The sequence below is a fragment of the Marivita sp. genome (assembly GCF_965656765.1).
Classification (GTDB): domain Bacteria; phylum Pseudomonadota; class Alphaproteobacteria; order Rhodobacterales; family Rhodobacteraceae; genus Marivita.
Genome location: NZ_CBFHLV010000014.1, coordinates 1 through 57,052, shown reverse-complemented (window position 1 = coordinate 57,052; position 57,052 = coordinate 1). Strand labels below are relative to the sequence as shown.

At 58.1% G+C, this 57,052-nt stretch carries 53 protein-coding genes (1 of these 53 cut by a window edge); 22 read left to right on the top strand and 31 right to left on the bottom strand.

Annotated features, from left to right (window positions below; genetic code table 11):
* The 3 genes from nagA to ACTG4M_RS06355 all read right to left on the bottom strand — a co-directional run.
* Positions 1-27: the start of an N-acetylglucosamine-6-phosphate deacetylase gene (nagA, locus tag ACTG4M_RS06365; RefSeq protein ID WP_439122807.1), read on the bottom strand. Its footprint begins 1,119 nt before the window's first position; 27 of the gene's 1,146 nt are visible here — the first part of the coding sequence; it begins with the start codon at positions 25-27; its stop codon lies off the left edge, out of view.
* 8 nt (positions 28-35) lie between these two features.
* On the bottom strand, positions 36-1,067 hold the full coding sequence (locus ACTG4M_RS06360; protein WP_439122806.1) for an SIS domain-containing protein: 1,032 nt from the start codon (positions 1,065-1,067) through the stop codon (positions 36-38).
* A gap of 140 nt (positions 1,068-1,207) precedes the next feature.
* A complete protein-coding gene (locus ACTG4M_RS06355; protein ID WP_439122805.1) occupies positions 1,208-3,073 on the bottom strand; it encodes a sigma 54-interacting transcriptional regulator in 1,866 nt (621 codons plus the stop codon).
* Between the two features lie 216 nt (positions 3,074-3,289).
* On the opposite strand from ACTG4M_RS06355, the gene ACTG4M_RS06350 reads away from it, so the two are divergent.
* The 5 genes from ACTG4M_RS06350 to cynS are packed head-to-tail and all read left to right on the top strand — an operon-like array spanning position 3,290 to position 7,442.
* A complete protein-coding gene (locus ACTG4M_RS06350; protein ID WP_439122804.1) occupies positions 3,290-4,684 on the top strand; it encodes a CmpA/NrtA family ABC transporter substrate-binding protein in 1,395 nt (464 codons plus the stop codon).
* 3 nt (positions 4,685-4,687) lie between these two features.
* A complete protein-coding gene (ntrB, locus tag ACTG4M_RS06345) occupies positions 4,688-5,524 on the top strand; it encodes a nitrate ABC transporter permease (protein ID WP_439122803.1) in 837 nt (278 codons plus the stop codon).
* A 10-nt stretch (positions 5,525-5,534) separates the two neighbouring features.
* Entirely contained in the window at positions 5,535-6,443 is a 909-nt protein-coding gene (locus ACTG4M_RS06340) for an ABC transporter ATP-binding protein (RefSeq protein WP_439122802.1), read from the top strand.
* Positions 6,444-6,454: 11 nt separating this feature from the next.
* Positions 6,455-6,934: a DUF1348 family protein gene (locus ACTG4M_RS06335; protein ID WP_439122801.1), complete on the top strand. Its 480-nt coding sequence runs from the start codon at positions 6,455-6,457 to the stop codon at positions 6,932-6,934.
* 37 nt (positions 6,935-6,971) lie between these two features.
* On the top strand, positions 6,972-7,442 hold the full coding sequence (cynS, locus tag ACTG4M_RS06330; RefSeq protein ID WP_439122800.1) for a cyanase: 471 nt from the start codon (positions 6,972-6,974) through the stop codon (positions 7,440-7,442).
* 49 nt (positions 7,443-7,491) lie between these two features.
* On the opposite strand, the gene ACTG4M_RS06325 is transcribed toward cynS, so the two are convergent.
* The 7 genes from ACTG4M_RS06325 to ACTG4M_RS06295 all read right to left on the bottom strand — a co-directional run bounded on the left by ACTG4M_RS06325 (position 7,492) and on the right by ACTG4M_RS06295 (position 14,431).
* Positions 7,492-8,205 (bottom strand): ThuA domain-containing protein, encoded by a 714-nt coding sequence (locus tag ACTG4M_RS06325; protein ID WP_439122799.1) that lies wholly within the window; start codon positions 8,203-8,205, stop codon positions 7,492-7,494.
* On the bottom strand, positions 8,202-9,071 hold the full coding sequence (locus ACTG4M_RS06320; RefSeq protein WP_439122798.1) for an NAD(P)-dependent oxidoreductase: 870 nt from the start codon (positions 9,069-9,071) through the stop codon (positions 8,202-8,204). The genes ACTG4M_RS06325 and ACTG4M_RS06320 overlap by 4 nt, the downstream gene beginning before the upstream one ends.
* Before the next feature lies 1 nt (position 9,072).
* Complete coding sequence (locus tag ACTG4M_RS06315) at positions 9,073-10,584, bottom strand: sugar ABC transporter ATP-binding protein (protein ID WP_439122797.1); 1,512 nt, start codon at positions 10,582-10,584, stop codon at positions 9,073-9,075.
* A complete protein-coding gene (locus tag ACTG4M_RS06310) occupies positions 10,581-11,573 on the bottom strand; it encodes an ABC transporter permease (protein ID WP_439122796.1) in 993 nt (330 codons plus the stop codon). The genes ACTG4M_RS06315 and ACTG4M_RS06310 overlap by 4 nt, the downstream gene beginning before the upstream one ends.
* A gap of 11 nt (positions 11,574-11,584) precedes the next feature.
* Complete coding sequence (locus ACTG4M_RS06305) at positions 11,585-12,559, bottom strand: ABC transporter permease (RefSeq protein ID WP_439122795.1); 975 nt, start codon at positions 12,557-12,559, stop codon at positions 11,585-11,587.
* A 34-nt stretch (positions 12,560-12,593) separates the two neighbouring features.
* Positions 12,594-13,391 carry an SDR family NAD(P)-dependent oxidoreductase gene (locus tag ACTG4M_RS06300; protein WP_439122794.1) on the bottom strand — a complete coding sequence of 266 codons (798 nt, stop codon included), beginning with the start codon at positions 13,389-13,391 and terminating at the stop codon, positions 12,594-12,596.
* 80 nt (positions 13,392-13,471) lie between these two features.
* Positions 13,472-14,431: a sugar ABC transporter substrate-binding protein gene (locus ACTG4M_RS06295; protein ID WP_439122793.1), complete on the bottom strand. Its 960-nt coding sequence runs from the start codon at positions 14,429-14,431 to the stop codon at positions 13,472-13,474.
* Between the two features lie 315 nt (positions 14,432-14,746).
* Here ACTG4M_RS06295 and ACTG4M_RS06290 point away from each other — a divergent pair, with 315 nt between their 5' ends.
* From ACTG4M_RS06290 to ACTG4M_RS06255, 8 genes are all read left to right on the top strand, one after another.
* On the top strand, positions 14,747-16,465 hold the full coding sequence (locus tag ACTG4M_RS06290; protein WP_439122792.1) for an extracellular solute-binding protein: 1,719 nt from the start codon (positions 14,747-14,749) through the stop codon (positions 16,463-16,465).
* Positions 16,466-16,475: 10 nt separating this feature from the next.
* Entirely contained in the window at positions 16,476-17,285 is an 810-nt protein-coding gene (locus ACTG4M_RS06285) for an SDR family NAD(P)-dependent oxidoreductase (protein WP_439122791.1), read from the top strand.
* 64 nt (positions 17,286-17,349) lie between these two features.
* On the top strand, positions 17,350-18,648 hold the full coding sequence (locus ACTG4M_RS06280) for a M24 family metallopeptidase (RefSeq protein ID WP_439122790.1): 1,299 nt from the start codon (positions 17,350-17,352) through the stop codon (positions 18,646-18,648).
* 90 nt (positions 18,649-18,738) lie between these two features.
* Positions 18,739-19,716: a thiamine pyrophosphate-dependent dehydrogenase E1 component subunit alpha gene (locus tag ACTG4M_RS06275; RefSeq protein WP_439122789.1), complete on the top strand. Its 978-nt coding sequence runs from the start codon at positions 18,739-18,741 to the stop codon at positions 19,714-19,716.
* Positions 19,717-19,728: 12 nt separating this feature from the next.
* Entirely contained in the window at positions 19,729-20,724 is a 996-nt protein-coding gene (locus tag ACTG4M_RS06270; RefSeq protein ID WP_439122788.1) for an alpha-ketoacid dehydrogenase subunit beta, read from the top strand.
* Positions 20,714-22,006 (top strand): biotin/lipoyl-containing protein, encoded by a 1,293-nt coding sequence (locus tag ACTG4M_RS06265; protein ID WP_439122787.1) that lies wholly within the window; start codon positions 20,714-20,716, stop codon positions 22,004-22,006. Before ACTG4M_RS06270 ends, ACTG4M_RS06265 begins: the two co-directional genes overlap by 11 nt.
* Positions 22,007-22,023: 17 nt before the next feature.
* Entirely contained in the window at positions 22,024-23,448 is a 1,425-nt protein-coding gene (locus tag ACTG4M_RS06260) for an NAD-dependent succinate-semialdehyde dehydrogenase (RefSeq protein WP_439122786.1), read from the top strand.
* 10 nt (positions 23,449-23,458) lie between these two features.
* On the top strand, positions 23,459-24,340 hold the full coding sequence (locus tag ACTG4M_RS06255; protein ID WP_439122785.1) for a 2-oxo acid dehydrogenase subunit E2: 882 nt from the start codon (positions 23,459-23,461) through the stop codon (positions 24,338-24,340).
* Positions 24,341-24,360: 20 nt separating this feature from the next.
* Here the strand turns inward: ACTG4M_RS06255 and pcaF are convergent, their stop codons facing one another.
* From pcaF to pcaD, 7 genes are all read right to left on the bottom strand, one after another.
* Entirely contained in the window at positions 24,361-25,563 is a 1,203-nt protein-coding gene (gene pcaF / locus ACTG4M_RS06250; RefSeq protein WP_439122784.1) for a 3-oxoadipyl-CoA thiolase, read from the bottom strand.
* A gap of 67 nt (positions 25,564-25,630) precedes the next feature.
* Positions 25,631-26,908 (bottom strand): flavin-dependent oxidoreductase, encoded by a 1,278-nt coding sequence (locus tag ACTG4M_RS06245; protein ID WP_439122783.1) that lies wholly within the window; start codon positions 26,906-26,908, stop codon positions 25,631-25,633.
* Positions 26,909-26,952: 44 nt separating this feature from the next.
* Positions 26,953-28,014 (bottom strand): 3-carboxy-cis,cis-muconate cycloisomerase, encoded by a 1,062-nt coding sequence (locus tag ACTG4M_RS06240; RefSeq protein ID WP_439122782.1) that lies wholly within the window; start codon positions 28,012-28,014, stop codon positions 26,953-26,955.
* The gene (gene pcaG / locus ACTG4M_RS06235; protein ID WP_439122781.1) at positions 28,014-28,613 is read right to left on the bottom strand and encodes a protocatechuate 3,4-dioxygenase subunit alpha; all 600 of its coding nucleotides are present in this window, start codon (positions 28,611-28,613) and stop codon (positions 28,014-28,016) included. The genes ACTG4M_RS06240 and pcaG overlap by 1 nt, the downstream gene beginning before the upstream one ends.
* A 3-nt stretch (positions 28,614-28,616) precedes the next feature.
* Positions 28,617-29,345, bottom strand: coding sequence for a protocatechuate 3,4-dioxygenase subunit beta (gene pcaH, locus ACTG4M_RS06230; RefSeq protein ID WP_439122780.1), 729 nt, complete (start codon positions 29,343-29,345; stop codon positions 28,617-28,619).
* Entirely contained in the window at positions 29,338-29,721 is a 384-nt protein-coding gene (gene pcaC, locus ACTG4M_RS06225; RefSeq protein WP_439122779.1) for a 4-carboxymuconolactone decarboxylase, read from the bottom strand. The genes pcaH and pcaC overlap by 8 nt, the downstream gene beginning before the upstream one ends.
* On the bottom strand, positions 29,714-30,502 hold the full coding sequence (pcaD, locus tag ACTG4M_RS06220; protein ID WP_439122778.1) for a 3-oxoadipate enol-lactonase: 789 nt from the start codon (positions 30,500-30,502) through the stop codon (positions 29,714-29,716). The genes pcaC and pcaD overlap by 8 nt, the downstream gene beginning before the upstream one ends.
* Positions 30,503-30,593: 91 nt before the next feature.
* Between pcaD and pcaQ the strand changes: the two genes are divergently transcribed.
* On the top strand, positions 30,594-31,526 hold the full coding sequence (gene pcaQ / locus ACTG4M_RS06215) for a pca operon transcription factor PcaQ (protein WP_439122777.1): 933 nt from the start codon (positions 30,594-30,596) through the stop codon (positions 31,524-31,526).
* On the opposite strand, the gene pobA is transcribed toward pcaQ, so the two are convergent.
* The gene (gene pobA, locus ACTG4M_RS06210) at positions 31,523-32,692 is read right to left on the bottom strand and encodes a 4-hydroxybenzoate 3-monooxygenase (protein ID WP_439122776.1); all 1,170 of its coding nucleotides are present in this window, start codon (positions 32,690-32,692) and stop codon (positions 31,523-31,525) included. The two genes, pcaQ and pobA, sit on opposite strands and share 4 nt — an antisense overlap.
* Before the next feature lie 91 nt (positions 32,693-32,783).
* Here pobA and ACTG4M_RS06205 point away from each other — a divergent pair, with 91 nt between their 5' ends.
* Entirely contained in the window at positions 32,784-33,635 is an 852-nt protein-coding gene (locus ACTG4M_RS06205; RefSeq protein ID WP_439122775.1) for a helix-turn-helix domain-containing protein, read from the top strand.
* Here the strand turns inward: ACTG4M_RS06205 and ACTG4M_RS06200 are convergent.
* Both ACTG4M_RS06200 and ACTG4M_RS06195 read right to left on the bottom strand, forming a co-directional pair.
* Positions 33,625-35,154 (bottom strand): acyl-CoA dehydrogenase family protein, encoded by a 1,530-nt coding sequence (locus ACTG4M_RS06200; RefSeq protein ID WP_439122774.1) that lies wholly within the window; start codon positions 35,152-35,154, stop codon positions 33,625-33,627. The genes ACTG4M_RS06205 and ACTG4M_RS06200 overlap by 11 nt on opposite strands.
* 3 nt (positions 35,155-35,157) lie before the next feature.
* A complete protein-coding gene (locus tag ACTG4M_RS06195; protein ID WP_439122773.1) occupies positions 35,158-36,054 on the bottom strand; it encodes an amidohydrolase family protein in 897 nt (298 codons plus the stop codon).
* Between the two features lie 101 nt (positions 36,055-36,155).
* Between ACTG4M_RS06195 and ACTG4M_RS06190 the strand changes: the two genes are divergently transcribed.
* The 4 genes from ACTG4M_RS06190 to ACTG4M_RS06175 all read left to right on the top strand — a co-directional run bounded on the left by ACTG4M_RS06190 (position 36,156) and on the right by ACTG4M_RS06175 (position 40,079).
* A complete protein-coding gene (locus ACTG4M_RS06190; protein ID WP_439122772.1) occupies positions 36,156-36,944 on the top strand; it encodes a crotonase/enoyl-CoA hydratase family protein in 789 nt (262 codons plus the stop codon).
* A 182-nt stretch (positions 36,945-37,126) separates the two neighbouring features.
* Positions 37,127-38,164, top strand: coding sequence for a TRAP transporter substrate-binding protein (locus tag ACTG4M_RS06185; RefSeq protein WP_439122771.1), 1,038 nt, complete (start codon positions 37,127-37,129; stop codon positions 38,162-38,164).
* A gap of 61 nt (positions 38,165-38,225) precedes the next feature.
* Entirely contained in the window at positions 38,226-38,738 is a 513-nt protein-coding gene (locus ACTG4M_RS06180) for a TRAP transporter small permease (RefSeq protein ID WP_439122770.1), read from the top strand.
* 12 nt (positions 38,739-38,750) lie between these two features.
* Positions 38,751-40,079 carry a TRAP transporter large permease gene (locus ACTG4M_RS06175; protein WP_439122769.1) on the top strand — a complete coding sequence of 443 codons (1,329 nt, stop codon included), beginning with the start codon at positions 38,751-38,753 and terminating at the stop codon, positions 40,077-40,079.
* A 24-nt stretch (positions 40,080-40,103) separates the two neighbouring features.
* Here ACTG4M_RS06175 and ACTG4M_RS06170 read toward each other — a convergent pair whose 3' ends face one another.
* The 3 genes from ACTG4M_RS06170 to ACTG4M_RS06160 are packed head-to-tail and all read right to left on the bottom strand — an operon-like array spanning position 40,104 to position 43,160.
* A complete protein-coding gene (locus ACTG4M_RS06170; RefSeq protein ID WP_439122768.1) occupies positions 40,104-41,891 on the bottom strand; it encodes a feruloyl-CoA synthase in 1,788 nt (595 codons plus the stop codon).
* Between the two features lie 23 nt (positions 41,892-41,914).
* Complete coding sequence (locus tag ACTG4M_RS06165) at positions 41,915-42,694, bottom strand: SDR family NAD(P)-dependent oxidoreductase (protein ID WP_439122767.1); 780 nt, start codon at positions 42,692-42,694, stop codon at positions 41,915-41,917.
* The gene (locus ACTG4M_RS06160) at positions 42,684-43,160 is read right to left on the bottom strand and encodes a MarR family winged helix-turn-helix transcriptional regulator (RefSeq protein WP_439122766.1); all 477 of its coding nucleotides are present in this window, start codon (positions 43,158-43,160) and stop codon (positions 42,684-42,686) included. The genes ACTG4M_RS06165 and ACTG4M_RS06160 overlap by 11 nt, the downstream gene beginning before the upstream one ends.
* A 78-nt stretch (positions 43,161-43,238) precedes the next feature.
* Here ACTG4M_RS06160 and ACTG4M_RS06155 point away from each other — a divergent pair, with 78 nt between their 5' ends.
* Positions 43,239-43,703 (top strand): DUF3237 domain-containing protein, encoded by a 465-nt coding sequence (locus ACTG4M_RS06155; protein WP_439122765.1) that lies wholly within the window; start codon positions 43,239-43,241, stop codon positions 43,701-43,703.
* On the opposite strand, the gene ACTG4M_RS06150 is transcribed toward ACTG4M_RS06155, so the two are convergent.
* The 5 genes from ACTG4M_RS06150 to ACTG4M_RS06130 all read right to left on the bottom strand — a co-directional run bounded on the left by ACTG4M_RS06150 (position 43,700) and on the right by ACTG4M_RS06130 (position 48,937).
* Complete coding sequence (locus ACTG4M_RS06150) at positions 43,700-44,629, bottom strand: aminotransferase class IV (RefSeq protein ID WP_439122764.1); 930 nt, start codon at positions 44,627-44,629, stop codon at positions 43,700-43,702. The two genes, ACTG4M_RS06155 and ACTG4M_RS06150, sit on opposite strands and share 4 nt — an antisense overlap.
* A complete protein-coding gene (locus ACTG4M_RS06145) occupies positions 44,626-45,768 on the bottom strand; it encodes an iron-containing alcohol dehydrogenase (RefSeq protein ID WP_439122763.1) in 1,143 nt (380 codons plus the stop codon). The genes ACTG4M_RS06150 and ACTG4M_RS06145 overlap by 4 nt, the downstream gene beginning before the upstream one ends.
* Before the next feature lie 63 nt (positions 45,769-45,831).
* Positions 45,832-47,097, bottom strand: coding sequence for an organoarsenical effux MFS transporter ArsJ (arsJ, locus tag ACTG4M_RS06140; protein WP_439122762.1), 1,266 nt, complete (start codon positions 47,095-47,097; stop codon positions 45,832-45,834).
* On the bottom strand, positions 47,094-48,092 hold the full coding sequence (locus ACTG4M_RS06135; protein ID WP_439122761.1) for an ArsJ-associated glyceraldehyde-3-phosphate dehydrogenase: 999 nt from the start codon (positions 48,090-48,092) through the stop codon (positions 47,094-47,096). The genes arsJ and ACTG4M_RS06135 overlap by 4 nt, the downstream gene beginning before the upstream one ends.
* A complete protein-coding gene (locus tag ACTG4M_RS06130) occupies positions 48,089-48,937 on the bottom strand; it encodes a helix-turn-helix domain-containing protein (RefSeq protein ID WP_439122760.1) in 849 nt (282 codons plus the stop codon). Before ACTG4M_RS06130 ends, ACTG4M_RS06135 begins: the two co-directional genes overlap by 4 nt.
* Positions 48,938-49,075: 138 nt before the next feature.
* Between ACTG4M_RS06130 and aroA the strand changes: the two genes are divergently transcribed.
* Entirely contained in the window at positions 49,076-50,338 is a 1,263-nt protein-coding gene (gene aroA, locus ACTG4M_RS06125) for a 3-phosphoshikimate 1-carboxyvinyltransferase (protein WP_439122759.1), read from the top strand.
* A gap of 6 nt (positions 50,339-50,344) precedes the next feature.
* Here aroA and ACTG4M_RS06120 read toward each other — a convergent pair whose 3' ends face one another.
* Both ACTG4M_RS06120 and ACTG4M_RS06115 read right to left on the bottom strand, forming a co-directional pair.
* Positions 50,345-52,744, bottom strand: a complete 2,400-nt coding sequence (locus ACTG4M_RS06120) for a YbcC family protein (protein ID WP_439122758.1) — start codon at positions 52,742-52,744, stop codon at positions 50,345-50,347.
* A gap of 23 nt (positions 52,745-52,767) precedes the next feature.
* Complete coding sequence (locus ACTG4M_RS06115; protein WP_439122757.1) at positions 52,768-54,321, bottom strand: proton-conducting transporter transmembrane domain-containing protein; 1,554 nt, start codon at positions 54,319-54,321, stop codon at positions 52,768-52,770.
* A 105-nt stretch (positions 54,322-54,426) separates the two neighbouring features.
* Between ACTG4M_RS06115 and ACTG4M_RS06110 the strand changes: the two genes are divergently transcribed.
* Positions 54,427-55,302 carry a LysR family transcriptional regulator gene (locus ACTG4M_RS06110; RefSeq protein ID WP_439122756.1) on the top strand — a complete coding sequence of 292 codons (876 nt, stop codon included), beginning with the start codon at positions 54,427-54,429 and terminating at the stop codon, positions 55,300-55,302.
* On the opposite strand, the gene ade is transcribed toward ACTG4M_RS06110, so the two are convergent.
* Positions 55,299-57,002 (bottom strand): adenine deaminase, encoded by a 1,704-nt coding sequence (ade, locus tag ACTG4M_RS06105; RefSeq protein WP_439122809.1) that lies wholly within the window; start codon positions 57,000-57,002, stop codon positions 55,299-55,301. The two genes, ACTG4M_RS06110 and ade, sit on opposite strands and share 4 nt — an antisense overlap.
* Between the last annotated feature and the right edge of the window lie 50 nt (positions 57,003-57,052).

Sequence of the window (57,052 nt, the reverse complement as noted above, 5' to 3'; positions counted from 1 at the left end):
GATCCGCGCGCCGATATAAGCAGTCACCCGACCCGTCATCTCGTTTCTGTTACTTTCTTGAGATGGCGCGGGGCGTCGGGGTTTATCCCGCGTGATCCCGCAACCTGTTCGACCATCGCGTAAAAGCTTGTGACCAGGGCAATCGGATCGGTCAATGCATGGCCTGTGCGCGCGAATGGCAAGGCGATGGCACGCTCCACCTGGTCGGTTGTCGCGAAAACCGTCGCTCCCTTAATCGAGATCTCGTCTGCAACCGTCCCTAAAGCGACTTCGGCTTCGTCTGCACTGGCAAAAGCAATCACCGGAAACCCGTAATCTACGATGGAAACCGGACCGTGCAATACTTCGGCTGAGGAATAGGATTCCGCGTGAATTTGGCAGGTTTCCTTGAATTTGAGCGCAGCTTCGTTCGAGATGGCATAGGCGGGCCCACGTCCAAGACAAAAAACCGAATTGCGGTCTCCCAAAGCCTCGCGCGCTGCAGACCAATCGACGTGAACAGCCTCTTCAAGCGCATCTGGCAAAGACCGGATCGCAGCGCAAAGCGCCGCATCCTCAGCCCATTCCGCGAACAACCACACGCCGGCAACTGCTGAATTCACAAAGGTTTTGGTCGCTGCCACGCTTAGCTCAGGGCCGGCATGGAGGTTCAATGTATGGTCCGCAACATGTGCCAGAGGGCTACCGGGGTCGTTGGTCAGTGCGACGGTCACAGCGCCCCCCTCGCGCGACATGCGGGCCATGTCGACGATGTCAGGGCTTTTTCCGGACTGCGACACAGACAGGCACACACTGTTGTTCAGTCGCATTTGCCGTCGGTAGATCGACGCAATAGACGGCCCGACTGACGCGATTGGTGTGCCGGTCAAAAGCTCGGACACATACTTCAAATATGTTGCAACATGATCCGACGATCCGCGGGCGACACTGATCATGAAATCTGGATCGCGGGCGCGGATCGCGTCTGCCGCCTGCCTTATGTCATCGCGGCCGTTCTGCAACAGCCGCGCAACCGCTGCTGGGATTTCCAGCACCTCGCGTCGCATTTGTGTTTCTACCGGTGACATATCAAGCGCCTTTTCATTCGCCGGGGCTGTGACGAAAGATCAATTTAGAAAACAGCCGCCTTGGGCTCAGTTAGGCAGTACCGTGCCATGATCTGCAACCCGGAGTTTCCCACTTTGTTCTGACAAATCGCAATACACAGTCAGGACTTGATCGCATCCTTGTCGATCTTGAGCGTCTTGATCCGCGAATACAGCGTGGTCGGCTGAATATCCAAAAGCGCGGCAGCCCCGGATGCGCCGGACACCCGCCCGCCAGTTTCATGCAAGGCGGCAATAATGTTGCGGCGCATAGCTTCTTGCATTTCTGCTTCGGTTTTGACCGACGCATTGGCCGGTGAGGCAACCCGCCCTCCTCCGCCCAGTTCCAGAACCAGCTTACGATCACGCGACACGATGGCAGCGCGTTCGATGACGTTGTGCAATTCGCGCACGTTGCCGGGCCAGTGATACGCTTGCATCTGCTGAACCACACGTTCGGTCAGAACCGGAACCGGGCGGCTATGGCGGCGACAGGCCAGTTTTAGCAAATGCGCGGCGAGCAGTGGAATGTCTTCAAGCCGGTCCCTCAGCGGCAGACAAGTGATCGGGAACACGTTGAGAAACAAATCCAGGTCTTCGCGGATCCGATTTCCCGAGCGGCTGTCGGTCGGCGCTTGTGTCGTTGCGGCGATCACACGAATGTCCAACGGCTTTTCGCGCGTGTCCCCAACCCGGGTGACCGCGCTTTTTTGCAAGGCGTGCAACAATTTGCCCTGAATTTCAAAGGGCAGCTCTTCGACATCATCCAGAAACAGCGATCCGCCATGTGCCAGTTCAAGCTTGCCCGGCTTGTCACGTGTTGCATTTGGCCCGGCGCCACGGACATGCCCAAACAACTCTGCCTCTACGTCTTCTGGGGCAACGGACCCGCATTTGAAGTGGATCAACGGACGCCGTGACCTTGGGCTGGCCTTGTGGATCTCGGTCGCGACAAGCGCCTTACCTGTACCTGCTTCTCCCGTGATCAGCACAGTTGCATCTGTGCTTGCCACCAGGTCGATGCGGGTCACGATCTGGCGCACAGCGGGGGAGCTCCCGATGATATCGTGATGCGCCCGCTCTGAACTGATCGCCTCTTGCAGGTACTCGTTTTCCTCCTCCAGCCGGTCTCGTAATGCCGCGACCTCATCCAGCGCCTCGCGAAGCTTGCGTTCGCTTTCCTTTCGTTCGGTGATGTCGCGGAAGATCACAACAGCCCCCGCGAGCACCTTTTGATCATAGATCGGTGTGGACACGTATTCGACGCGAATGGGCTTGCCATCTTTGCGCCAGAACACCTCGTCCTCAATGCGGTGAACCTGTTCAAATCGAAACGACCGATAGATCGGGCATTCCTGTGATGGGTAAACGTCACCGTTCAGGTGATGATGATGGATCATGGAATGAATGTCTTTGCCCAGCAAATCCTGTGTGGTCCATCCCAGCATTTCCTGTGCAGCGCGGTTCACAAAGGTGGTCTTGCCATCTGCGTTGACGCCATAGATGCCTTCGCCCGCTGCGTTCAGGATTAGCTGGTTCTGCCGTTCCAGTTCGGCAAAAAAGGTCTCTGCGCGTTTCCATTCCAACAAGCCGGCGCGATGCAATTCGGCAGTTTCCGCTATCTGCGTGCGTTTGTCGAAAGCATCCAAATCCGTAAAGGTGAGCAAGAGGCACCCAGGTTGGTCCGGTACACCACGTGCACGAATTTCACACCGCAATGGGTCACCACCTGCGGTGATCAATGGCACCTCGCGCGTCCAGCATTCACCACGGTGATCAACCTCGCCCACAAACACAACGAACTTTGCCAGTGCCGCGCCAAGGAAAGTCGAGAACCGCAAAATCGTGTCGTCCGAGGGGGCAAGCTCGAACAAATCAGCCGCCGGAGCATTTAGCGCAAGGATCCGGTCTTGGGTCGTGTCCAAGAGCAAGGCCGCATCGGGAAAGGCCGCAAGAAGGGAATCAGATTTGGGTCGATCAATGAGCATGGCCCCATGCTGCTGCTGCATCGCAGAATAGTCTAACGAAATTTCGTAAATTATGAAATTTCGTAAATACCACTACTCATGCGACGCCCACACCTCACTGAAAACAATGTATTTTTTCAATTCGACCAAATGTTAGGCGGTCACTTCTTTAGGCCCATACCTGCTGCCAAACTGAGCGCAACTACCAAAAACAATCCACCACACAGGGGAATGCAGATGACAATCAAAAGCCTTGGAAACCCGTTTTCCGGAGATACAGACCTGCGTCACGGTGCCGATTGCGGCTGCGACAGCTGTGCCTCCGGCCACGCTCATACACACAGCGCCAAAGAGGTCGATCCGACCCAAATGTCCTCAGAACAGATGATGGAACGCGCGGTCGAAAGCGCAATTGTCCGGTCGGTCTTTGGCCAAAGCGATATTGGCCGTCGGTCATTTATGGGCATGCTCGGCGGAAGCACCGTTGCGGCCGCGCTGGCGTCGGTCTTTCCGATCAACGAAGCCAAAGCCGCGATCCTCGACAATCTCGGACCACCCGAAAAAACAGACCTTAACATCGGGTTCGTTCCGATCACGTGTGCGACGCCTATCATCATGGCGCAGCCGCTGGGCTTTTACGAACGGTACGGTCTGAATGCGCAGGTCATCAAAACAGCTGGCTGGGCCGTGGCGCGCGACAAGTCACTGTCGGGTGAATACGACGCATCGCACATGCTGACACCAATGCCGTTGGCAATGACCCTGGGCGCTGGTTCTGTGGCCGAGCCGTACATCATGCCAGCCGTCGAAAACATTAATGGTCAGGCAATCGTGCTATCGAACGAACACCTCGACAAGCGCGATCCGAAGCAGTGGAAAGGCTTCACCTTTGGTGTGCCGTTTGAATATTCGATGCACAACTTCCTGCTGCGCTATTACGTGGCTGAGTTCGGTCTGGACCCGGATGTGGACATCCAGATCCGTGTGGTTCCGCCGCCTGAGATGGTCGCGAACCTGCGCGCGGGTAACCTTGACGGCTATCTGAGCCCCGACCCGTTCAACCAGCGTGCGGTTTGGGAAGGCATCGGCTTTATCCACATGTTGACTAAGGACATCTGGGAAGGTCACCCGTGCTGTGCCTTTGCCGCACCGCTCTCCTTTGCAACAGAGCTGCCAAACACTTACGGCGCTTTGCTCAAGTCGATCATCGACGCGACGCAATATGCGTCAAACCCGGACAACCGCAAAGAAATTTCCGCTGCGATTGCGCCGACCAATTACCTGAACCAGCCAGTGCCAGTGATCGAGCAGGTTCTGACTGGAACCTTTGCCGACGGTTTGGGTGAGGTGCAGCAAGTGCCCGACAGGATCGATTTTGACCCGTTCCCATGGCACTCGATGGGGGTCTGGATCCTGACCCAGATGAAGCGTTGGGGCTATATCGAAGGTGATGTCGATTACCGTGGCGTGGCCGAGCAGGTCTATTTGGCCGCAGATGCCAAGAAGGTGATGAACGATCTGGGCTACGATGCGCCAGATATCACTTACAAATCCCATACGATCATGGGCAAGACATTCGATCCGGCAGAGCCCGAAGCGTATGTCTCAAGCTTCCCGATCGGAAAGGGTTGATCCATGTTGGACAACCTTTCGGTCAACAAGCGCGCCGCGATCTTGTCGATTGTAATGCTGGTGGTCGGCCTCCTGATTTGGGAGGCCGCCATTCCGGCGCAAAAAGCAGTTGGCGAGCTGACAGAGTATGAACGCCTCACTGGTGGTGGCGCACAAAAAGCAGGTGTACCGCCGCCCAGCCAGGTTATCGCCAAAGCGTGGGAGGAATTGTCGAACCCGTTCTATGATGCAGGTCCGAATGACAAGGGCATCGGCATACAGATCGGTTATTCGATCTATCGCGTTCTCGCCGGTTATTTTCTGGCAGCACTGGTCGCCATTCCACTTGGGTTCCTGATCGGAATGAGCCAGATCTCCTACAAAGCGTTCAACCCTTTCATTCAGGTGCTGCGCCCTATCTCGCCACTGGCATGGATGCCGCTTGCGCTGTTCATCATTCAAGATTCTGAGGCTTCGGCGATTTTCGTGATCTTCGTCTGTTCGATCTGGCCCATGCTGCTGAACACGGCATTTGGCGTGGCTGGCGTGCGCGAAGATTGGGTCAACGTTGCCCGCACGCATGAACTGGGGCCGCTCAAAACCGCCTTTACGGTGATCCTTCCCGCCGCTGCACCCACCATTGTGACCGGCATGCGGATTTCGATCGGCATCGCTTGGCTCGTCATCGTTGCGGCAGAGATGCTCGTTGGGGGTACCGGGATCGGCTATTACGTCTGGAACGAGTGGAACAACCTCGACCTGACTTCGGTCATCTTTTCAATCCTCATGATCGGCGTTGTTGGCATGTTGCTGGATTCCGCCTTTGGCGTCCTGCAGCGCGCAGTCGCCTACGCAGAATAAGGAGGCTTTCATGTCCAAACCATTTCTCAGCATCGAGCGCCTGACGCAGCAATACCCGGATGGTCAGGGAGGCACCCTGACCGTCTTTGAAAACGCCAGTTTCGGCATCGAAAAGGGAGAGTTTGTTTGTATTCTTGGCCATTCCGGCTGTGGCAAATCCACGATCATGAACATCCTTGCCGGTCTCTCCGATCCGAGATCGGGTGTGGTCAAGATGGACGGGTTCGAGGTGTCAGGCCCGTCGCTGGATCGCGGTGTCGTGTTCCAGAACTATTCCCTGCTGCCGTGGCTGTCGGCGCTCAAGAACGTCACGTTTGGCGTCAAGGCGCGGTATCCCGACTGGTCCGCCGACAAAGTCGAGGCGCATGCCCGCGATTTTCTTGCCAAGGTTGGCCTTGAAGGCGATGTGGTGCATCGCAAGCCCAGCCAGTTGTCCGGCGGGATGCGGCAGCGTGTGTCGATTGCGCGCGCCTTTGCGAACCAGCCCAAGCTGTTGTTACTTGATGAACCCTTTGGCGCTCTGGATGCGCTAACGCGCGGTACAATCCAAGAAGAGCTCCTCAAAGTCTGGAGTGGCACTGAACAAACCGTATTCATGATCACCCACGACATTGACGAAGCGATCCTACTTGCCGACCGCATTTTGCTGATGACCAACGGTCCTTATGCGCGGGTAGCCGAGTCGGTCGAAATCACCATTCCCCGTCCGCGCAGCCGGACCGAGATTGTCGAGCATCCGAACTACTACGCAATCCGCAACCATCTGGTGCACTTTCTTGGACAGCGGTCGAAAGAACTGGCTGGTCAACAGGGCGGCGGTGCAGACCAATCGCCCGAGACTGTGCGGATCGACCTGACACCTCAAGACGCCGCCGAAGAAGACAGCGCCCCTCCGCCCTTGCGGGCGGTAAATGACTGATCGGGATTGGCATGACCCTGCAAACTGCTCCACGTGCGCCCCTGCCCCCGTTTTCGTTCGAAGACGCGGTGCAAAAGGTGCGGATGGCCGAAGATGCCTGGAACAGCCGTGATCCGGCCAAGGTGGCTATGGCTTATACTCCGGATACACGTTGGCGAAACCGCGACACGTTCTTGAATGGCCGCACCGAGGTGCAGGCGTTCCTGACCGACAAATGGGCCAAGGAAAACGGCTATCGCCTGATCAAGGAAATCTGGGCACATGCGGGCAACCGGATCGCTGTGCGTTTTTGTTACGAGTGGCACGACGAAGACGGCCAGTGGTTCCGCGCCCATGGCAACGAAAACTGGGCGTTTGATGCAAACGGCTACATGGCCGTGCGTCATGCTTCAATCAATGACGTGCCGATTGCCGACGCCGAACGCCTGTTTCACTGGCCGCAGGGCCGACGCCCCGATGACCACCCCGGCCTGACCAAGCTTCGGCTTTGACACGCAATTTTCACTATTCGACCCAGGAGGAAACCCAATGAAAGACAATTACGAGGTGCCAGTCATGATGACCAAAGAAGACGTGACGATGATGATCCTGTCCGCCAAAAAGCAGGCAGGCATGACATGGGAGGGCATCGCCGAGAAGATCGACATGTCTCCGGTCTGGACGCATTCCGCCTGCATGGGCATGAACGCCTTCCCAAAGGAAAAAGCTGAAGCGCTGGTGTCGGTTATGGGCTTGCCGCAAGAAGCCGCTGGTGTGTTGGAAGAACCGCCCACCAAGGTCTGGGAGCAGTCGGTTCCGACCGATCCCTGCATCTATCGTTTATATGAAATCGTCGGTGTCTATGGCCCAACCATAAAGGCGCTGATCGAAGAAAAATTTGGCACTGGTATCATGTCGGCCATCGACTTTGACATGCAAGTCATCCGCGTCCCGCACGAAAAAGGTGACCGGGTTAAGCTTGAGATGTCCGGTAAATACCTGGCTTATAATTCCTGGTAAGTCAGGTTGCGCTGCCCGACTGGTTGCGGTCGGGCGGCACCTTATCAGATTATGCGACCGCTTTGCCTTCGGCGGCCCAGATCGCACCACGCCGGATCATTTCGGTGACTTGCGGCACTTTCAGATCGTCCAGTTCATGGCCGATTGAACAATAGAACACCCGCCCTTTATCCCAGCGCCTTGTCCAAGTGACCGGAATCACCGTGCCTTCGATCCACCAAAGATGATCGCCCGAGAATGTCGTTGTCGCCAGTACGTTGTTAGACGGGTCGGTTAGCATGTAATACTGCTCTGACGTGATCCGGAAACTGCGGATGCCTTTGACCAAGGGGTGATCCGGCTGGCAGATAGTCACATCGTAATCAATGTAATCTTCTTTGGGTTGAAGGTTGTCGGGCCAGCCGGGTGGATGCGCCACGAACTGCCCCCCAATCAAAAAGTGATAGGTTGGCCGGTCGCGGAACGCGTCGCCCATATGCCCGTGCCACCCTGCCAGACCGCAGCCATTTCCGATCAGCGTTAGCAGGCCGTCTTCCTGCGACTTAGTCATGTTGCCGAACTCTACTTGGTGGCCTGACCGAGCCGACGACCAGATCGGCGTGATCAGGTCGAGATCAGACAAATCGTCGGGGCGTTCCAGAGGTTCAAGTGTGTCGTAAACATCGACCTCGAACCCGCTGCTTTGCAACAGGTCTTTGTACCAATCGGCAAAATGCGTAGGTGTGTGGCCTTCCCAACCACCAACAAATAATGCCGCTTTCATTCGTTTTCCTTTCGCATGAAATTCACCATCGCCGCCATGTCGCGCGCGCCGAAACCGGCATCTTCTGCGCGAAGGAGAGTGTCGAGCGTGACCGCCCCTTGCGGCATCGCGGTGCCAAGCGCATCGGCCAGTGCCGACGTGACCTCCATGTCCTTGCGAGCCAATGCGACCGTGAAAGTCACGTCATGGCCGGCTTCGTTCAGATAAAGCGGCTTGCGGTACGACAGCATCGGCGCTGCGGCGGCACTGTTTTCAATCACCTCGAATGCCGCCTCGGGAGCGATGCCCGCCGCCTCTGATAGGGTCAGAGCCTCGGCAAGCGTTTGGTTCAGCCCGTGGATCAGGGAATTGACCGCCAGCTTCATCACCGCCCCCGCGCCTGTTTGACCAAGGCAGATCGTCTTTCGGCCCAATGCCTCAAAGACGGGCTTTAGCCAAGCAGCGGTACCTTGAGAGCACCCTGCCATGATCAGCAGTTGCGCATCGGCCGCTGCTTGGGTTGCGCCGGAAACCGGCGCATCGATTACGGTGCAGCCCTTTGGGCAAGCCTTGGCCAGAGCATGGATATGGTCGGGCGACATCGTGCCCATTTCCACAAAGACATGCGCGCCCTGTCCGGCGAATAACCCGTCAGCACCCAGATGAACCGTCTCTGACGACCGGTCATCAGCCAGCATGGTCAAAACAATTTCGGACACATTGGCCAGCTCGGCCGGGGTCTGCGCGATTGCGCACCCTTTTCGATCGGCCAAGGCCTGCGCTTTTCCCAAGGTGCGGTTCCAGACAGTGACCTCGTGACCCGCAGCCACAAGGTTTGCTGCCATATGCGTGCCCATACGTCCAAGCCCGGCAAATCCGACGCGCATATCAGGCGACTTTGTCGCTGGTGATCCCCGAAATGGCTTGGATCAGGCTGTCTTCGGTCACTTCTTCCGATGTGAATTCGCGCATCACCTTGCCGGAATACATCGCCACGATCCTGTCAGAGACATGCAGCACTTCGGGCATTTCCGAACTGATGACGATCACCGCAAAGCCCTGCGCAGCCAAATCACGGATCAAGTTGTGGATCTCGGATTTCGATCCAACGTCGATGCCGCGCGTGGGTTCATCCACGATCAACACCTCGGGACGCATCGATAGCCATTTGCCGATAACGATCTTCTGTTGGTTTCCGCCCGACAGGTTGCCAACCGTCTGACGCCAACCCGGCGTGCGAATGTCAAGCTTGTCTCGGTATTGGTCGAAGATGGCAATTTCTGCGCCATCGCTGACAAACGGCCCGGCAGTGAGATCATCGACCTGCGGCAAGGTCATGTTGTCCCGGCAGTTCATGCCCAAAACAAGCCCCTGGCCTTTGCGGTCTTCGGGGACCAGAGAAATACCTTTGGCGATGGCATCAATCGGCGATTTGATATGCACCTCATCCCCGTTGAGCAGAATTTGGCCGGACGACGGGTCGCGCAAACCAAAGATGGTCTCGGCAATCTCTGTCCGACCTGCGCCGACCAATCCATAAAAGCCCAGGACTTCGCCCTTGCGGACCGAGAAACTGACGTCCTGATAGAGCTTGCCGCAGCTCAGCCCACGCACCTCAAGCGCGACATCGCCCATGTCGTGGTGCGATGCATTGCGCGACAGATCAAGGCTGCGCCCGATCATCAGTTGGGTGACCTCGTCTTCGTTGGTTTCGCGGGTGTTTAAGGTTCCGCGATACTGACCATCCCGCAAAACGCTGATCCGATCGGTGATCTTGAAGATCTCTTCCATGCGGTGCGAAATATAGATGATCCCGACGCCCTTGGCCTGCAGGTCCGAGATTACGTCAAAGAGCACCACTTTTTCCGCATCCGTAAGAGACGCTGTCGGCTCGTCAAAGATCACCGCCTTGGGATCAACCGTCAACGCGCGGGCAATCTCGACCATTTGCTGGTTGGCAATAGAAAGATCGCCGACCCGGGTTTTCGCGTCGAACCCGACATTCAGCTGCTTCAGGATCTCATTCGTGTCGTCGTAAAGCTTGGACCAATTGACCCGACCAAACGATTTGAGAGGAAGTTCCCCAAGCCAGATGTTTTCCGCGACAGTCAATTCATCGGCAAGGCTAAGTTCTTGGTGGATGAACACCACTCCCTTGGCCTTGGCCTGAACCGGCGTGGTCATCACCGTGGGTTCTTCTTCGATAAAGATGCGGCCTTCGTTCGGCTGCAGGATGCCACCCAGAACTTTCATCAGGGTCGATTTGCCTGCGCCGTTTTCGCCCATCAGCGCATGCACCTCACCGGGCAGGACGCTGAAGGACACACCATCCAAAGCCCGGACTCCGGGAAAAGTCTTGACGATATCTTCAAGCCGCAGAACCGGGGTTTGATCGGTCATGTCTTCAACTCCTCTTTGCCCTTGCGGTTCAGCTGGCGGTCCAGAAACAGAACGGCGATCAGAATGAGACCGATGACAAGGTTCACGGTTTCCGTGTCGGCCCCGATATGGCCTAGCCCTTTGCGCAAAAGCTGGATCGCGATGACGCCGCCGAGGGTGGAAATGATCGAGCCGTAGCCGCCGGTGAGCTTGGTTCCACCCAGCACAACCGCCGTGATCGCCCAGAGTTCATAGAGCATACCGTCATTCGGGTTCACCGAGCCGGATTCCGAGTAGAACACCACCGCAGACAAGGACGCGAGAAAGCCGATCAGCATGAAATTCCACAGGAAATGCGGGCCGACGCGGATACCAGCGTTCACGGCTGCTTCGCGGTTGTTACCAATGGCATAAGCGTTACGGCCGTGTACTGTCTTGGTCATCACAAGCCACAGGATCAGCGCTGCCCCCAGCAGGAACCACGTCGCAGTGTGCAGACCAAGAAACTGCGCTTCGGCGAAATCTACTAGAGTCCAGTTCAAGTGACTGGTGGGTTGCTCACCGTTATACATAAACACCAGACCGCGATAGCCGAGCATTGATCCCAGCGTGACGATGAAAGCGTCGACACCGGTTTTCCAGACAATTAGGCCGTTGATCGCCCCCAAAATCGTGCCCGTGAGCAATGCAAAGACCCATGCCAAAGGAATGGCCCAATCGCCTAGCCCCTGCATGAATGGCCATGTCATGCTATCGAGCAGGATAATTGCCGAGAGCGCATAGGTCGCCCCGACGGACAGGTCGATATTGCCGTTGATCATGATGATCGTCATTCCAAGCGCGATGATCCCGATCGGTGCTGATTGTTTTAGCAAAAGCAACATATTGTCAAAATCCATGAACGCGCTGTCAGAGACCGAAAGGTACGATCCGGCAACCGAAAAGAAGATCAATTCGACCACGATAAAGGCCCAGATTGCGCCTTGCTTGAGAAGGGTTTCCTTGTTCATCACTTTTCTCCTCAAGCGACCTGAGACCAGAGCCGGCCTCGTTTGGCCGCGATATCCAGCCAGACGGCCAGAATGATGATCACCCACGTGACGACATACTGAACGTAGAATTCCAAGCCGACCAAAAGCAGTCCATTTTGGATAAAGCCAAGGATCAATACGCCAATCACTGTTTTAAAGATCGTGCCAGAGCCACCGAGAAGGGATGCACCACCAAGAATGACCGCGGCCAAGACCTCAAGCTCTAGCCCTTGGCCGACCGTATTCTGGCTGCCCAAGCTGCGGCTGGCCTGCAAAAGACCAGCACATGCAACACAGAATGCCGAAATCAGGTAGGTCAAAAAAACGATCCTCGCGCGCGGGATACCTGAAAATGTCGCCGCTTTACCGTTGCCGCCGACCGCATACACCTTTCGACCGAATGGCGTTTTCGCTAATATGAGACTGAGAACGATGGCCAAAGCCGCAAAGATCAGGATCGGCACAGGCACACCAGCGACACTGCCTTGACCGAAGACGGCAAACCAAGTGCCTTCTTTGTCGGCGATATCCATGTTCTTACCGCCCGACCATGTGAGGGTCAGACCATGTATCGCAGACAACATACCCAGCGTGACGATCAATGAATTCAGTTTGAGATACCCCACCAAAAAGCCAATGAACGCTCCAAGCGCGAGGGTCAGGCCGAACATCGCTGGAATGGCAAGGGCCGGACCGATTTTGTCATGAAGGTCGAGCACCACAATTGTTGAGAATGACATCATCGACCCGACCGACAGATCAAGATTGCCACCAATCACAACGAAGGTAACACCAAGGGCCATCACGCCCAGAATGGCAGATGACCGAATGACACCAGAGATGTTATCAAGTGCGATAAAGCGCTGATTTGCCAGCGCAAAACCGATCATAAACACTGCAAACGCAATCAGGATGCCTTGTTTGGCAAGGAATCTCCCGATGCCCTGTTTCGTCAGTTCTGCCATGTTTTCCTCCCAAAGGTGCTGGCTTTCGCTGCCGTCACACCAAAGTCATTCCCCCGTCGATCATCACAATCTGCCCGGTCATGTAATCACTGGCCTTTGAGGCCAGAAACGTCGTGGTTCCGGTGATGTCTTCGGGGCGGGCAACACGCCCTTTCAGTATTTCTGACGAGAACTCTTCCATGGCCTGCCCCGGACGCTCTGCAGCACCAATAGCCATAAGGTCTTGATCGACCTGTTCCCACATTTCCGTCGCCACCACACCGGGTGCGAACCCCGTGACGGTAATATTATGCTTCGCTAAGTCACGCGCACCTGACTGCGTTAGCGATACGACAGCCCATTTGCTCGCACAATACGGTGCTACATTATCAAAGCCCTGACGGCTGGCGATACTGGCGGTGTTGATGATCTTGCCGCCACCACCTTGTGCGATCATTTGATGGGCGGCCTCTTGCATACCGATCATGCAGCCAAGACCGTTGATACCCATGATGAAATTCCAGTTATCCTCGGTCACGTCGAGGAAGTTCATCGGCTTGTTGACGCCCGCATTGTTGAATTTGACGTCTAACCGACCAAAGGCTTCCACGGCACGGGCAATCATTGCTTTGACCTGTTCGCGGTCCGTTACATCGACCGCTGCGTGAGAGACTTTACATCCGACATTAGCTGCCCGGCTTGCGTTTGCGTCTGCAACTTCTGCGACTTTGTCAGCATTTATGTCGGCAAAACAAACGTTTGCGCCGTCAGCCAGAAGCGCCTCACCGATTGCACGGCCTATCCCCTGCGCAGCGCCAGTCACAATACATGACCGCCCCGAGACTCCTGTCATCCCGTCCATCCGTTTCTTATTGTTGGTGAAATTCCAAACACGCGAGGCGGGCGTGCCGCCCCGCGCATTCAGGGAGGAGATCAGAAGACGGGTTTTGTATAATCGCCCATGTTGTCTTGTGTGATCTTCGGCGTGTCGAAGTAGTTAAGGAACGGGACTTCTTCGCCATTAAGAACGTCAATCGCAGTCTTCAAAGCCGCTTCGGCGTCATCGACTGGGGACTGATAGATCGAGCCCCAGTATTCGCCAGCCGCCATCGCTTCGTAGCCAACAGCAAAGTTAGTCGCACCAACAAAGATGATGCCTTCGCGGCCAGCAGCCTTGGCCGCGTTCAGTGCGCCAACGCCCATGTTGTCGTCGCCGGAATAAACGCCGTCGATGTCGTCATACTTGACAAGGAACGCCTCCATGACCTGCTGCGACTTTTCACGGTTCCAATCACCGGGCTGCGTTTCGACCAGTGTCACGTTCGGGCATACTTCGGGCAGACGATCGTCAAAACCCTTCTGACGCTCAATCGCGGTGGTGTAGCCTGGCTGACCCGAGATTTGCACGACGCGCGCTTCGTCTTCGATGCCCATGTCCTTGAACTTGTCACACATGATCTCGGCAGAGCGCGAACCTTGAGTGATGTTGTCCGGGCCCGAGAAGCTGGCGACGAAGTCAAAGCCTTGCTCGGCGATGTTGGAGTTTGTCACGATGACAGGGATGCCTGCGCTGTGCGCCTTGCGCACTGCTGGGATCACCGCTTCGCCGTTTGTCGGCCAGATGATGATCGCGTCAACCTCTTGCTGAATCAAGTCCTCGACCTGCGCAATCTGGCGCGCCACATCACCGCCCGCATCGAGTACAACCGCTTCGACCATATCGTTGGCGTCAGTCGCTTCGATGAACGCCTTTTCGTATGTTGTCTGGTAGCTATCGACGCCGACGTTGTTCTGCGTGATGCCAATAGTCATCTTGCCGCCATGCGATTCAGCCAAGGCCGCGCCCGTTATTGCGGTGGAAGCAACCAATGCTGCCGTAAGTGTCTTTTTCATTTTACGTCCTCCCTAAGGGTGTTGTTCTCACGATTGCAGCTGTCCTCCCAGCCCGGCATCGTCCCGGTGCAATCTGTTCTTATCCAGCGATATTTCCCTGCGCGACAAACGCACTGTTTTGTTCAATTTGGATATTTTTTTATCCATTATGGATTTTTATCAGATATCCGAAACTCGTCAGTTTGAACATTTTCAGGGGGTGACGTCATGAACGACTCGCGCAACCGCTCCACAGCTTCACCTAACAAAGAGACAATGAACGAAACCCTTTCCAATAACATCCAATTTGGACAAGTGCCGTTAACGCGGCCAGCCATGTCGTCCGCTCCGGTGACTGGTCCAGAATTGGAACGGGTGGTCACGTTTCTGAAATCACTTTGCGTTGAGCTGGACACGTCGATTGAGCCCAATACACCCAATCCACATCTGAACATGATCTTGCATGTGCTCCAAAGCCATTCTGAAGGGCGGCTTGTTTCACCGTCGTCCATCGTGGCGGCAGCCGGAGTGCCCTATGCGACAGCCACACGCAAGCTGACCGAACTAAAAGACACCGGACTTCTTGAACAACGGCCTCGCACAAAAAGTGGCAAAAGCTTTTCGCTGCATCCAAGCGCGGCATTGCTCGATCAGTTCAGCCAATTGGCAGACCGTATCGACCGTCTGGCCCGGACGTCTTTTGGCGGCCAACCCGACAAGGACGAAGACGAGAATTACTATTACGGTGGATCGTATCAATCGACCCGCGCGACCATTGTACCACCCAGCGCCCTTCCCCAGCCGCTCAAACTGTCGGGTGGTCTACGTATTCTGGTGCACGGCGACCCAACATTCATGGTGATGGACAACCTCAAGCGGCAGTTCGAACAGCTTGTCGGCACAAACATCCATCAACGCGCCTTTTCGATTGATCGTTTGCGCGAAGAAGCATTGCGCAACAGCGAGCGCAGCAAAAGTCGGTATGACCTGATCGCGGTTGATCTGCCATGGCTGGGAGAGTTCGTTGAAAAAGGTGTGATCCGGCCTTTGTCGGATGTTATGGATATCTCGCGGCTTGATCCCGCAGACTTCCACACAGCAGGCTGGCGTGCAGCACATTGGGACGAACGCCCCTATGGCGTTCCCAGCCAGACCACCCCAGAGCTGATGTTCTACCGCAAGGACTGGTTCGCTGCCGAAGGCCTTGAGCCACCGATCACCACCGACGCGGTTATCGAAGCCGCCAGACATTTCCATGATCCGCGACGTGGACGCTATGGCGTTGCGTGGAATGCGGCGCGCGGTACGGCTCTTGGCCATACCTTCATGATGACTTGTGCCGCGTTTGGGCAACCCATCGTCGATCTGCCGAAAATGGCCGGGGGCTACGATGCCGACCACTTGGGGCACCGCGCCTTCCATCCCACGATCAACACGGATCGGGCACTGGACGCTGCGGACTACCTGATGCAGTTGTTGGAGTTCTCGCCGCCCGACATTCTATCGATGTCTTGGTACGAACGCGTCCGTCCCTATGCATCGGGCAAAGTGGCAATGGCTTATGGCTATACCCTTTTAGCCCCGTATTTCGAACTCGACGACAGTTGCTCAGCCCATGGAAACACGGGCTACTTGCCCCATCCGCACGGCCCCGAAGGTGCTCCGATCGCGCCCGTCGGCGGCTATGTGTTTTGCATTCCGTCGAACCTTGCCGAAGATCGCCTGAGCGACACAATCGAAGCGCTGGTCGCCTTCACATCCCCCGGCGCACAGAAGCTGTATGCCCAGAGCGGCAGTCGCACCGCCCCCCGATATTCAGTCGGCGCGGACCCAGAGGTGCGCCGCCTATCTCCGATTTTCGAACTCGTCGACCAGATGTCTTGGCGCGACGAGTTGCAGTTTTGGCCAAGGCCGCCAGTTCCGCAGATCTCGGACATCATCCGCATCTGCGGTCACGAGCTTCACGATATGCTGCGCGGGATCGTCTCCCCGCGCGCGGCGCTCGACCGGGCTCAGGCGCGCGCCGAAGACATAATGAAACAACAGGTCACTTAGGGAGGAAACCATGGACCCCAATCGCCTCAAAGGTAAGAATATCCTAATCACCGGTGCCGCACGCGGTATGGGTCAAGCCAATGCTGAGAGCTTTGCTGCCCAAGGCGCAAATGTGTGCCTTGGCGATCTTGACGTCGCCGAAGCGCAGAAGGTCGCCGATGCAATCAATGCTGCTGGCAACGGCGAGGCAATTGCGGTCAAGATGGACGTGACCAAGCGCGAAGACAACGCCGCTGCCGTAGCTGCAACCGTTGAAGCGTTCGGGTCGATCAACGTTGGTCTTTTCAACGCAGGTCTGAACAAGCCCCGGTTCTTCATGGATATCGATGAAGACAACTGGGACATGATCATGAACGTCAACACCAAGGCGATGTGGTTGGGCATGCAGGAAACCGCCCGCCAGATGATTGCCCAGGGTCCGATGGAGGATCATCCCTACAAGCTGATCAACGTGGGCTCTATCGCGTCGCGCAAACCGCTGGTGGATGTGACCGTCTATTGTACATCGAAATACGGATGTCTTGCCCTGACCGAGTGTGGCGCGCTTGGCTTGGCCGAGCACAACATCACCGTCAACGGATACGCACCGGGCGTCGTCGTGACACCGCTTTGGGAACAATTGGACAAAGACCTTGTCGAAATCGGGTTCAAGGAACGCGAAGGTCAGGCCTATGACGACATCGTCGCCAACAATCTTGTCATCAAGCGGGTTTCCTACCCGGATGATATCACCGGCACTGCCTCGTTCCTCGCGTCTAACGACAGCGACTACATGACCGGCCAGATGATCTCCATCGATGGCGGTTGGGTCACGAAGTAACCGGTAAACCCTCTGATTTTTGAACAAACCGGGTGCGCTTTGCTGCACCCGAAAGGAGCTTTTCATGTCTCGCGCACTCATGCCCAACCTGCTGACGCCGCAGGATCTTGAACCCAACTGGGAATGGCGGGAACGCCTGCCTGCATGGGGTCACACCTCTGTCGATTTCGAACGCCGCGTCGATCACGACCGCTTGCGCCGCTACCGCCTATCGCGCACGCGACAATCCTTGCAGAACTCCCAAGCAGGATCGCTGTTGTTGTTCGACGTGAACAACATCCGCTATGTTACAGCCACCAAGATCGGCGAATGGGAACGGGACAAGATGTGCCGCTTCTGCCTGCTGACCGGCGACGACAGCCCTTATGTCTGGGATTTCGGGTCGGCTGCGGTACACCACAAGCGGCACTCGGACTGGCTGGAGCCGGATCACTGCCTTGCCGGCGTTGTCGGCATGCGCGGTACGATTCCGCCTGAATTCGGCCTGATGCAGAAATATGCCAAGATGATCGCCCAGCTGATCAAAGACGCCGGCATGGCCGATATGCCAGTGGGTGTGGACTACGCGGAAACCGCCATGTTCCACGCGCTGAAGGCTGAAGGCATCAATGTCGTCGACGGTCAGCAGATCATGCTGGCGGCGCGCGAGATCAAGAACTGGGACGAAATCCAGTTGCTCACCCAGGCTGCCGCGATGGTCGATGGCGTCTACCACATGATCTATGAAGAGCTGAAACCCGGCGTGCGCGAGAACGATATCGTCGCCATGTCGAACAAGCTGCTTTACGAAATGGGTTCGGACGATGTCGAGGCGATCAACGCGATTTCCGGCGAACGCTGTAACCCGCACCCGCACAACTTTACCGACCGACTGATCCGTCCGGGTGATCAGGCGTTCTTTGACATCCTGCAAAGCTACCAGGGCTACCGAACCTGCTATTACCGCACGTTCAACGTGGGCCGTGCAACGCCGTCGCAGAATGATGCGTACAAGAAAGCCCGCGAATGGATCGACGCGTCGATTGCGATGATCAAGCCTGGTGTAAGCACCGACAAGGTGGCCGAGGTCTGGCCGACCGCGCAATCGCTTGGGTTCGACAACGAAGATCAGGCCTTCGGTCTGCAATTCGGCCACGGCTTGGGCCTTGCCCTGCACGAACGTCCGATCATCAGCCGCGCGGTCAGCCTCGATCACCCGATGGAGATCCAGACCGGCATGGTGTTCGCGCTCGAAACCTATTGCCCGGCCACAGATGGCTATTCTGCGGCGCGGATCGAAGAAGAGGTCGTGGTGACGGAAACCGGATGCGAGGTGATCAGTCTCTTCCCCGCAGAAGAGCTACCCATCGCCAACCGGTATTGAACAGCCCCGCCGGGGGACGCCTCCGGCGGGAGTTTATTGGGCAAGATGAAGCAGGGGCCGCGCGCCCTTGCCCCCTTTGGGAGGGAACCGATGGCCAAGGCCAAGACAAACACCGAAGACTATCTGCGCATGTATCGTCAGATGATGCGCATCCGCACCTTCGAGGACAACGCAAACCAGCTTTACCTATCGGCAAAGATGCCGGGCCTCACCCATATGTATTCCGGTGAAGAGGCCGTGGCAGTGGGGATCTGCGAGGCGTTGACCGATGACGACCGCATCACATCGACCCACCGGGGCCACGGGCATTGCGTGGCCAAGGGCGCAAACTTCAAAGAGATGTTCTGCGAATTATTGGGCAAGGAAGAAGGCTATTGCCGCGGCAAAGGTGGGTCGATGCACATCGCCGATCAAAGCCATGGCAACCTTGGCGCAAACGCCATCGTCGGTGGGTCCATGGGCATTGCCACCGGATCGGCGCTGCGAGCAAAACTGCAAGGTGCTGATGATGTGACCGTGTGTTTCTTTGGCGATGGAGCCACCGCGCAGGGCTTGTTGTATGAGGTCATGAACATGGCCGCACTGTGGAACCTGCCGGTAATCTATGCCTGCGAAAATAATGGTTACTCCGAATACACCAAGACCGAAGAAATCGCTGCCGGGTCCATCACAGCCCGCGCTGAGGCGTTCGGCATCGAGGCATTCAAGGTCGATGGACAGGACGTTCTGGCAGTCAATGAGTTGACGCAAAAGTTGGTCGCGCGCTGTCGCAAGGGTGAAGGCCCATTCTTCATCGAACTGGAGACCTACCGCTATCACGGTCACCACGTCGGCGACATCAATCGCGAGTATTACCGTTCCAAGGACGAAGAAAAAGACTGGAAGGAAAACCGCGACCCGATCATCCGCTTCAGGTCCTATCTGGTGGCCGAAGGCATCGCCACTGAAGACGAGATCGAAGCAATGAATGCCGAGATCGAAAAAGATGCCACCGACGCAGTCGCGTATGCTGAGGCTGCCAAATATCCTGACGTGTCCGAAGTGGACATGCATGTCTACGCGGACTGAGGAGAGACCGACATGAGAGAGATCACCCTGTCCCAGGCCGTCAACGAGGCCATCGCCGAAGAAATGCGCCGCGACCCCACGGTGTTCCTGTTGGGCGAAGACGTGGCCGAGGCTGGAACACCGTTCAAGGTGTTGTCCGGATTGGTCGAGGAATTCGGCACTGAACGCGTCATAGACACACCCATTGCCGAACCCGGATTCATGGGCATCGCGGTAGGCGCGGCCATGACCGGATCGCGCCCGATCGTCGATCTCATGTTCGGCGATTTCATCTTCCTGATCATGGACCAGCTCTGCAATCAGGCTGCCAAAACGCACTATATGTCCGGTGGCAAACTCAACGTGCCGCTGGTCCTGCGCACCAATATGGGCGCAACCCGGCGTTCTGCCGCGCAGCACTCGCAATCGTTGCAGGCGCTAGTGGCACATATCCCCGGCCTCAAGGTCGCCATGCCATCCTCGGCCTACGAGGCCAAGGGCCTGATGAAGACCGCGATCCGCGACAACAACCCGGTTGTGATCTTCGAAGACAAACTGATGTATCAGGACAAGGCTCCGGTACCGGAAGAGGAATACCTGATCCCCTTCGGCGAGGCGCATATCAAGCGCGAAGGCAACGACATCACCCTGATCGCTACCTCATCAATGGTTCAGGTGGCCGAGGAAGCCGCTTCGATCCTGTCGAAAGAGGGCATCGAGGCCGAGGTCATCGACCCGCGCACCATCGTGCCGCTGGACGAAATGACTCTGATCAAAAGTGTGAAGAAAACCAGCCGCGCCATCGTGATCGACGAAGGCCACCAAAGCTATGGTATCACGTCCGAGATTGCCTCGCGCCTGAACGAGAAGGCGTTCTACCATCTGGACACTCCGGTGGTGCGTATGGGCGCGATGGATGTGCCCATCCCGTTTTCGCCGGCGCTGGAAGACATCACCGTTCCGACATCCGATCGTGTGGCCGACATGGCGCGCAAGCTGTGTTCGGGGGAGATGATTCATGCCGCATGATGTGACAATGCCTCAACTGGGCATGGCGCAGGATGCGGGCAAGATCGTGTCATGGCTCAAGGCTCCGGGTGATCCGGTGGCCAAGGGCGATGCCCTGTTCGAGGTGGAAACCGACAAGGCCACGATGGAGGTCGAGGCGCAGGCCAGCGGCTTTCTAACCGGCGTGTCTGCGGCAGAGGGCGAGGACGTCAAAGTCGGAGCTGTGATCGCACGCATCTCAGAAAGTGCAGATGACGACAGCCCCGCAACCGACGCATCTTCCGCCGCCGCACAAGACGACACATCCGATACACTACCTGAGGGTAAATCAGTGACCATGCCACAGCTTGGCATGGCACAGGACAGCGGCTTGTTGGTCAGCTGGCAAAAGGCACCGGGCGACGCGGTCAAAGCGGACGATGTCTTGTTTGAAGTCGAAACCGACAAAAGCACGATGGAGGTAGAAGCCGGAACCGACGGTTACCTCGCCGCAACCTTGGCCGAAGCTGGGGAAAGCGTGCTGGTTGGCAACGCGGTGGCCATCATCAGTGCCAAAAAACCCGAGGCGCCAATTTCGCGGTCGGTCGCATCTGGTGCGATTGATGCCGCCTCTATTGCAGCCCCGGAACCGGTCAAGACAACACCTACAGCGCCAAAACCAACACCCAAGAAACCTGCACCGGCGCCAACCAACGGGCGCATCCTCGCATCACCAAAAGTACGCAGGCTTGCGCTTGAACAGGGGTTGGACCTGTCCCGCCTTGTCGATGCTGGACATCCACAACCCTACCACGTCAGCGATCTCGACGTGCTCAAGGCACTACCGCAGACGACTGCGCAACCTGCTGGGGTAGCCGCTGGAGCGTCGCACCACCTTGTGGCTAAGGTCTCCAGCGATGCTCTGCCCGATTTTACCAAATGGGCGGCTGACACGCATGGGTTAACCGATGCCGATGCACTACTAGCCGGATTGGTTGGAACTGCATTGCCAAACGCGAACTGTGTGGCCGTTGAGCGATTTGGCATATCGAAAAGCTATGCCGTCGCAGACACCAACAGCCTGTCCGCTGTGACTGAAACCGAAGACGCACCCGATCTTATCCTGCGTGACTTGCGTGGCACAACAATCCGTAGCGCGGATATGGGGTCAGATGCAGTGCTAGTTGTCACGATCACCACACGGCGAAAGGGGCTAAAGCTCACTCTCAATTGCGCCGCTGACCACATGGATGCGCCCACCGCGATCCAACTTTTGACCGATTTCGCAGGCCGGGTGGAACAACCGCTCCGCCACCTGCTTTGACTTTTCTGGGGACCGACATGGACTTTACCGACCTTTACATTGACGGCGGGTGGCACAAGACAGCCGACCGCTTTGACGTCATCAACCCCGCCACCGAAGAGGTGATTGCCTCGGTCGCCTCGGCAGATATTGCGGATGCCGACAAAGCGCTGGACGCAGCCGAAAAGGCAATGGCTGACTGGGCCGCGCGGACGCCTCGGGAACGGTCAGAAGTGCTGCGTAAGGCGTGGGAATTGATGACAGCGCGGCTGGACCATTTTGCCCATCTGATCACCTTGGAGAACGGCAAAGCCGGAACTGATGCCAAGGGCGAGGCCACCTATGCCGCCGAATTTTTCCGCTGGTTCGCGGAAGAGGCGGTGCGGGCGGATGGCTTGATCACCCATGCCCCCGCTTCAGGTGCCCGCATCGTGGTGCAGCACAAACCCGCCGGGCTCGCCGTGCTGGTCACCCCGTGGAACTATCCCGCCGCGATGGGTACGCGAAAAATCGCACCTGCACTTGCGGCAGGCTGCGGTGTGATCATCAAACCCGCGTCAGAAACACCGCTGACCATGCTGGCCCTCATGCCGCTACTGGAAGAGGCCGGTGTGCCACCGGGTCTGGTCAACGTCCTGCCTTCGCGCAGGACAGGCGCGCTGGTGGATCATATGCTGCACGATCCGCGTGTGCGTGTGGTCAGCTTTACCGGCTCAACAGGTGTTGGGCGTAAGCTTTTGAAATCGGCTGCCGATCAGGTGCTGAAACCTGCGATGGAGCTGGGAGGCAATGCGCCAGTGGTGGTGCTGGAAGATGCCGATATGGACACTGCCATCGAAGGCACGATGCTCGCAAAGATGCGTAATCTCGGCGAAGCCTGTACAGCGGCCAACCGCATCTATGTGCACGAGAGCATCGCGGAGGAGTTCACCAAACGCCTGACCGATCGGATGTCTGCGCTCAAGGTGGGTAACGGCACTGACCCTAGTGTTGATGTCGGCCCTCTGGTCAATGCCGATACCCGCGACAAGGTAGCCGAATTCGTTGCCGATGCCGTTGCCAAAGGGGCCAAAGTCGAATGCGGCGGAACAACGCCCGAAGGCAAAGGTTTCTACTATCCGCCGACTGTGCTGTCGAACGTATCCGAGGACGCCGATTGTGTGCAGGACGAAATCTTTGGACCCGTTGCCGCGATCCAGACATTCAAAGATCAGGAAGAGGTCATCCAACGCGCGAACAACACCGAGTATGGCCTTGTCGCTTATGTGTTTTCCGCCGATTTCAAACGCGCACTTCAGGTCTGTGAACGGCTGGATTATGGCATGGTCGGATTGAACCGTGGCCTCGTCAGCGACCCGGCGGCACCCTTTGGTGGAACTAAGCAATCGGGCCTTGGGCGCGAAGGCGGGCATGAAGGCATGCTCGAGTTCATGGAAACGCAATACATCTCGGCAAGCTGGTAAAGGAGCAGACATGGCAGACTTCGTTGCAAGCCCCGCCACCCGGCGCCTCGCCCGCGAGAAAGGCGTCGAGATTGAAGCGCTCGCGAAAAAGCTTGGGCGCAAGACCATTGGCCCAGAGGACCTCGATGGCGGTCCAGCAGCCGCTTTGGCAACAGCTGGTGACACATCCTATTGGGATGTCGATCACAGCCAATACGGGTCCGTGACCGAAGAGCCGATGAGCCGCTTTGCCCGGGTTGCCGCCCGCAATTTGGCGGCGGCGCAGGCCTTGATCCCAGCGGTCACGCATCACGATCGCGCTGATGTAAGCAGCATTGAGGCGTTCCGCCAAAGCCTCAAATCCGAAGCACAGTCGCGCGGCATTAAGTTGACCGCGCTGGCGTTCCACGTAGCCGCCTTGGCCCGGTGCCTGAAGGCGTTTCCCAAGTTCAATACCTCGTTGTCGGCAGATGGCGAAACGCTATACCTCAAAAACTATGTCCACATTGGCATTGCGGTCGACACGCCACATGGCCTCATGGTGCCGGTGGTCCGCGACGCGGACAGCAAGGGGTTATGGCAAATCGGAGCTGAGATTGCAGACCTTGCGGCCCGCGCACAGGCCCGCAAAATCAAACCCGATGAGATGGGTGGCGCGTCTATGACGATCACCAATCTGGGCGGTATCGGTGGCACAGCGTTCACGCCCATCGTTAATCCGCCCGAGGTCGCGATCCTTGGCATCACGCGCACCGAGACCATTACGGTTTGGGACGGTGACACCCCGCGCCCTGTGCCGATGGTGCCGTTGGACCTGTCTTATGATCACCGAGTGATCAATGGTGCTGACGCCGCAAGGTTCCTGTCGCATTATGCCAAGCTTATCGGTGATCCGCGCAACATGCTGATCTAGGCAAACTGCGGCTGGGCGTTCTAGCCCGCCGCCTCAATTGCAATCGCGATCCCCTGCCCGACGCCGATACACATCGTGGCGAGCGCCTTTTGCCCGGACCGCAGGTCAAGGGCCGCAGACCCAGTGATCCGTGCCCCGGACATGCCAAGCGGATGCCCCAGTGCGATGGCCCCACCGTTGCGATTCACACGCCGATCGTCATCTGCAATTCCAAGGCGCCGAAGTGTCGCCAGCCCCTGTGATGCAAAAGCCTCGTTCAGCTCGATCACGTCAAAGTCGCTTTGCCGCAAACCCAGCCGCGCCATCAGCTTTTCAGACGCTGGCGCAGGCCCGATCCCCATGATGCGCGGCGCAACGCCGATGGACGCCCCACCCAATACACGGGCAATCGGGGTCAATTCATGTTCTCGGACCGCCGTCTCGGACGCAATGATTAGGGCAGCAGCGCCGTCGTTCACGCCTGATGCATTGCCCGCTGTTATGGTCCCGCCTTCGCGCACAAAGGGTTTGAGACGAGCAAGGTCTTCTTCGGTCGTCGCCGGACGTGGGTGTTCGTCTGTATCAACAATTACAGGATCCCCCTTACGGCACGGAATCGTCACCGGCGTGATCTCTTCCGCCAGACGGCCTTTTTCCTGAGCACCGCCTGCCCTTTGCTGGCTGCGCAGCGCAAAAGCATCCTGATCTTCGCGAGTTACGCGGAACTCTTCAGCTACGTTCTCGGCGGTCTCTGGCATGGAATCTATACCGTACTGCACTTTCAGAACAGGGTTCACAAACCGCCAGCCAATGGTGGTGTCGTAGACGTCATTCTGCCGGGCGAACGCTTGTTGTGCCTTGGGCATGACAAACGGCGCACGGGTCATGCTTTCGACGCCGCCGGCAATGATCAAATCAGCCTCACCTGCCTTGATCGCACGGGTCGCCGCGAGAACCGCATCCATTCCCGATCCGCACAGCCGGTTCATTGTTGTCCCGGGCACCGTGTCGGGATAGCCAGCGAGCAGCACTGCCATGCGCGCGACGTTTCGATTGTCTTCGCCCGCCTGATTGGCGCAGCCGAGGATCACTTCGTCGATGGCCGACAAATCAAGCGACCGGTTCCGCGCTGCGAGCGCCGCCAAAGGCACCGCCGCCAGGTCATCCGCCCTGACGGATGCCAAAGCACCGCCGTATCGTCCAATGGGCGTCCGGATATAGTCGCAGATATAGGCGTCGGGCATTGGGATGACTCCGGTTCAGAACGTCGATTGGATGGCATAAGGCCTTCGAACTGGCCCCAAATGCAAGTCAGCCGTTCAAACGCGCACCTTTTGGTATCGTGGGGTCAGCAGCGTTGAGGGTTTCGATCGCGAACCCAGCAGCCGCTTTGTATTTCGCCATGAAATCAGCGCGTTCAGCAGAGGGGATCACGTCTTCGATATCGTCGAAAACACCGCCGCATCGTTCGTTTAGAAGGTTAAGGAGCCCGAACGGCCCTGCCCCACGATTGCGCAACACGAGTTCAGAAACCGGACCGCACAGTTGTGCGTCATAGGCTGCAAGGGCCGCTTCATTCAACCCATGCTCCAACACCTTCGCCCCAATCACACGCGCGTCCACGAAAGCCTGACTGGCCCCATTTGATCCGGTTGGGTACATTGCATGCGCCGCATCGCCCATCAAAGCGACCGGGCCATCAACCCAGCTTGGCACTGGATCGCGGTCAATCATCGGATTCACATAGGCGCAGTCAGCAGCGCGGAGCATCTCTGGCACGTCAAGCCAATCATATCGAAAGTCCTCGAAATGGTGGATGAACTCGTCAATTTCGACTGGTTTGAACCAGCCATCCTGCTGCCAGCCATCCGCATCGTCCATCGTCACTTCGGCAATCCAGTTCACCAAAGCTTTGCCGGTCTCGTCAGGTTTGGAAATTGGATAGATCACCATGCGATGCCGATGCGTGCCAAGCCCAACGAATGAAGACGCGGTGCGCAACGGCTCGGCCCGCACAGTACCCCGCCACATCACGGCGCCACCCCAATGGATCGGCGGTTGATCGGGGTACATCTGCGCCCTGATCGCCGAGTGGATGCCATCGGCGGCGACCAACAGCGCTCCCGCCTCTGTCCGACTTTGGCCGTCGACCTGAATCTGCGCCACCACGCCAGCGCCATCCTTAGTGTAGGAGGTGACCTTTGCACCAAGCTGCACCGCATCCGGCCCAGCCCGTTCGATCAGCGTATCATAAAGCAGCATGTGCAATTGGCCGCGATGCACGGCGTATTGTGGCCAGTTGTACCCTGCACCCAGCCCACGCGGTTCTGCATACACCTCGCGCCCATTCAGCCCGACCAGCGCCCATTCCTCGGCAGGAAGACCCACCTTATCCAAAGCTTCAGATGTGATCCCCAGATCGAAAAGCTCGCGTATTGCGTTGGGCTGGAGATTGATACCGACGCCCAAAGGCCGCATTTCTTTGGCTGACTCGAACACGGTGAAAGGCACCCCGATCTGATGCAGCGTCAGTCCAAGTGCTAGACCTGCAATCCCGCCTCCCGCGATGATCACCCTGTTTTCCAACATGCATTTCTTTCCAGTATTTTTAGTGACTTACGGCGCTGACAAGCCTAGCGCAATGAACGTGGACTGCCTATCTCTACGACTTGGCTTGCAAGCGTTGACGCAACGGAAAGCGCGCGTCCAGCTGCCTTGACCATCTGTGGCAACAGCATCCATTCCAGCGACCACGCAGCACCCGACCGTTCCTGTTCGTGGATCAGCGCGTGATGCATACCCGACACCTGTACAGCATTAAAACGCGCGAGTGTGACAAGCAGTTCGGCCTGAACCGGGTTCTGCTTGTGCGGCATGGCTGATGATCCGCCCCCGCCTTCGATCGTCACCTCGTCGATGCCCTGTTGCGCCATAAGGCAGATATCCTGGCCCATTTTGCCCAGCGTACCGGTGATCAGCGACAATAGCGATGCTGCTTCGGCCATCCCATCCCTCATGGCATGCCAGCTGTGCGGAGTGGTGCTGAGGTCAAGATCTTTGGCAACTGCGTCGCAGAACGCATCTACGCCATGGCCCAGCACTGCACGGTCACCAGTAGCGCCGCCAATCTGAACCTGTCCGATACGCGGGCGCATTTGAGCAAGCCGGTCGCGATGTGCAAGAAGCGGTAACCGCCATGTCCTTATCCGATCCGCAACGGTGATCGGCATCGCGGCCTGCATCCGTGTTCGGCCCATGAGCGGCCTCTCACCAAATCGGGTTTCAATCGCGTGAAGCTCAGACGCAACACGTTCCAAACGTTTGTCGATCAAGTCAAGGCTGGGGATCAGAGACATGACCGTCGCCGTGTCGATCACATCTTGCGACGTGGCCCCTTTGTGGATCGCAGTAGCCCCGGTTTGGTCCTTCAGCAAACGCACCAAAGCGGGAACACAAACCCCGTCTTGTCCCGTCCCTTTCCGCAATGCGTCAGGTGCAAGGCGCACCGCCAAAATAGCCGATGCCGCCGCAGCACCATCCGCTTCGGACCACAAGCCAGCAAGATGGCCGTGCCGCGACCATGACGCCTCAAACGCCATCATATGCGCAAGCTGCGACTCGGCGGACCAAAGTTCAGCGATTTCGTCATCAGCAAACAGGCCAGATAGCCACGGATGGTCAAAGATGCCTGTCATCAGAGGTCAAGAAACACCGTTTCGCCTTCGCCTTGAAGCCGAATATCGAACCGATAGGTGCCATCGTCAGTTTTCTTGGCAACTAGAGTATCCACGCGCGGGCGCTGTTCGATGCGGGCCAACAGCGGATCGGCGCTGTTGTCTTCGTCGTCGAAATAGATGCGGGTGTTGAGGCCGATGTTTATCCCACGTGCCACAATCCAGATCGAGATGTGCGGTGCGAACACCTGACCGTTCCGGCCCTTCACCGACCCCGGCTTGATGGTCCGAAGCGTGTACTCGCCTGTGTCCTTGTCGGCTGCAAAGCGACAAAAACCAGAAACCTTGGGATCTGCCCCATCCTGACCAGGATACACACCCGCCGCATCGGCTTGCCAGCTTTCGAACATGGCGTCGCGCATCGCCCAGCCGGTGCCGTCATAGATCGACCCAACAATGGTAATGACTTCGCCCTTCGCGCCGTCCTCGATCGGGCTCAGGCCAAGGTCTTCGGGATAGACGCCCTCGACCCCGGCAAAGGTCGGGATGCAGCCGATATGGACATAAGGACCAGCGGTTTGGCTGGCTGTTTCCACTAAAATATCAAGCGGTTGTGTCATGTCTTACATCCCTTCCGGCTTGTTTTCGAACATAGTCTGACGCCGTCCGCGCAGCACAATGTCGAACTTGTAGGCGAGATAGTCCATGCCGCGCGAGTTCTGCATATCCAGAGGCGCCACAAGCCTATCAAGCTGGCTCCGATCGCGCACGGTGGCGGCAATCGGGCACAGGTCGATCAGGGGATCACCTTGAAAATACATCTGGCTGATGAGGCGCTGGCCAAAGGCATGACCGAAGATCGAGAAGTGAATGTGCATCGGCCGCCAGTCATTGGCGCGGTTCGGCCAGGGGTACGCCCCCGGACGGATCGTCATGAACTCATAATAGCCGTTATCATCGGTGATGGTGCGACCGCAGCCGCCAAAATTAGGATCAAGCGACGCGAAATATGTGTCCTTGATATGCCTATAACGTCCGCCTGCGTTGGCTTGCCAAATCTCGACCAGAGTTTGCGGCACCGGGCGACCGGTTTCATCCAAAACCCGACCATGCACACGGATGCGTTCGCCCACCGCCAGCGCCTTGCCCTGCGTGTAGTTGCTGATCAGGTTATTATCGAGCGCACCCAACTGGTTATGTCCAAACCGTGGTCCGGTTTCTTCGCTTGGCGTCGATTCCATCGACAACAGTGGCAGTGACGGAGACCGCGTCAGCGACGTTTTGTAATCGGGGTAATACGGATCCGGATGCACGTCGCGGCGGCGGGGCATCAATGCGGCAGTTTCAGTCATGGGATGTCTCCATTTCTGCATAAGTCTGTTTGGCCAGCTTGATGGCGTGGTTGGCTTTGGGCACGCCTGCATAGATCGCAACATGTTGGAACACTTCCATCACGTCCTCTTTACTGGCACCGGTGCGGGCAGTAGCGCGGATGTGCATCGGGATTTCTTCGAAATTTCCCGTAGCCGCCAAAAGCGCCAATGTCAGCATCGACCGTTCCCGTCGGCTGATCTTGTCCGATGACCACACCGTGCCCCACGCCCCTTCGGTGATCAACGTCTGGAACGGCAGATCGAAGTCCGTCTTAGCAGCCTCGGCGCGGTCCACATGGGCGTCACCAAGAACCTCGCGCCGGGTCTTCATCCCTTGATCGAAACGGTCAGACATGGCGCACCTCCTTAAGGAAATCAGTGATTAAAGCGCCTACAGCCTCCGGAGCCTCAACACATGGCAGGTGCCCAGCGCCGGCAACGACATGGAACGCCGCGTTGCATAGGCTGGCTGTGGCTTGCACTATCTCTGGCGTTGTCGATCCGTCCTCGGACCCGGCCATCGCCATGACAGGCAACGTCAGTTGCGACGTGCTTTCGGTGAAATCGGCCTCGGCGATCGCGGCACAACAGCCGACGTAACCCTCAAGCGGAGTGCGCAAAAGCATGTTGCGCCAAGGGGAAAGACGTGTTGGATCATTGCGCATCTCAGGCGCGAACCAGCGGTCCAAGATGCCGTCGACCATCGACCCCATGCCATCGGTCTGCAACGTAACGATCCGGTTTTGCCACATCCCAGGCGACCCGATCTTGGCAGCCGTGTCCATCAACACGAGCGCGCGGATCGCGTCTGGACGGCGGGCCGCAAGGCCCTGCCCGATCAGGCCCCCGATGGACAGTCCGACAAAGATCACGTCGGTCAAGCCCAGCGCGTCAATCACCGCCTCTGCGTCGGAAACAAGCGTGTCGATCTTGTAAGGCGCGTCAGGGCAATCCGAAAGGCCATGTCCTCGCTTGTCATATCGCACAATCCGCAGGTCACTTGGCAAATGCGGCAGCAACAATTCCCAAACGCGCAAATCCGTGCCAAGCGAATTGGCGAACAGGACGACGGGGCCATTGTCCGGGCCATCCACGCGCACATTCAATGTAGCACCGTTCGACGTAATCGTTCTCATTCTGGCAAATCTCCTAGGCCCTTTGTTTCGCATTTCTTTTCGCGGCTTAAAATTATAATCTACCATCAATCATTTAACCCATAGGTTATGCATGGTCGATCATCGCATCCGCATTCGCCATTTAAGGTGTTTTCTGGAAACTGCGCGTCTCGGGTCGCTTTCGGCGGCAGCGGGAGTGCTGAATGTCTCGCAGCCCGCAGCATCAAAAACCATACGCGAACTTGAGGACATCCTTGGCAAACCCCTGTTCGACCGCACCCACCGCAGGCTGGCGCTCACCAGTGTGGGGCGCGTGTTTCAACAGCATGCGGGGGCCGCGATGGCAGAACTGTCGCGCGCGCAATCGCTTGTCATGGACACGCCATCGCAGATTACCCGCCTGTCTGTCGGGGTTCTGCCGACCGCCGCCACATCACTGATGCCCCGCGCGGCATTGGCGTTTCGCGACAGCCATCCGAATTGCCTGCTTAGGGTCAGCACCGGCCCGAACTGGTTGTTGATGTCGCAACTGCGCGAAAGCAGTCTTGATCTGGTGGTCGGGCGCATGGGTAATGCGGAGGTGATGCAGCACCTGTCGTTTCACCACCTTTATTCCGAAGACATCGCAGCAGTAGTGCGTCCGGGCCATTCATTGATTGATACGGATCAACCGATGGGGGCGTTGGAAGGCTACCCGCTGCTCTTGCCGCCCCCCGGAGCCGTGATTGCGCCATTGGTGCGGGCCCTTCTGTCGCGGCATGGCGTCACTTCGCAAAGCGCGGCGTTCGAATCCGTATCTCTCGCCTTTGGGCGGCGCGTGGTGCAATCGTCCGATGCCGTCTGGTTCATCTCGCGCGGTGTGGTCGAAGACGAACTGGATGCTGGCACACTGCGCGCTTTGCCGCTTGGCAACGACCTGCGCGGCGGGCCCATTGGCATCTCGATGCGTTCGGACGGCGTACTGACCGACGAACAAACGGGGTTGATCCGCGCGTTAGAGAACGCCCGGACTGATTTACGACCGTTGGGTCAAAGCAAATCCTAGAACGGCAACCCGATATAATTCTCGGCCAAATCACGCCGCGCGGTTTCTGATTGCGACAGGTGGCGCAGCGTAGATTTCCGCATTTGTGCGGCAAAGCTATCTTCGCCGTCAAAGTGGTGCAGCATCGTTGTCATCTGCCAGCTAAAGCGCATCGCCTTCCAAATCCGTAAAAGCGCGCGTTCCGAATAAGCATCAATTCCGGCTGTGTCGTCTTTCTTCACAGCATCGATCAGCGCTTGATATAAATAATGCACATCCGACACGGCAAGGTTCAGCCCCTTCGCGCCGGTTGGCGGCACGATGTGCGCTGCGTCACCAACCAGAAACAACCGTCCCCAACGCAGCGGTTCACTGACAAAAGACCGCAACGGCGCGATTGATTTCTCAATCGACGGACCAGTTTCCATATTGTTTGCAACCTCGGAAGGCAGACAGGATTTCAGCGTGCTCCAGAACCGCTCATCGCTCCATTCTTCAACCTTGTCCGTCAACGGGACCTGCACGTAATAACGACTGAGGTTCTCGTTGCGCATCGACGCCAGCGCGAAACCATTGGATGAATTGGCATAGATGAGCTCTTCATGAGCCGGGCGGGTCCGCGACAGCACACCAAGCCAGCCAAACGGATAGACCCTCTCAAATTCACGGCGCTTGTCTTCGGGGATCGTCTTGCGACTGACCCCGTGAAACCCGTCACACCCGGCCACGTAGGCGCAGTCTAGTCGGGTGCGCGCACCGTCCACCGTGTATTCGACGTAAGGCGCATCGCTATTGGCATCATGGATCACAACATCCTCGACGCCATGCACAATCGTCGCGCCGATCGAGTCCTGCGCGTTGTACAGGTCAGTTGTGACTTCAGTCTGGCCATAAACCATGACAGATGTGCCGGTCAGTTCCTCGAAATTGATATGAACCATCAGGTCATCGTCAGTCAGATAGCAGCCTTCATGCGGAATGCCCTCGCGCGCCATCCGGTCAGCAACACCCGCTTCGCGCAGCATCTGAACCGTTCCGGCCTCAAGCACACCCGCGCGGATACGCGACAATACATGGTCGCGCGTGGCGCGTTCAAGAACTACAGTCGCCACCCCTGCCTTGTTAAGCAATTGGGACAACAGCAGACCAGAGGGTCCCCCCCCGATGATGGCAACTTCAGTTTTCATGACGGTGTTCCTCCCACGGTAACGCCATTGGTAGGCCGTCAGGTCGCATCAGATAATGGCACCAAAGAGCGAGACATGGTAATAATCGAACATGTGTGCACAAAACATCATTCCGGCCTTTGGGCTATATGGCGAAGAGGATCAGTTTCCCGATGTGATCCATTTCGAGGATTTCTCGGTTCGCGCCCCGATCCATGACTGGCGCATCCTGCCACACAGACATCGCCAAATGTCGCAACTTTTCATGGTGATGTCTGGCTGGATCGACGCAACCGTGGATGGAACGCAGCACATGGTGGCAGAAGGTGGTTTCCTCTATATTCCAGAGCATTGCGTGCATGAGTTTATTTTCGAACCCGGATCTCAGGGTAAGATTTTTTCCTTCCCCGTCAGCGTCGTCCGAACCATCTCGCCGGGCACCGACGAGATCCTGACAACCCTGTCACATCCGTTTGTCGGGCCGATCAGCAAGCCCTTGAAACGGTTGACCCACCTTTTGCGCGACACCGTCGCGGGGACCAGCCCATTTCGCGCACAACAGGTTGTAGGCATGGCACATTCCGTGCTCGCCAAACTGGCCGAAACGCAGTTTCCTGCCCGCACGGATGATCAAAACCCGAAACATGCCCGCCTCTTTGCACTGGACGATCTGATATCGCAAAACCTGTCCGAAAGCTGGTCTGCATCAGACTATGCAAGCGCATTGTCGATCAGCACCGGCCATCTCAGCCGCCTGTGCCGTGCCGCAACCGGCTTGGGCGCGACCGCGTACATCGAACAACGGCGCATGCAAGAAGCCAGTCGCCTGCTGGCATTCACCCAACTGCCAGTATCAGAAGTCGGATATCGACTTGGCTTTATCGACCCGTCCTATTTCTCGAAACGGTTTCGCGCCGCGCGCGGGCAAACCCCTAGTGACTACAGGGCGCTCTTTACGAATTAAGCACTTGGGCGGCTAAATGCCTGACCCAATCTGGCATGGGGTTTTCGTCCGCTACGGCCTCGCATTTCGCCCAACATGCCCGAAAATAAAGCTGCGCAGTCGCCTGAACAAACCGATGCGCCTGAATTTCGGGATCGTCGCTGGCCCGCATTTGTTCACGCCATTCGACCCAATCGGCCAAATCTGCGAGCACCCAGTCCGATCCCCGACCAAGCTCACGGATCATTTCCGCGAACTGATCTGCGCCTGCTCCCCGCAGCCCGCGTGTCGCAAGGCTGCGTTCGTGAATGCCATTTGCACCTTCATAAATTGACGTGATCCGCGCATCGCGCCAAATCTGACCCAAATGATATTCGTTAAGATATCCATACCCACCCAGGATTTGTATCCCGAGGTCCGCTGCTCGAATGCCCGCCTCCGAACAGAACACCTTGCACAAAGGGGTAAGGAAAGCGACCAGATCGGGCCGATCCGCCTTTTCCATTTCGACAAACGCCACATGGCACATTGCCCGCGCGCCCATTGCCAAAGACGCCTGTTCTTCCAACATGCGCTGCACATCTGCATGATCCGAAAGCCGCGCCGGGCCGCCATCCTTGCGGCGCCCTTGCTTGCGATCTGTCGCGTAAGCTCTTGCAATCTGCGATGCGCGCGCGGCGTGGCCAACGCCCTGCAGCGCAACATCAAGACGCGCATGGTTCATGACCGTGAACATCGCGCGCAGACCGTCCCCTTTTGCACCGATCAGCTCGGCCCTCGCCTGATCGAACGTCATATGACAGGTTGGCGACGCATGTAGGCCCAGCTTGTCCTCAATCCGCGTGACACTGACACCCCCTGCAGCCGGACACAGGAACAGCGACAATCCTTTCAGCCCGTCCTTCGGCGGGCCACTGCGTGCCAGAACCAGATGCAGTACACCATCGGACATGTCCTGATCACCGCCAGAGATAAAGATTTTCTCACCGTCCAGACGCCAATCCTGCCCGTCCCGAATTGCCTTACAGCGGATTTGCGACAGGTCAGATCCCGCGCCTGCCTCGGTAAGGCACATGGTCGACAACACATCACCCGCCGCCAGCTGGGGAATCCACGTCTCTTGTTGCGCAGGTGTTCCAAAATGCAGAAGCGTGTCTATAGCACCCGGCACCAGGTTGCACACCATCTGCATCGCATGGTTCGCTCCTGAAAAAATCTCAGACACACCCACTGCCACCAACGCCGATTGCGCCATCCCGCCAAACCGTTCGGGCGCTGTTAGGCCTTGCCAGCCACCATCAACCAATTGTTGGTAGGCGTCTGCAAACCCATCCGGCATCCGCACGCGCCCATTTTCAAGCCGTGCGCCCTGCACATCTCCGACTGCGTTCAACGGAGCAAGCACGCCTTCAGCGAACTTCGCGAAATGGCCAAGCACATCGGCGACCAGCATATCGTCCCACGCAGCCACCGACTCTGCCCCAGCGACGTGACGCAGCGAGAACAAAATATCATCTGTCGGCGCAGTGAAATCGATCATGGATCAGCCGGCCGTTCCAGTTTCACCCAGCAAGCGCAGCGCGTTTTCCTTAAGTATCAAGGGACGCACTTCGTCTTTGAAGGGCGCATCGGCAAAATCCTTGAGCCAGCGATCGGGTGTCAATGCAGGCCAGTCCGACCCAAACAACATCTTCTTCTTCAGGATTGAATTGGCATATTTGACAAAGATCTCGGGAAAATATTTTGGCGACCATCCCGACATATCAAAATAGACGTTCGGCTTGTGCTGAGCGACTGCCAACCCTTCTTCCGTCCAGGGAAAGCTGGGATGCGCCAGAACGATGGGCATGTCCGGGAAATCCACCGCGACATCATCGAGATACATCGGATTTGAATACTTGAGCCTCATCCCCATGCCGCCGCGCATACCCGAGCCGACGCCGGTTTGACCGGTATGGAAAAGAGTGATCACGCCCTCTTCGGCGCAAGCTTCAAGGACGGTATAGCAGGCTTCGCGGTCATTCGGATAAAATCCCTGCATGGTGGGGTGAAACTTGAACCCCCGAACACCAAATTCGCGCACCAACCGTCGCACTTCGCGCGCACCGGCCTTGCCTTTGTGCGGATCAATCGACGCGAACGGGATCAGAATGTCATCATTTTCAGCGCAAAGCTGCGCCACTTCTTCGTTCGAATAGCGGCGAAACCCAGTTTCGCGTTCGGCATCGACCGGAAAGATAACCGCCGCAATCTCTCGCTCGCGATAGTATTGTGCGGTGTCCTGAACAGTGGGCAACATGCCCTCCGCACCGGCTGGATTCTTGAAATAGGCCGCCATACCCGTTTGAAATTCATTGTAGCCATCATCACGACACTGATTGCAGGGCTCTTCCGCATGTGTATGAAAATCAATGGCTTGTACCTTGGAAAAATCAACCATGTCTGCTCTCCCGCAGTAAGAAACACCCAAACTCGAAAAACGCTATACAGCAAAACCGTTTACATATACAACAAAAGTGATTTGGACATGAGGGTAATCGTATGCACGATGGCACGGCACAGCGGGATGCAGTCACACGTGTTGAGATTTCGGGCGATATCGCAACCGTAGTTTTCGACCGTCCGGAAAAGCGCAATGCGATGAATGACGCGCTGATCGATGCCCTTGATACGTTCTTCTCGCATCCCCCCGAAGGCGTGAATGCGGTCATCCTGCGCGGAGAAGGCGGGCATTTCTGTTCTGGCCTGGACCTAGCCGAACACGAGCAGCGCGAACCTGTCGAAGGTGTGCACCATTCCCGCAACTGGCATCGTGTGTCCGACCTGATCGAATACAGCGGTCTGCCGGTCATTTCGGTTCTGACAGGCGCTGTAATCGGAGGCGGGCTTGAAATTGCGGCCTCGACCCATGTGCGCATCGCCGAACCCACTGCGCGTTTCCAACTACCTGAGGGGCGTCGCGGCATCTTTGTCGGAGGCGGTGCGACTGTGCGCGTCGGCCGGATCATTGGCGCAGACCGGATGCGCGAGATGATGTTGACCGGCCGCAACTATGGCGCTGACGACGCGGTGTCGCTTGGGCTCGCCCACTATTCTGTGGCCGACGGCGAAGGCCTGCCACTGGCGCAAAAACTCGCGCGCAAGATCGCCGACAATGCGCCTTTTTCGAACTATCTGATGATCAATGCCATTTCGCGGATCGGAGACATGTCGCGCGCCGATGGGCTATTCACTGAAAGCCTTGCTGCCGCGATGTGCCAAACCTCTGACGGCGCAAAAGAAGGGCTACGCGCCTTTCTTGAGAAACGAGAACCAAACTTCAGGAAATAGGATTGCACCGAAAAACTTGGCGATCAGAGCCAACGCAAGACGCGATGAGACATCGTGAATGCACGTAAAGTACCACCACCTGACCAATGGTGACATTCCGCTCCTTGCTTGAACCGATCTAATGCAACGGAGTGTTTTGAAAGATAACACGGTCAAACACGACAAATCTGGGAGGATTTACCATGGAAAGACGACCCTTTTTGAAAGGCGCCCTGCTTGGGGCCGCAGCAGCACTTGCCGTGTCCAGTGCAGCCTACGCACAAGATGTGACACTGCGACTGCACCAGTTCCTGCCGCCGCCCGCTCCGGTACCCGCGCAGATCCTGAAACCTTGGGCCGCGCAGGTCGAAGAAGCGTCGGATGGGCGCATCAAGATTGAACATTTCGATGCCATGTCGCTTGGCGGACGCCCGCCCGAACTGATGGATCAGGCGCGCGATGGTGTGGTCGATTTGTCCATGACGGTTGTCGGCTACACCCCGGGCCGCTTCCCGCGCACAGAAGTGTTCGAACTGCCGTTTATGATGACCAATCCGGTCGCGACGGCCAAGGCATATTGGGAAATGGTCGAGACCGACTTCCAGAGCAACGAATACAAGGATGTGAAGGTTCTTGGCGCATGGGTTCACGGCCCCGGCCTCATTCATTCGACGGATGGCGTGTCCAGCCTCGAGGACATGAAAGGACTCACCTTGCGCGGACCGACCCGGATCATCAATGATCTGATGGCCGAACTGGGCGCAGAACCGGTTGGCATGCCCTTGCCCGCGATTCCCGAGGCGCTGTCCAAAGGCGTCGTCAAGGCAACCGTGATCCCGTGGGAAGTCACCACCGCGATCCGTCTGTCGGAACTGGTGAGCAACCACACCGAATTCTCGGGCGATGAATCACTCTATACCGCCGCAATCGTTTTGGTGATGAACAAGGCCAAGTACGAAGCCCTGCCTGACGATCTGCGCGCGATCCTCGATGCGGAATCGGGCGCCAAGCTGTCGGCGTTTGCGACGCAGGTGATGTGGGACATGGACGCCCCGGCCAAGGCGATTGCCGAAGAAGCAGGCAACACAATCGTCACACTGGACGAGGCCGAGGTCGCACGTTGGAAGGCAGCGTCTCAACCGGTGATCGAGCGCTGGATTGCAGACATGGATGCCAAGGGCATTGATGGCGCGGCCCTGATCGAACAGGCCAAATCCCTGATCGCCAAACACGGCGGTTAATCATTTCGAGCAGACAAAAACGGTGGGCCGTCCCAAGCGGCCCCCGTTCTTTGGGGGTGGAATGTACCGGCGACTTCACATCATTATCGAGCTTATAGCAAAAGTCCTCGCACTTGCGGGTGGCGCAGTTCTTTTGTGCGTGATTGTGTTGACCTGTGTGTCGATTGCCGGACGCGCTTTGGTGCCGTTCGATCTTGGCATCGGTCCGATCCGCGGCATCTATGACATGACAGAAATTGGCATGGCTGCCGCGATCTTTGCTTTTCTCCCCTGGGCTCAATTCACCGAAGCGCACGCACGGGTCGATTTGTTTCAACCCGTGATGCCTCGGACGATGGACCGGTTTCTTGATCTGCTGTTCAATCTGGCGATGCTGGTGGTGGCAACCGTTGGCACGTGGCGACTTTATCTCGGTATGCGGGACAAACTGTCTTTTGGCGAAACCACCCTGATTGCGCAAATCCCGGTCTGGCAAGGCTATGCCGCCAGCCTTGTCGGCGCCGTCGGCTTTATTCTTGTGGCGTCCTTTTGCGTGGTGCGGTCCGGTCGGCGCATCGCCGGACTACCGGACTAGGACATACACAGCATGACCAATATCGAACTCGCCCTCTGGTCTTTCCCGGTCCTTCTGGTCCTTGTGTTCCTGCGCGCACCCATCGCGCTGGCGATGATTGGTGTGGGTGTCGGCGGCACCTATTTGGTGATCGGGTCATCAATGATGACGCTGAACCAACTGAAGACACTCACTTACGGCACGTTTTCCAACTACTCCTTCTCGATTATCCCGCTGTTTCTGCTGATGGGCCAATTCGCGACACTATCGGGCATGTCCGCCGCCCTCTTCCGCGCCGCCGAAAGCTTTCTGGGTCATCGCAAGGGCGGCGTTGCCATGTCAGCCGTTGGCGCATGTGCAGGCTTCGGTGCAATCTGCGGATCGTCACTGGCCACCGCTGCCACGATGGGACAGGTCGCCTTGCCCGAGCTGCGCCGCTATGGCTATCCCGGATCATTGGCCACAGGCGCGCTTGCCGCTGGGGGTACGCTCGGCATCTTGATCCCACCCTCAGTCATTCTTGTGATCTACGCGATCCTCGCGGAACAGAATATCGAGAAGCTGTTTGTCGCAGCGCTGATCCCGGGCATCTTGGCCGCCATCGGCTATATGGTTGCGATTTCTGTCTGGGTCCGCGTGTCGCCCAACAGCGCTGCTGTCAAAGACCGCGTGCCGTGGGGCGAACGCCTGACTGCGCTGGGTCAGGTCTGGCCCGTGATCCTGATTTTCGTCGCTGTCGTAGGCGGCATCTATGCCGGTATCTTCACCCCAACCGAAGCCGCCGCCGTAGGCGCCACCGGCACTGGTGTGATCGCGCTGGCTTCTGGCCAAATGAGCTGGTCCAAGCTCAATCAGGCGATCCTGTCGACAGCGGCATCCTCGGCAATGATCTTTCTCATCATCCTTGGCGCAGGCATCTACAACAACTTCCTGTCGCTCACTCAATTGCCGCAGAACGCATCTGTCTGGGTTGGGGATCAGGGCTTTTCACCATGGTTCGTCCTGACCATCGTTCTGCTGATGTATCTTGTCTTTGGATGCGTGATGGACAGCCTGTCGATGGTCCTTCTGACTGTACCCATCATTTTTCCAATCATGTCCGTCCTCGACTTCGGTATGAGCGCGAATGACTTTGGTCTGTGGTTCGGCATCCTTGTTCTGATCGTGGTAGAAGTCGGATTGATCACGCCCCCCGTTGGGATGAATTTGTTCATCATCAACTCGATGGCGAGGGAAACGCCAATCGGTCAAACCTACAAGGGCGCTTTGCCATTTGTCCTGACTGACATGGTCCGCGTGATCATTCTCGCGGCTTTCCCGCCGATAACCCTCTGGCTGGTCTGGGTGATTGACGCACTGTGACCTGATGCGCCAACAAGGCGAAGATCAGACCGCAATCACACCCGGACCATCTGCGTACAACTGCTGCACTGCGCCTGCGAAATTGCTGCGCATCGCCCGCTGGTTCAGCGATCCTTTCTCAGTGATCTCGCCCTTGTCAAAGCTGGGCGTGTCGGTGAGCACCAAAATGCGCCGCACACGACTTGCCGACCCAGTCGCCGCTTTTGCAGCCTGTTCCAGCTTATCTGCCAACGCAGTCCGTAAATCGCCCTTGGGCATCTTTGCCGCACGCTCGGACAACAACACCAACGCCCCCAGCTCGGTCGCGTTTTCACCAGTGATAACCGCATCACGGATCAATCCATCCATCGCATCAACCAACGCCGCGCGCACGACGCCGACAGCCACCCATGTGCCGGTGCTCAGCTTGAAATTCTCAGCCACACGCCCGTCGAAAAAGAACCCCTTGGTCAGATCGTTCGGATCCGCCGGGCGCAACGCGTCGCCCATGCAGTAATACCCCTCGTCGTCGAACGCCTGACGGGTCTTGTCTGCATCGCCGTAATAGCCCGGCGTGATGTTCGGCCCTTTCAGGCGCAGTTCCAGCTTGCCGCCATTGGGCACCAACTTCATCGACAGGCCTTTGGCGGGCACGCCGACATTGCCGGATTTCTCTTGCACGTCGGTGCAGGACAGCGCGAATGGTGCGGTTTCCGTTGCACCCAGGGATGTGGACAACAACACTTCACGCCCGGTGGTCTTGCGACCAATAGCGCGCAGACGGTCCCATGTGTGTTGCGCCATACCAGCACCCGCATAGAACATCATCTTGAGATCTTTGAAAAAGGTCTGTGCCAGAACATCGTCCTGCTCAAGCTGCTCGACCAGAATGTCCCACCCTATTGGCACGTTGAAGTACCATGTACACGAGATGTCCCGCAGGTTGCGCAGCGTCTCGTCGAACTTGCCCGGAGCCGGTTTGCCGTCGTCAATGTAGTAGGTGCCGCCATTGGTCAAAACCAGGTATGACACCTTGTTGCCCGCCGCAGTATGGTTCCACGGGGCCCAATCCAGCACCACAGGCGGCGCCTTTGTGACGAAACGGTAGCAATCCCGCACCATCGCTTCCATAGCGCAGATCATGCCGTTGGTGTTGATCACCCCCTTTTGGGAACCGGTCGACCCGGAGGTAAACAGGTACTTCACTACGGTGTCGCTACGAACCTCACGCCGCGCTTTTTCAGCCAGTGCCGCGTCGCCGTTAAGAAGATCCTCGAACAGGATTGCTCCTTCGACAGCATCACGCACCGCCAAAACAGGACGCCCCTCAGCCGCAATGGCCTTGAGTGCCGGAGCAAAGGCGGCGGCGTTGTCGGCAAAGATCGCACCAGGTGCGAGCGTCGTCGCGATATCCCGCAGCTTGCCGTAATCCTTGGACACCAGCGAATAGGCAGGGGAAACGGGCGCATAGGGGATACCGACATAGAAACAGGCGGCGCCGAGCAGCGCATGCTCCAGACTGTTTTCCGACAGGATTAACAAAGGCCGGTCCGGCCCCAACCCCAGCGCCAGCAACGCCCCCCCAATGCAGCGCGCCTGATCACGGGCAGCCCCGTAAGTGATCTTGACCCACTCGCCGCCCTTACCCCGTCGCGCAATCCAAGGCTGATCTGGCGTCTGGTCGGCCCATTTATCGAGATAATCCGCTAACGTTGGAAGATAGTCGGTCAGATCGCCGGTCTGACGCATGAGAATGGTGCCATCAGCCCGTGTTTCAATCTCGAACTCTGGCTGCCACAAATCCGTGTCGCCCAAATCTGCTTTGATATTCATGGTCCCCCTCCCCTTGGAAACCGTTACCGCGGCGCCATGTGGATGGCTCCGTCAAGGCGTATTACTTCGCCGTTCAGCATCGGATTTTGCGTGATATGCGTAACAAGTGCCGCAAAGTCCGCCGGATCGCCCAGCCGCGACGGAAACGGCACCTGCGCGCCCAATGAGGCTTGCACGTCTTCAGGCAATTCATGAAGCAATGGCGTCAGGAACAAACCGGGTGCCACTGTACAAACACGCACGCCCTTGTCCGCCAGATCGCGCGCCATCGGCAGTGTCATGGCCACGATCCCACCTTTAGACGCAGCATAAGCCAACTGGCCGATCTGCCCGTCAAACGCCGCTACTGAGGCGGTATTCACGATCACGCCGCGCGCGCCGTCGTTGCCCAGAGGATCGGCTGCCACCATACGGGCGGCCACTTGGCTAGCGCAGTTGAAACTGCCCATCAGGTTGACGCGCAACGTGCGCTCAAAAAGATCCGGGTCATGTGCCGCGCCCCGCGACACGGTCTTTGCCGCGCCGCCAATGCCTGCGCAATTCACCATAATCCGGGGCACGCCATGCGCCACAACCGCGGCGTCGATCCCTGCTGTAACCGAAGCAGGATCCCCAACATCGACATGTGCGAAGGCCCCGCCAATGGCCGAGGCATGCTGTGCGCCAAGTGTATCGTTCGTGTCGAACAGGGTGACCCTCAGACCAGTATCGGCCAACCGCCGCGCTGTTGCGGCCCCAAGACCTGACGCACCGCCTGTGACAATCGCTCCATATCCGGCCCAATCCAACATATCAGTCCTCATGCGCCCGGATCTTGGACAAGAGCTCCATCAACGTCGCTTTTTCGTCGTCGCTGAGATTCGCCAGCAGCCGGTCTTCATGCGCCCTGACAGCGGCCCGCGCCTCGGCATAGACCCGTGCGCCTTTATCTGTCGGTACCAAAGCCTGCACTCGGCGATCCCCTGGAACGTTGGTCCGTTTCAAAAGCTCACGACCTTCCAGTTCATCCACGATGGCAACCAGACCAGAGCGTTCGATGCCCAGCATCCGCGCCAGCCCGCTCTGGGTTACATTGGGATATTGCACCACCAGTGACAGCGCCGAGAACACGCGCGGGGCAAACCCGTCTTCGCCCAGCGCCTGCCGAAAATCGGCCTGCACGATCACATAGGCTCGTTTGAGGTTGTAGCCGATGAACTCTTCAAGGTCGGGCGTTTCGGCGATGGTTTCCTCTGAATCCCGTCGATCTGCCTTGCGAACCGAAGCCATATTTCATCTCCTATTGTCCAGCGCAGGGATATCGCATATTGTTAATCTAGTAAACAGTTTATGTCGGAAAGGGTTCTTATGGACCTGCCTCATCCCAAGCTTGATCACGTCTGCACGCTAGAGGTGACGCTCGATCCGATCCGCGAAATGGGATCAGGGCGCGCCGGCGCACGGCGCATCATTCCAATCGTTGGTGGCCGCGTGACAGGCCCTCGCCTGAACGGGAAAATCCTGAATCTGGGGGCCGATTGGCAAACGATTTTTGCAAATGGTCTGGCCGAACTGGACACCCGCTACGCCATGGAGACCGACGACGGCGCGACAATCGAAATCATCAATTACGGCTTTCGCCACGGCCCGAAAGAGGTTTTGGAGGCTGTTGCGCGCGGCGAAGTGGTTGATCCCGCATCCTATTACATGCGCACCCATGCGCGGCTGGAAACCGGGGATGCGCGTTATGATTGGGTCAACCGCACGCTGTTTGTTGGCGTCGGCGCTCGCAATCAAAGCAGCGTTCAGGTCAATCTTTACGCAATCCTTTAAAGCGCGTTTTGCACAACGATATCGCGGGCAATCGCCTGTTTATAAAGCGCGCGAATGTGATGCGTCACCGGCAGATCACCGGTTCCGATCACCTTGCCGTCAATCGACGCCACGGGCGTTTGCGCGCCGAACGTGCCCGTAAGGAACGCCTCATCCGCCGAATACGCCTCGTAAAGCGAATAGTTCTTTTCAAACACCGGGATCCCGTTCTCGCGACACAGGTCGATCACCTTCTGCCGCGTGACCCCGTTCATGCAGTAGTCGCCGGTCGACGTCCAAACCTCGCCCTTTCGGATGATAAAGAAGTTGCAGGCATTGGTGGTGTTCACAAACCCATGCGGGTCCAGCATCAACGCCTCATCCGCTCCGGCTGCTTCGGCCTGAAGACAAGCGATCACGCAGTTCAGCTTGGAGTGGCTGTTGAACTTGGCATCCTGACTGTGCGGCAAGCCGCGCACCTGCGGGACAGACGCCAGACGAATGCCCTGCGATTGAAGTTCCGGGGCAGGTTTGGAATGCTCCATGATGATGACCAGCGTTGGACCAGAACGCGACAAACTTGGATGCTGGAATGGCTTTACCTTGGTGCCGCGCGTCAGCATCAAACGGCAATGCACATCCGTGATCATCCCGTTCGCCTCAGCCGTCATCTTGAGCGCGTCTGCAATCCCGGCACGGTCCATGCCGACATCAAGGCCCACTGCGTAGCAACTGTCAAAAAAACGGTCCATGTGGTCATCAAAGAACGCCCAGCGCCCGTCATATAGGCGCATTCCTTCCCACATCCCGTCGCCCAAAAGAAACCCGGAATCGTAGACCGAGACCTTGGCCTCGTCCCTCGGATAGAGTTCGCCGTTGATGTAGATAAGGATATCGCGGTTGCGCGCATCCTCTTCAGCGTCGTGGGTCGTCGTATGATCGATCATCGCGCCCGCTCCATCAGGTCCAACAGCTGTTCTTCAGTCAAAGCGACAGGGTTCGCCTTCATTGACGATGAACTCACCGCGTCCTTGGCCGCCTGCGCCCGTGCTGCATCGCTGATCCCTTGCGCATCCAGCCCTGGCAAACCAGCCTCGCGCGACCAGTTGTGCAGGGCAGCAAACGCATCTGCCGGTGCACTGCCAAAGACCTGAGCAATCCAGCCCTGCACCTCGGCAATCCGCGCTGCAAGCACAAGATCATCTCCGGCTTCTGCATTCATCCGCAGCCCATGCGGCAGGAGTGCACCGCAAATGGCTCCATGCGGCGCGTTCGACAATCCTCCCAACGGCCCGGCCAATCCGTGCACGACGCCCAAACCAGAATTGGCAAGCGCCAGCCCACCGCACAGGCTCACCCAAGCCAGCGCATCCCGCGCCTCAGGATCCTCACCCGCCATGATCTGCCGGATCGCCACCAGCCCCTTGGGGATCGCATCGCGACAGATCGCGTCAGTCAACGGATTGGCTTTGGACGACAAATACGGCTCAATCACCTGCGTCACCGCATCCAGCCCTGACGCCAATGTCACACCGCGCGGGCAATTGTCTGTCAGGGCCGGATCAACAATCGCCAACATGGGCAACATACGCGGGTCGCGCAGGCTCACCTTGCGCTGCGCCTCGGGCACCGCGATCACCGCATTCTTGGTCACCTCCGCTCCGGTACCTGCAGTGGTAGGCAAGGCTCCAAAAGGCAACGGGTCCACATCCAGCGGCATGCCCTTACCGACCACTTCCAAATGGTCGAGCATCGGGCGGGTCGCAGGGGCCAGCGCAGCAATCGCCTTGCCCGCATCGACCACTGCACCGCCTCCGATTGAGATCACGGCTCCCACCCCTGCCTCACGCGCAGCCGCAACGCCGCTTTCGATTAGCCCAACATCCGGCTCTTTGGCGACCACGAAACCAGTCACCACAACGCCTTCTCCCTCAAGCGCTTGCTTTAGCCAATCAGCCCGCGACGGGTTTGCCCCCGTGACCAGAAGGACACGCGCACCCAAGGCAGCCAAGGCTGGCACTGACTGTGCCGCTTCTCCCCGTCCGAACCGGATCATGTCTGCTGTAGCAAAGGCAAAGGCGGTCATGGGCACTCCTGTGGGCATATCGTTGCCAAAGATGTGCCTGTCTTCCGACCGGGTGTCGAGAGCTTAGGCCACCGTTTTCACTCCTGCTTCGACCCGCAACCGTCCAGAGGCCAGCGCGGCCAAAGCCACCATCGCGGACGCGGTGCCCAACACCAATGGCAAGCCGCCGATCTGATAACTGAGGCCAGACAGCACCGTCCCCAACAAACGCCCGCCCGCATTGGCCATGTAGTAAAAGCCCACATCCATCGTGACCCGCTCGCTTTGGGTGAAAGCAAGGATGAGGTAAGAATGCAGCGCCGAATTTACTGCGAACAGCGCCCCAAAAACCAACAGCCCAATGACCAAAGTTACCGTTAGCCACGTCTGCGGCTCAGGCGACAGGACCGCCGCGACGGTCAACGTAACGGGCACAGCGCACAACACAAAAGCCCATTTGCGCGCATCCGCGATCAGCGCCCCCTCACTTCGATTAGCCGCCCGCAAAAGCTTTGGCGTGTTGGCCTGCACGACCCCGTACAGAATGATCCACACCGCCATGAACGTCCCGATCAGGAAAAACGTCGCGCGATTGCCTGCCTCGGTTCCGTCCGACAGCACCGCGTAGAAATAGATCGGGATGCCGACCACGAACCACACATCGCGCGCCCCAAACAAGAAGACCCGCGCGACCGAGAGCCAGTTCACATTGGCGGATTTCGAAAACACCTCGGAAAACTTCGCGCCCTTGCGCCCTTTCGGCAGGCCCGACGGCATGAAGACGATGATCGCCAGCAAAATTACCGCCAGAACCGCTGCCATCGCGTAGATCGCCACGACAAAGCCCATCGTCGCCAAGAGCGCAGCACCCAGCAGGAATCCCAACCCCTTAACCGCGTTCTTCGATCCGGTCAGTATAGCCACCCATCGGAACAGCCCGCCGCCCTCGGTTGGCGCCAGCAGCTTTACCGCTGACTTCGAAGACATCTTGGCCAGGTCCTTGGCCACACCTGACGTGCCCTGCACACACATGACAAACGCGACCGAGGCGGTGATGGCCCATGTCGGGTCCAACTGCGCGAGTGCCAGCAGCGCCACCACTTGCAATCCGAGCCCTGCGTAAAGCGTCGAGGTTAATCCAAACCGCGCCGCGATCCACCCGGCGGACAGGTTCGTGACCATCCCGGCGATTTCATAGAGCACAAACAGATACGCCAACTGGATCGGCGAAAAGCCAAGCGTGTGAAAGTGCAACAGCACCAACATCCGCAGCGCACCATCGGTCAGCATGAATGCCCAATAGGCTACAGTGACGGCTATATAGGCCGAAAGTCCCTCGGGTTTGCTCACAACCGACCGCCCACCATCAGCGCTACATCCACCAAACGGTGTGCATAGCCCATCTCATTGTCATACCACGCGTAGACTTTCACCTGTGTGCCGTTGATCACCATAGTGGACAGCGCATCGACAATGCTCGACCGCGTGTCGTTGGTGTAGTCGGTCGAAACAAGCGGACGTTCTTCGTAGCCCAGAATGTCCTTGAGCGGACCTTCCGCTGCCGCCTTGAACAGCGCGTTCACCTCTTCCACCGTGGTCGCGCGGTCCATCTCGAACACGCAATCAGTCAGCGACGCGTTCAGCAGCGGCACCCGCACCGCATGGCCGTTCAAACGACCCTTGAGCTCGGGATAGATCAGCGTGATCGCCGTGGCGCTTCCCGTGGTTGTCGGGATCAGCGAATTCAACGCCGACCGCGCGCGGCGCAGATCTTTAGCGGGGCGATCCACGATGGTCTGCGTATTGGTCACATCGTGAATTGTCGTAATAGACCCGTGACTTATTCCAATCGCTTCGTGTAAGGCTTTCACAACGGGTGCTAAGCAATTGGTCGTACAACTGGCCGCGGTAACAATATCATGCGTTTCAGCATCATAGATGTCGTCGTTCACACCGTAGACGATATTCGCTGCTGCCCCGTCCTTAACCGGGGCCGAGACTACGACTTTCTTCGCTCCCATTTGAAAATAGGGTGCGATTTTCGCCTCAGTTTTGAAAACGCCGGTACAGTCAATCACCACGTCTATGCCGTCCATCGGCAGCTTGGACAGATCGGATGTGCCAATAAACGGCAGACGCACACCGTCGATGGTGATGCTGTCCGCGTCATGCGAAAACGCGGCATTCCAACGCCCATGCACGGTGTCGAATTCGAACAGATGCGCGTGCATCTCAGGATCACCCACCGCGTCATTGATCCACGCGATTTTCGCCCCCCGCTCCAACAAGGGTTTCAGGGCAAGCTTGCCAATGCGGCCAAGCCCGTTCAGCGCGTAGGTTGTCATGCGGAGGCATCCTCTTCCGTCATTTGTCCAATATCATCGACCGCTTTCTGCAATGAAATCCGGTCAAGCGTGTTCATGGGCAGAGCTGTGAAAACGCCAATCCGATTGCGCAGCGCTCCGTAGGCCACTTGAAAGGCAAGACTGCGTTCAGCCTCTGACCCGCTGGCCTTGACCGGATCGACCATGCCCCAATGCGCGCTGATCGGCTGACCCGACCACGCCGGGCAATCCTCGTTGGCGGCCTGATCACAGACCGTGAACACGAAATCGAACTTCGGCGCATCTTGGGCTAGGAATTCCTGCACGTTCTTGGCGCTCAAGCCGGAGACGTCGTGCCCCTTTTGGCGCAGCACATCGACCGCCATCGTGTTCAATTCAGAATAGGGTTTGGTGCCTGCAGAATAGACATCGAACCGATCTCCGGCCATGTCCCGCAGGATTGTTTCAGCAAAGATCGACCGCGCCGAATTGCCGGTGCAGATAAAGAGAACACTGAACTTTTTGAAAGACATATCCATCATTCCTTGTTCAAAGCCCGATGCCAGCGGGCTGCACATATCCGGTCTGCCCCGACAACAATCGAGCAGCAGGAAATCCAGCATTCCCTGCACATTTGCTACATTCACACTGTAACGAAGCGATGTCCCAACCCGCGTCTGGCTCAGCAATCCGGCGTCCAGCAGGTTCGACAGATACGCCGAGAGCGTGGACGCCTTGATGTCCAAGGCGTCTGCGATTTCACCAGCCGGCACCTTATCCGGCGTCCGCCGCACGAGCATGCGAAAGATGGCCAGTCGTTGCGGATGACCCAGTGTCGAGAGTTGCGAGGCGATTCTTATTTCCATATTTCGTGAATAATGAAAATATTGCGCCAGTCAATGAGTCGTTTGACCATGTGCCTGCGCCATGCACTGCGACTTTCGGATTGCGACGCGCGGCAAAACCCGTAAACCCGCATTTGACGTTCCGACCGGAGAACCGCCATGTCGCTGCCCATCGCCAAGATCACCCCCGTGACCCAGCCACTGGTAGGCCGCGTGACCCTTCCCGGCTCCAAGTCCGTGACCAACCGCGCGCTTTTGGTGGCAGGGCTTGCACGTGGCACCAGCCGCCTGACAGGGATCCTGCGCAGCGACGACACGCATTACATGATGACCGCTTTGCGCGCGATGGGTGTGGGCATCACCGAGTTGGATGAAACCACGGTCGAGGTCACCGGCTCTGGCACTCTTGATCCGTCGACTGAGCCGCTCTTCCTCGGCAATGCAGGTACCGCGACCCGTTTTCTGACCGCTGCTGTCGTATTGGTGAACGGCACCACCACCGTCACAGGCGACGAACACATGCAGAAGCGCCCTATTGCGCCCTTGCTCGACACATTGAAGGCAATGGGAGTTGAGGCCACATCGGAAACCGGTTGCCCTCCCGTGACCGTCAGAGGCACCGGGTCATTCAACAGTGGCGACATCGAAGTCAGCGGCAAACTGTCGAGCCAGTACATCTCGGCGATCATGATGCTGGCCGCGATGGGTGACAGGGAAACCCGCATCACCATTGGCGGCGGCAAGATCGGTGCGGTGGGTTATCTGCACATCACTGCTGCGGTCATGCGTGCTTTTGGGGCGACCGTCAGCTTCCCGTCTGAGAACCAGATCGTTGTGGCACCGGGCGGCTACACCGCCGCCGATTACCACGTCGAACCCGACGCAAGTGCGGCGACCTATCTCTGGGCGGCTGAAAAGCTGACTGGCGGCAATATCGACATAGGCACCGCCCCCGGCGACATGAACCAGCCCGACGCCAAGGCTTATGACATGATCGCAGCCTTCCCAAACATGCCCGCGACGATCAACGGTTCACAAATGCAAGACGCCATCCCAACCCTCGCCGTTCTCGCGGCGTTCAACGAAACGCCTGTACGCTTTACCGGCATCGAAAACCTGCGCGTCAAGGAATGCGACCGGATCGACGCCGTACATAAAGGGTTGGAACAGGTGCGACCCGGTCTGGCCTCTGTCGAAGGCGATGACCTGATCGTGCATGCGGACCCGGCCCTGTCCAACCATGTCAGCGACGGCCTGATCGACAGCCACGCCGACCACCGCATCGCCATGTGCTTTGCGCTGGCCGCGATCAAGGTTCAGGGCGTTCGGATCGAAGACCCCTATTGTGTGTCAAAGACATTCCCAAATTACTGGGATGTCCTGCGCGGGCTGGGCGTGTCTGTCGACATTACCCAGCCCTGACGGCGGTCACTCTGCCGCGATTAGCGGTGCGTCCTTGTCTCCGCGCAGAGACACCCATTCGCCACCTCCGGTGTACCGCCAGCCAAGCCGGCCTTCATCGTCCATCGCGAAAAGTTTCAGCCAGCCATTGTCAAACAGCGCCGCCACACCGGCGTGCCGATCCAGAATTTCGCTGATCGCCTCGCGTGGTGCCTCAACCGCCACCGACAACCGCAGTGGATCGTGCATGAAGTTTTCACCATCATGCACCGACTGCCACGGCAATCCACCACGCAACACGCCGCCATTACCTTCGACCACACCGATCCCGCCAGTCACGTTGTGGAGCAGCTTGTTGCCTGCCCCAAACGCATCCGGTGCCACGGATGACCCGTAATATTGCAGGCTGATCCAGCTTGCCACGACCACAGGGGCGGTCAGGATCAACTCCAGCACTTGGAAGTTGGTGTCCTGCTGCCAGTCGTAGGTATGCAGGAACGACCGCCCGCGCAGGCTCCGTCCAGCTGTCCGCGAACGAGGGGCCGCAATGAACGCAGAACAGCCCGCAAGCCCCCACTCGGGCCGCGTTTCCGACCAGTCCTTGGCTCGCTCCATGACCGCTGCTGCATCAGTGGCGCGCGGCAACCGGGCCGAGCGTTCGGCCCGCGTCGCCTTGGCCGCGATCTTCAGCGCTTGCTTGAGCGACGCAATGGTCGCCGCCCGGGTATGACCGGCGGGAAGATCATCTTCGTAGAGCATCACCTCATCCGTCACCGTGTCATGCAGACCTGCCAGGAACAGGGTGTCCTCTGGTATCTCGATGCCCTTAGCAACTAGCCCCGCCCGCACATCGGCGTCGTTCAGCAAAAGAGCAACCAACCGCGCGTTCACGTCACCTGCATGGCCACCGCACGCCCCACATTGCAGCGCGCTGGCATGCGGGTTGTTGACAACCCCTGCCCCATGCCCGGCGAGCAGAACAACCTTTGCAAATCCAGATTTGAGCGACATACCCGCAAGGATCGACGCCGCCATGCCGATCCGGTCATCAAGCGAAATCCCGTCTGCCAAGGCTGGGGCCGGACCTGTGCCAAGGCTTGGGTGCTTTTGCGCGAGTGAATCGCGCACCAGCTTGCCCAAATAAAGTGGACCGGTTGCCTCAACAAACGCAAAGCTCGAAACAGCGGCCAGCCGGAACCGGCCCCAAGCGCGCGTCACCCGTTTGGCGACACGGGTCAGCATGTCGCTGTCTTGCGGGTCGGTCGCGGCCGAGGTCGCACCGGGATTAATCAACACCGGACCCCGCGTCTCAAGCACGTCCGAGGCAAAGTCGTTATGCGCCGCCGCGATGCCAAAGAAGCCTGCAAAGCCAATTGTTTCGATACCGTCTCCAGACGCTTCCAGCGCCCGCCGAAACACTTCGGACCGCACATCGATGCAGAACGCAGCCTGGACGTTGGGCACGTCCGTCTTGTCCGACCCCGGCAACGCCAAGGTATCGTCCAAAGCCCGCGCAGCCGCGTGATCTGCTGCCGCCTGAAGTGCCGCGTCGATCAGATCGTCCTCATTGGGCACGATGGGCTGGGCGTGCGCCTCAAGCACCTCCTGCCACCGCGCGCCGATCTTGTCTTTGTACCGTGCCAGCAACGCCGCCTCGAAAACCAACTTGGCAGTCAACAGGTCGGTGATGTCGTTGTTGCCGTCGCCCTTAAGGTCTGCACGGAAGGCTTCACCTGAAGCAAGTTGCGCCCAACCACCTAGCCGCATTAGCAGTGTGTGGAAGTAGCTTTCACAGGCCTCAGCCGTGATGCCCATATCCTCAGCACATTTGGTCAGCGCGCCACGTGCGGACATTGACATGCCCGCCACCCGCGACGCGAACCCGGTCAGACCGAAAATTTCGGGCGTCAGATCGCGCTGCGCAAACGACCGCCAAGACAGCCACGCGCGTGTCTTCGGCGCAGGCCACAATGCCTGACCCGTGTCGTAGTGTCCGCCCGCCCAGTGACCGATCCGTTCAGCAACAAAGTCGGGCCAGTTGATGTCCGAAACCTCTTCGGCCAGATCGGCCAGCGTTGGCAGGATTTCAGGCGTAACAACCGTCTTGTCCATTGCTGCGATAAGGTCTTCCACCGTCGCTGTCAGTTCTGGCACGTCAGCCAGCCCTGCCTCAAGGTCGGCAACACTCAACTCATGCGCCGCGAACTTTGCTTTGAAATGCGCCCGCTCCGGCACCGTGCGGACACCTGCCACCCGCGCCAGACGCGCAGCGGCCATCTGCAAGGGTTCGCCCGCCTGCCCCACATATGGGTTCACTGCCACCGTAGCTTCAAGCGACCAGAGTGGCGGAATATGGGCGGCAGCGTTTTTGGCACCGGCCATAATTTCAAGCGCCGGACCCGAGAACCGTTCAACCATTGTCAGCATGTCTTGATCTCCTGTCCTGTCCATTACCGTTGCCGCGCGGACCAGCCGCCAGTCACCCGGTCAAACACCGCGTTGAGGTAAAATCCGTTCGATAGATGCACCCGAAGGCCCTGTGCCGCCGGATGGCTGGCCCAGTTCGGGAAGGTTGCCTGCGCAAGCGCCACAGTGCCAAAGCTCAGGATGGTCAGCACCATCAGCGCCCATTGCAACGGGCCGGGTGCCGGTGTGGCAGGCAGTGCGCCAGTGGTCAGCCAGATCGCGATGGATTGAAGCGCGAAATAACTGACTGTGGTCGCCACCGAATAGACCGCCATACGCCGGGTCAGAACCTCGGGCGCGTGATCGGCCAAGCCTTGTGCCAGCAGATAGGCCACGCCCATCACCAACACTGCACCAAGGGCAATCGCCTGTGCCGATTTGCCGTCGATGCCCAGCAGCAAACCAAGCGTTGCATAGATCGCCAGCGCGATGGCAAACGCCTTAAGAACTGCCTTGCCATTCGGGATCGCCACCGGACCGGGCCGCCGGATCGACGCGACCTGCTGAACTGCGCCACCCGAGGCCAGAAAGGCATGCGCCTTATAAAGCGAGTGCGCCACAATGTGCAGCAGCGCCAGCGGAAACAACGCCAGACCACATTGCAGGATCATGAACCCCATCTGAGCAACCGTCGACCATGCCAGCGACGTCTTGACCGACGGCTGTGTCAGCATCACCAGACCACCAAATAGCGCCGAGAAGCCGCCAAGAATGACCAATACGCTCAGCACACCGGGGGCCAGCAGCATCACATCTGCGAACCGGATCAACAGGAAACCACCTGCATTCACCACACCTGCGTGCAGCAGCGCCGACACCGGCGTCGGGGCTTCCATCACTTCGGTCAGCCAACCATGTGTCGGCACCTGCGCCGATTTGAACAGCGCCGAAACCGCCAGCAGACCTGCCGCAAGGGTCGCAGCCCCACCGCCTTCACCGGCGCGTGCCGCCTCAATGATCGTGTGAATGTCAGCCGTGCCGTAAGCTGCCGCCAGCGCAAACGCGCCAAGGATCAGACCTCCGTCAGACGCCATGGAACACAGCGCCTTCTTCCGCGCCGCCCGCTGTGCCGCCGCCCGTTCCGGGTAGGTCAGCAGCAGCCGGTTTACACATAGACCCACTGCGCCCCAGCCAATGATCAACTGGATCAGGTTGCCCGAAGTCACCAGCAGAAGAACCGACGCCAGACCAAGGCTTAGCCAGCCCAGAAACCGGGTCTGGTTCGCCTCACCATCGGTGTAGGTCACCGCAAACCGCATCACGACCCAGCCGATAAAGCTGACCAGCATCAGCATGGTCACGCTCACTGCGTCGATCCGCGCGGCAAAGCCCATTTCGGCCGCACCAATCAGTGGGCTGGTGGCTGATCCGTTGGCGATCAGCAGACCTAGCGCCGCCAGAGATACCACGATCGCTGCCAGTCCGGCGCCTTCACCAAGACGCAAAAGCAACGACCCACGGGCCATGTCGCGGCGCATATAAATCAATCCGACAAGCGCAAAAAACGCCGGGGCCAGTAACGGGATTGCGGTGATCATGATGCGGTCTCCCCTCAATACGTGATCTTGAAGAGCGACCTAGCGTGGCGCTGATATGAATAAAAATACATTGTTTGCGACTAATCGTTCTATTAAACAGAATGAATGTCAGATTTGAATTATCATCACCTTCGCTACTTCTGGGCCGTGGCCCATGACGGCAACCTCACCCGAACGGCCGAACGGCTGAACCTGTCGCAATCCGCATTGTCATCGCAAATCAAACAGCTGGAAGAGCGGATCGGGCAGACATTATTCGAACGCCGAGGCCGCGCACTGCACCTGACCGAAGCAGGCCGCATCGCCCTGGATCATGCCGACACGATCTTTTCGGCGGGCGAAGAACTGGTTGCCACCCTCCGCGATACGGCAAGACCAGCGCGCGCATTGCGCGTTGGCGCGCTGTCCACCCTGTCGCGCAACTTTCAGATCACGTTTCTGGAACCCGTGCTGGGCCGCACCGATGTCGAAGTGATCCTGCGATCCGGCAGCGCAGCAGAGCTATACGCAGCACTTGACGCGCTGAACCTAGATGTTGTGCTCACCAACACCCCTCCGGCCCGCGACGCAATCAGCCCGTACCTGACGCAGAAACTGGCGGATCAAACCGTCGGCCTGTTCGGCACACCAGACCGGGTGCGCGGCAATCGCCCGTTCGAAGAACTCGTGGCCGATCACCCGCTGATCCTGCCAACCCGCGACACCCAGATCCGCAACGCCTTTGACACGTTGCTGTCGCGGGTCCAAGCAAAACCCACAATCGCCGCCGAGGTCGACGACATGGCAATGATCCGCCTTCTCGCCCTGCGTGGCACAGGGCTAGCTGTGGTGCCGCCCATCGTCGTGCAAGACGAACTGGCTCGTGGCGATCTGGTGCAAGCGGCGATGCTGGACCTGCACGAATTGTTCTACGCGGTTACGCTGGACCGCCGCTATCCGAACCCGCTGCTCACGGAATTGCTGGCCACCGCCGCGCGTTAGGGAATAATCTCGAACTTGGTCACATCGACCATTCCCCGGTCGGTGATCTTGAGCGCCGGAATGACCGGCAGCGCAAGAAAAGCCAATTGCAGGAACGGCTCATTGAGCGTGACGCCCAGCCCCTTTGCGGCCGCGCGCATATCGACCAATCGGTCATGCACCTCTTCAAACGACTCAAGGCTCATCAAGCCGGCGACAGGCAGGGCAAGTTCTGCCAACACCTCGCCACCAGCCGCCACAACGAACCCGCCTTCGATCTCGGACAACCGGTTCGCGGCCAGCGCCATGTCGGCGTAATCCACCCCCACACAAGCGATGTTATGGTGATCGTGGCAGACGGTCGAGGCAATCGCGCCGCGCTGCAATCCGAAACCACGCACAAAGCCGGTTGCTATGTTGCCGTTCTTCCCATGCCGTTCGACCACCGCGATGCGAACAAGGTCGCGCGCAGGATCGGGGTGTTTGTCCCCGTCTTCAACCGCAATGGTCTCGTGCAGATGTTCAGTGATGATCTTGCCTTCGACGATGCCAATGACATCGGTTTCGGCACGGTTGGCTTTTGCCCGGAAATCCTCAGCACTCAGATGCGGCGCATGGATCGAACCGGTGCCGACTGGGTTAATTTTCGACCGTTTGGTAAAATTCTCTGCCGTGGCCTCGACCCCGGCACAGAAGACGGTCTGCACATCACACGCGTCAAGCGACCGAACCGCAACGATATCCGCTCGCTTGCCCGGCGCGATCAAACCCCGATCTTTGAGGCCAAACGCCTCGGCCCCAGACAGCGACGCGGCGCGATAGGCGGCCAGCGGTGGCGTGCCCAAGGCGATCAGCGTGCGGATCATGTAATCGAGATGACCTTCTTCGGCGATGTCCAACGGGTTCCGATCATCCGTGCACAGACACATATACGGCGCGGTGCGTTCCGTCAGTAGAGGTTGCAATGCGTGCAGGTCTTTCGACACCGACCCCTCGCGGATCAAGACGCGCATCCCCTTTTGCAGCTTCTCGCGTGCCTCATCGGCCGTGGTCGCCTCGTGTTCCGTGGAAATGCCCGCCGCGATATACGCATTGAGGTCCATCCCGCGCAGTTGCGGGCAATGCCCGTCGATATGGCCGCCTTCAAACAGGCGTAGCTTTTCCATCACCTGTGGATCGCGGTGGATCACGCCGGGGTAATTCATGAATTCCGCCAGACCGATGCCGGACGGATGACCACGCAACGGGTCCAGATCGGCGGCCAGCAATTCGGCCCCTGCGGTTTCCATGTGCGTGGACGGCACGCAGGACGACAGTTGAACGCGGATGTCCATGAGTGTTTGTCCGCTTGCCTCTTGGAAATAACGAATGCCCGCCGCGCCAATCACATTGGCAATCTCGTGCGGGTCACAAATGGCGGTGGTGATCCCGTGCGGCGCGACGCAGCGGTCAAATTCGAACGGCGTGACCAAAGAGCTTTCGATGTGCAGGTGGGTGTCGATAAACCCAGGCACAAGGATCAAGCCCGACATATCGCGCAGTTCGGCCCCGACATAACTGCCACAGGTGCCTGCGATCATGCCGTCACAGATCGCAATATCCCCTGTCAGCAGATCACCCGTGACCAGATCAAGCGTCTTTGCACCGCGCAAAACAAGATCGGCGGGCGCATCACCACGACCGACTGCGATACGGCGCTCTAAGGGTGTTAAGTCTGACATACGGATCGTTGCTCCTATCGTTTTGACCAGTCTAAGCCACGCGCGGCACA

Excerpts from the sequence above, each read along its gene's own strand:
- ACTG4M_RS06165 (WP_439122767.1), bottom strand. The coding sequence starts at position 42,694 with ATGAGGACTGATATGTTGGATTGGGCCGGATATGGAGCGATTGTCACA.
- ACTG4M_RS06175 (WP_439122769.1), top strand. The coding sequence starts at position 38,751 with ATGACCAATATCGAACTCGCCCTCTGGTCTTTCCCGGTCCTTCTGGTC.
- ACTG4M_RS06160 (WP_439122766.1), bottom strand. The coding sequence starts at position 43,160 with ATGGCTTCGGTTCGCAAGGCAGATCGACGGGATTCAGAGGAAACCATC.
- ACTG4M_RS06180 (WP_439122770.1), top strand. The coding sequence starts at position 38,226 with ATGTACCGGCGACTTCACATCATTATCGAGCTTATAGCAAAAGTCCTC.
- ACTG4M_RS06255 (WP_439122785.1), top strand. The coding sequence starts at position 23,459 with ATGGCAGACTTCGTTGCAAGCCCCGCCACCCGGCGCCTCGCCCGCGAG.
- ACTG4M_RS06120 (WP_439122758.1), bottom strand. The coding sequence starts at position 52,744 with ATGCTGACAATGGTTGAACGGTTCTCGGGTCCGGCGCTTGAAATTATG.
- pcaQ (WP_439122777.1), top strand. The coding sequence starts at position 30,594 with ATGGTCGATCATCGCATCCGCATTCGCCATTTAAGGTGTTTTCTGGAA.
- pcaH (WP_439122780.1), bottom strand. The coding sequence starts at position 29,345 with ATGACTGAAACTGCCGCATTGATGCCCCGCCGCCGCGACGTGCATCCG.
- ACTG4M_RS06135 (WP_439122761.1), bottom strand. The coding sequence starts at position 48,092 with ATGACAACCTACGCGCTGAACGGGCTTGGCCGCATTGGCAAGCTTGCC.
- ACTG4M_RS06275 (WP_439122789.1), top strand. The coding sequence starts at position 18,739 with ATGGCCAAGGCCAAGACAAACACCGAAGACTATCTGCGCATGTATCGT.
- ACTG4M_RS06150 (WP_439122764.1), bottom strand. The coding sequence starts at position 44,629 with ATGATCGATCATACGACGACCCACGACGCTGAAGAGGATGCGCGCAAC.
- ACTG4M_RS06200 (WP_439122774.1), bottom strand. The coding sequence starts at position 35,154 with ATGATCGATTTCACTGCGCCGACAGATGATATTTTGTTCTCGCTGCGT.
- ACTG4M_RS06310 (WP_439122796.1), bottom strand. The coding sequence starts at position 11,573 with ATGAACAAGGAAACCCTTCTCAAGCAAGGCGCAATCTGGGCCTTTATC.
- ACTG4M_RS06190 (WP_439122772.1), top strand. The coding sequence starts at position 36,156 with ATGCACGATGGCACGGCACAGCGGGATGCAGTCACACGTGTTGAGATT.
- ACTG4M_RS06335 (WP_439122801.1), top strand. The coding sequence starts at position 6,455 with ATGACCCTGCAAACTGCTCCACGTGCGCCCCTGCCCCCGTTTTCGTTC.
- ACTG4M_RS06205 (WP_439122775.1), top strand. The coding sequence starts at position 32,784 with ATGTGTGCACAAAACATCATTCCGGCCTTTGGGCTATATGGCGAAGAG.
- ACTG4M_RS06240 (WP_439122782.1), bottom strand. The coding sequence starts at position 28,014 with ATGACAGGCATCTTTGACCATCCGTGGCTATCTGGCCTGTTTGCTGAT.
- ACTG4M_RS06130 (WP_439122760.1), bottom strand. The coding sequence starts at position 48,937 with ATGGAAATAAGAATCGCCTCGCAACTCTCGACACTGGGTCATCCGCAA.
- ACTG4M_RS06110 (WP_439122756.1), top strand. The coding sequence starts at position 54,427 with ATGTCAGATTTGAATTATCATCACCTTCGCTACTTCTGGGCCGTGGCC.
- ACTG4M_RS06325 (WP_439122799.1), bottom strand. The coding sequence starts at position 8,205 with ATGAAAGCGGCATTATTTGTTGGTGGTTGGGAAGGCCACACACCTACG.
- cynS (WP_439122800.1), top strand. The coding sequence starts at position 6,972 with ATGAAAGACAATTACGAGGTGCCAGTCATGATGACCAAAGAAGACGTG.
- ACTG4M_RS06195 (WP_439122773.1), bottom strand. The coding sequence starts at position 36,054 with ATGGTTGATTTTTCCAAGGTACAAGCCATTGATTTTCATACACATGCG.
- ACTG4M_RS06290 (WP_439122792.1), top strand. The coding sequence starts at position 14,747 with ATGTCGTCCGCTCCGGTGACTGGTCCAGAATTGGAACGGGTGGTCACG.
- pcaC (WP_439122779.1), bottom strand. The coding sequence starts at position 29,721 with ATGTCTGACCGTTTCGATCAAGGGATGAAGACCCGGCGCGAGGTTCTT.
- ade (WP_439122809.1), bottom strand. The coding sequence starts at position 57,002 with ATGTCAGACTTAACACCCTTAGAGCGCCGTATCGCAGTCGGTCGTGGT.
- pobA (WP_439122776.1), bottom strand. The coding sequence starts at position 32,692 with ATGAAAACTGAAGTTGCCATCATCGGGGGGGGACCCTCTGGTCTGCTG.
- ACTG4M_RS06320 (WP_439122798.1), bottom strand. The coding sequence starts at position 9,071 with ATGCGCGTCGGATTTGCCGGGCTTGGACGTATGGGCACGCATATGGCA.
- pcaG (WP_439122781.1), bottom strand. The coding sequence starts at position 28,613 with ATGACACAACCGCTTGATATTTTAGTGGAAACAGCCAGCCAAACCGCT.
- ACTG4M_RS06340 (WP_439122802.1), top strand. The coding sequence starts at position 5,535 with ATGTCCAAACCATTTCTCAGCATCGAGCGCCTGACGCAGCAATACCCG.
- ACTG4M_RS06300 (WP_439122794.1), bottom strand. The coding sequence starts at position 13,391 with ATGACAGGAGTCTCGGGGCGGTCATGTATTGTGACTGGCGCTGCGCAG.
- pcaD (WP_439122778.1), bottom strand. The coding sequence starts at position 30,502 with ATGAGAACGATTACGTCGAACGGTGCTACATTGAATGTGCGCGTGGAT.
- ACTG4M_RS06265 (WP_439122787.1), top strand. The coding sequence starts at position 20,714 with ATGCCGCATGATGTGACAATGCCTCAACTGGGCATGGCGCAGGATGCG.
- ACTG4M_RS06270 (WP_439122788.1), top strand. The coding sequence starts at position 19,729 with ATGAGAGAGATCACCCTGTCCCAGGCCGTCAACGAGGCCATCGCCGAA.
- pcaF (WP_439122784.1), bottom strand. The coding sequence starts at position 25,563 with ATGCCCGACGCCTATATCTGCGACTATATCCGGACGCCCATTGGACGA.
- ACTG4M_RS06280 (WP_439122790.1), top strand. The coding sequence starts at position 17,350 with ATGTCTCGCGCACTCATGCCCAACCTGCTGACGCCGCAGGATCTTGAA.
- ntrB (WP_439122803.1), top strand. The coding sequence starts at position 4,688 with ATGTTGGACAACCTTTCGGTCAACAAGCGCGCCGCGATCTTGTCGATT.
- ACTG4M_RS06245 (WP_439122783.1), bottom strand. The coding sequence starts at position 26,908 with ATGTTGGAAAACAGGGTGATCATCGCGGGAGGCGGGATTGCAGGTCTA.
- ACTG4M_RS06260 (WP_439122786.1), top strand. The coding sequence starts at position 22,024 with ATGGACTTTACCGACCTTTACATTGACGGCGGGTGGCACAAGACAGCC.
- ACTG4M_RS06145 (WP_439122763.1), bottom strand. The coding sequence starts at position 45,768 with ATGACCGCCTTTGCCTTTGCTACAGCAGACATGATCCGGTTCGGACGG.
- ACTG4M_RS06295 (WP_439122793.1), bottom strand. The coding sequence starts at position 14,431 with ATGAAAAAGACACTTACGGCAGCATTGGTTGCTTCCACCGCAATAACG.
- ACTG4M_RS06155 (WP_439122765.1), top strand. The coding sequence starts at position 43,239 with ATGGACCTGCCTCATCCCAAGCTTGATCACGTCTGCACGCTAGAGGTG.
- ACTG4M_RS06315 (WP_439122797.1), bottom strand. The coding sequence starts at position 10,584 with ATGACCGATCAAACCCCGGTTCTGCGGCTTGAAGATATCGTCAAGACT.
- ACTG4M_RS06170 (WP_439122768.1), bottom strand. The coding sequence starts at position 41,891 with ATGAATATCAAAGCAGATTTGGGCGACACGGATTTGTGGCAGCCAGAG.
- ACTG4M_RS06305 (WP_439122795.1), bottom strand. The coding sequence starts at position 12,559 with ATGGCAGAACTGACGAAACAGGGCATCGGGAGATTCCTTGCCAAACAA.
- ACTG4M_RS06350 (WP_439122804.1), top strand. The coding sequence starts at position 3,290 with ATGACAATCAAAAGCCTTGGAAACCCGTTTTCCGGAGATACAGACCTG.
- ACTG4M_RS06285 (WP_439122791.1), top strand. The coding sequence starts at position 16,476 with ATGGACCCCAATCGCCTCAAAGGTAAGAATATCCTAATCACCGGTGCC.
- ACTG4M_RS06115 (WP_439122757.1), bottom strand. The coding sequence starts at position 54,321 with ATGATCACCGCAATCCCGTTACTGGCCCCGGCGTTTTTTGCGCTTGTC.
- ACTG4M_RS06355 (WP_439122805.1), bottom strand. The coding sequence starts at position 3,073 with ATGCTCATTGATCGACCCAAATCTGATTCCCTTCTTGCGGCCTTTCCC.
- ACTG4M_RS06360 (WP_439122806.1), bottom strand. The coding sequence starts at position 1,067 with ATGTCACCGGTAGAAACACAAATGCGACGCGAGGTGCTGGAAATCCCA.
- ACTG4M_RS06185 (WP_439122771.1), top strand. The coding sequence starts at position 37,127 with ATGGAAAGACGACCCTTTTTGAAAGGCGCCCTGCTTGGGGCCGCAGCA.
- aroA (WP_439122759.1), top strand. The coding sequence starts at position 49,076 with ATGTCGCTGCCCATCGCCAAGATCACCCCCGTGACCCAGCCACTGGTA.